Source organism: uncultured Clostridium sp. (assembly GCF_963515715.1).
Lineage (GTDB): Bacteria > Bacillota > Clostridia > Clostridiales > Clostridiaceae > Clostridium_AW.
On the sequence record NZ_CAUPZS010000026.1, the window covers coordinates 1 to 55337 of the forward strand.

The following is a 55337-nucleotide window of genomic DNA, read 5'->3' on the forward strand; positions in this document are numbered from 1 at the left end:
TATATGCATTATCAAGACTATAGAATGGTTCGTCCGGCGGAACCCTGCCAACATTAACATCAATTTTCCTTTCTTCGTATTAACTTGATTGAGAAATTCAAATATATAAATATAATCTTCTTATCAAATTACTAATTTGTCTGCAGATTCACATTATGTTTATTTATCTTTCCATTTTAGGTAAGTTGAAGTTCCATTTGGACAACATCTTCTTTTACAAGGGTATCTTTCCATCTAAACCCGCCAGTTATCATGTTGGTTTCCTTAAACCCTAAAGATTTATAAACATGAATATCCCGACTATTGCTTTTAAGTACATCAAGTTCAACTTTTTGATAACCGTATGTCTTGGATAATTCAATGATTTGTTTTAGAGCCTTGCTTCCAATTCCGTGGCCTCTGTATTCGGAAAGAAGTCCCATACCTAAATAACCAATTGTTTCTGTTTTAGGCGAAGCATCGCACCATCCTACACAAGTATCTTTTTGTAAATCAATTATAAACAAGTGTGGAAAATCCTTACTGATAGCATCCTTTATAAATTCAACCGTACTTTCAAAAGGAAATGCTTCATCCATCGCCAAATACCTTCTCTCTTTTGCTATATTATCAAAAGCTTCCCAGTATGAACGAATGTATCGTTCTTCTGGTTTTATAAATTTTACTATAGCCAATGTTGAAATCGCCTACCTTTTCATAATTTAATAACTTAACAAATTCTAAATTAACCTCTTTTACTAATTTCATCTGTTATTAATGATTTTGAAATATACATCGCTTTTATTATGTTCTTAAAGCGGGTGTGATAAGAGGTACCCTCTTCAAATTTCAACTGTGCTTTTTCACATTTGCTGATAATTGAGGATACGGGGCGCAGTGCTTCTATCAATTCTTCTTTTGTATATTTATCCATAGCATTTTCATCTGTTATTAATGATTTCGAGATATACATCGCTTTTATCCTGTTCTTAAGAAGTGTGTGATGAGAGGTACCCTCCGCAAATTTTGGCTGTATTTTTTCACATTTACTGATAGTTGAGGATACAACTCGCAGTGCTTCTATCAATTCTTCTTTTGTATATTTGTTCATAGCATTTCACCTCAAATTCATAATTTATCTAGCTTGTATTATAATACAATTGTTTTTAACCGAAAATAAGTTCACTGACAAATTTATAGACAGTTGTACATCTAGTAAATCCATTCATTATTTCTTTATCCTAAGCTGTAACTACTATTTGAGAATTCTCCACAATTACTTTTAATCTACCAATCTCTTCAGTTTTATCATTCCATCCTGCTTGATTAAATAAATTTATTAATAGATTATAATCAACTGTTTTATCTGTAAAATACTTAATCATAGTACAGCTTACTCTCCTTGCAATTATTTTTAAAAATAATCTCACATTATACAGAACTGTCCAATTCTCTCCGAGGAATATTATACCAAATACTATACTAATGTGAAATAAAGAGTTTGATATTGAATGTATTAATGATAATGTTTTTATTCTATCTGCTAAAATCAAAGCCTTATCTGATAGTGATTCAAGAAAATTAATTAAAAAATTAGAGTTGCTTTGGCAAAGCTTTAAAACTAAGTCTCTTTTTAAATGTATCTCTTTTATGAAAATTATTTATAAGTGTGCATAAATGTTATTTTATAGCTAAAGAATGGGAGAATAAAAAACACCATAGAATTCAAAAATCGAATAATGTGGTGCCGTGTAAATTGTTCGCTTTTTAAGTTGTTATCTTAAATATGAATAGTGTGTATTATCAATTTATAGTATTACTTTATTATAGGCTACCTTGAGAATTTGATAAATTATTCTTAGTAACCACTTCTAACTGTCCATTAGATGTGAATCCTCCGAATATTACATCTGTTATATCTTTCACATTTTTCAAATGTAGTTGTTCCTTTAACCATGCTCTATCCTTTCCTGCTAACCTTAAATTTGATTCTATAATTCTTCCATTAACAATCAAATTTAAAATCAAACCTTTATACGGTGTAGATATATTTAAATCTTTAGGTGTTACTGTATTATAAGGAGCCTTTTTTAGTACACTCAATTCCCCATCAACTTCCAGTAATGCAAATTCCACCTCAGATAAATTGAATACGTCTTTTTTACGAAGTTGCATTAGCAAATCATCGATGTTATACTTTGCTTTTTTTAAATTCGCGTCATTTACAGTTCCATTTTTTATTAAGACTAAGGGCTCACCAACAGTAAGTCTTCGATATGACAAATGTTTTATATTCATATAAGAAATAATCATTGGAATAATAATCCAAACCCCAAGAGCAATAATTCCCTTGTAGATACTTATATTTTCATCAATACTTGCTGTACCTGCTATAGCTCCAATTGTAATTCCTGATATATAATCATAGTATGTTATTTCAGATAAATGTTTTTTACCAGTTATGCGACCAAGTATAAAAAGTCCCATAAATATAATTAAAGGTTTATAAAATGGTCTTATAAATATATCCACAGATATCCACTTCCTCCAATCCTTCACTAAAAAATAAATACTCTGCATTATTATAACCCTCGACGAGATGACTATTCATTGTTATTAAATATTTTGTCATTTTGGCTTAACCATTATAAAAAGTGCTAACAATCTATGAATACACGCAGAGGCATCAATCTCTTGTATTTTCAGCCATGCTTGTTCTGTACCAATATCTTTTAATTCATCATAAGTAAATATACCTATTTTATTCAACTGACTTTCAACTTCTTTTCCTATATTAGGTAGCTTTGATAATTCTCCCATAATAATCTTCCCTTCAGATTACTATTTAACTCTTTTGAACATTGGGTGCTCTTGATTAAACTCAACTAAATCTCATAGGTTTCCGTATAAATCTTTAAATACTGCAACTGTTCCATAGTCCTGTTCTTTAGGTTTCCTAATAAATTCTATTCCTATTTTTCTCATTTCATTATAATCACGCCAAAAATCATCAGTTCCTAATGAAAGAAAAGCTCTTCCTCCTGCTTGTTTTCCTATAAAAGGCTCTTGTTCTAGCTTAGATGCTTTTACAAGTAATATTGTTGTTTCATCTGAGCCTGGTGGAGACACCGTCCCCCATCTTTTTTATTACTCAGGTTGATATGTATTTTCTACTAATGTAAAATGAAGCTTTTTTGTGTAAAACTCGATTGCTTTATCATAATCTTTTACCACTAAAACAATATGTACATTTGTTAGTTGATAACATACTTCTGACATTTAGATAAAATTAGAATACTAATTATTATATTGGAATAATAATTAGATAGTAACAATAATTGTGAGATAGGAATAATAATAATGTAAGAATTAAATTTCTAAAATAGGAAGATTATTTCAAAACAAATAGTCTATGTTAGATTATAAAATTTTGGAGGTGTATAGAGAAATGACAAAGATTAAGACAATACAAGAAGCGGTAGAAAATATTAAAGATGGAATGAAAATTATGATATCAGGTTTTCTAGGAGTAGGTGCTCCAATAAAGATGATAGATGCATTAGCAGAGACGAATGTTAAAGACCTTATACTTATTCAACCTGTATCAGCTCACCCAGGAGAAACTCACGATATTGGCAAGCTTGTAGCAAATAAACAAATAAAAAAGTTTGTGGGTTCACATATTGGAACTTGTCCTGAAATACAAGAACAATACAATGCAGGTACATTAGAAGTTGAATTTATACCTATGGGAACTGTAGTAGAATGTATAAGAGCTGGGGGGGCTGGACTTGGTGCAGTTATAACTCCAACTGGTATTGGAACTGAAATTGAAAAGGGAAGAGATAAACTTACTATAGATGGAAAGGAATATTTAGTATTTCCATCAATAAAGGCAGATGTTGCGCTAATCAAGGGGTATAAAGCTGATAAACTTGGGAATATCGTATATAGAGGAACAACTAAAGGAACAAATACAAGTATGGCACTTGCAGCTGATTTAGTTATAGCTGAAGTAGATGAAATTGTAGAAGTGGGCGAAATTTCACCTGATAGTGTTGGAACACCAGGAATATTGATAGATATAATAGTTCAAGGAGACTCTTTTGGAGAGAGAAAAAAATATTTTGAAGATTTATGGACAAGAACTAACAAAATGAAATAGGGGGAGAAATGATGAATAGTAAAGAGATAATTGCAAGAAGAATCGCCAAAGAGTTTAAAGAGGGAATGGTTGCTAATTTAGGATTCGGTATACCTAATATGGCTGCAAACTATTTGCCAGAAGGAATGGAAATAATACTGCAATGTGAAAATGGTGCATTGAAGTTTGGTGCAACTCCAGACATAGGTGAAGCTGATCCTGACTTAGCTAATTCTGGTGGAGCTCCAATTACTTTATTGCCAGGAGCATCAACATTTGAAATGGATCTATCTTTTGCAATAATAAGAGGTGGACATGTTGATATAACTGTACTAGGCGCTCTAGAAGTCGATCAAGAAGGAAATATTGCAAACTGGAATGTACCGGGAATTTTTGCGCCAGGTATGGGGGGTGCGATGGACCTTTTAGCAGGAGCAAAATATGTAGTAGCTGCTTTAAATCATAGTGATAAAAAAGGTAATCCAAAGGTGCTAAAGAAATGCACATTACCTTTATCAGCTAAAAAGTGTGTTGATCTTATAATTACTGATAAAGCAGTTATGAAGGTTACAGATAAAGGATTGGTATTAATGGAAGTGGCACCAGGCGTGACTGTTGATGAAGTAGTAAAGACCACTGAAGCTGATTTACTAATAGCTGATGATGTTAAGGAAATGGAAATATAATATGCTTATATACAAAATGAAGAATTTTTAAATCAATCTACTTTCGAACGTAAATTTAATATCTAGCTTTAAACCATGAAATCCACGAATAAAGGAGTGTTAAGTACACTCCTTTATTTTGTAATATAAGAATATAACTCAAAAGCAATGTAAGATTGAAATTACATCGCTTAGTCTTCATAGAATTATACCTGTATATTGACCTATCTTTGTGCTGTGAATCAAACTTCTAAAAGCAAAGAATCCATTATAGCAACTATAACACTTTCAGTATCTTTCAATTTATTCATTTACAAAACAAACCCCTTCCTTGAACCTAAGCCACATTTTTTTATAAGACAGCATATAAGAACCATGCGTCTTAAATTATGTTCATTTTGTTTGGTCACTGTTGTTCTTTGAAAAATATCCGTCCAACACAAATAAAATTCCTATTATTGCAATAAAGTCAGTTAATAATGCTCCTTCTATAAATAAATGTATTAGAATTGTAGCTAAAATGATAGTAATACCTAAAAGCATGTCCTTTATTTGATTCATATCGTTCATTCCTCCGTCAAATGCAAATAATATTTACTACACATTTTTTCACTTGTGACGCTAAATAAGAATATAACGAAATTACTTTATCAATAATTTATCTCTAAAATAGTCACCTATTAAAATGGTTAATAAAATTAGCAAATTAAATATCGGAAAGTATTCAGACCCTTTAACTAATATTACAATTCCCGTAAGTATTAATAATACACCTGTTAATGCACCTATAATCTTACTTCTTTTAATGTATTCTTTTGTATCTTTAACTCTACGAGAACGAATAAACATTTTTTTATACATATTTTCTGGAAATAGTTCTAAAATAATAGATATACCTCCTAATACTAAATAAATATATCCCCAAAATGATGAATTCATAATGTACCCCCTGATTTATAATAATGTACTGTTCTATTTAATACTAATATACTTCTTTTCCATTTTAGAAAAAATAATATCTATAAAAATATAGAAAGATGGTAGCGCAACAGCAGATGGTCTATTAGAAATTATACATAAAACTCCTGATAACAAAACCAGTATACATGACAACGTATTTTGAATAATCATGATCTTATTGAACGTTGTTCTATCAGTAATTTCGTAGTTTTCTTTATCTAATCCACGTACCAAAGAAGGCATATTATGTCTATTATTAAATGTGTAAATCCCAACATAAATTGCACCAATAATGTAAACTGCACCAATTATAACTCTTATCATAAAATTTTCCCCCTCTAATTTAATTCACAATAATAAATATAATTTAGGGTTTAGTCGTCATATTTTACTATTATGAATTAATTATAACATATATTGTAAATACCATATTATTCAATTTTCAAATTACTGCGCAAAAATATGCTAATACACATTGTAATTCCTTTTGTTAATACAAAAATCAAAGGATATAGATACAGAGAAATAGTGTTTATATAACTTTACAAAATATTGAAATTCGCTATAAAAATAGTTATTATTATATATAATTAATATATAAATTAAGGAACACTTGTAAAGTATTGTGTGGTAAAAATTACTTGAAATTTTAGGAGGGTTAATATGTTTCAATTTAATGCTAAAGAAGCAAAATGGTTTTTTAAACCTCAAAATTATGTGATTGAAGAAGATAGAGTTGAAATTATAACAGAGCCTAACACTGATTTTTGGCAAAGAACTTATTATGGATTTATACATGATAATGCTCATATTCTTTACATTACAACAGGGGAAAAATATTTTTCCTTTACAGTAAAAGCAGAGTTTAATAGTACAGCATTGTTTGACCAATGTGGAGTTGTAATTTATCAAAATAGTGAGAACTGGGTAAAATTAGGAGTAGAATATCATGACAATAATACTGCATGGCTTGGAAGTGTAGTAACAAATCATGGATACTCTGATTGGGCAACTACGGATATTGGAACTTTTGTAAAATGTATGTGGTATAGATTAAGCAGACGAGAGAGTGATTATTGTCTTGAAAATTCTTTTGATGGTGTAAACTTCAAACAGATGCGAATTTTTCACTTGTTTGAAGGTGGAAAGGAAATTAATATTGGTTTACTTGCATGTTCACCAAGTAAAAATTCCTTTAAGGCTGTATTTACTGAAATGAAGGTAACAGATTGTTTATGGGAAGAGCACAATTAGTATATTTTATTCCACTAATAATACATTCTCCTTCTTATTGCCCTCCTACTTCCTAATTTACATCATGGTATAATTTGTAATAAACTTAATTTTTATGCTATAATGTAATATATGGAAAATTAAGAAATACAACGAGCTAATATATAATACAATAAAAAATAACAGGAGGGTAACCATGGTAATTTATAATTATACCAGAGTTAAACAAATATGTTCATTTGCACTTCTAATTGGCAGAGAGGTAAATATAAAATGAAATTTTTATTAACCGATAAGTACACTTTACTCTATATCTTTTTGCAAATAATGCTTTTAGTCTCCATAGTTAGAAGTTCTAAAGATAGCAAGTATACAAAGAGTACTATTATTCTTTGTATTATGTTAATCGTATTTAATTATGTTTATTTGAGCTTAAATTATGTATTAAAAAAGTAAAGAAGATATGGGTTATCATATCTCCTTTATTGTAATACTTTATAGAATGCGTATTAACTTCAACCAAAAATTATACTCATTCTAATATAATATTGTATATTAAAATGCGTTCCATAAGAATATAAAGATAAATATACATCCCCAAGCATTACCTGTAAATTCTTTTGTCATCAGCATACCATATATGATAATAAATACTGTAATGGCTTCAATTATATTTTCTGCCGTAACTCCTATCATTCCATGAATCAACAGACACATTATGGCACAGATAATTGCTCCCCAATTCAGCCATTTTTTCCGACTTGGATACCTAAAATTAATCTTTTCGCTGATTACTACATAGTTAAACCCTTCGAAAAAACCCCATGCAGTTGCAATCAGCATCATTCCGACTACGTTAATAGGAAATTTACTTGATAATACTTCTTTTGTTATCCATACGCCTTGAAATGGTAAATACCCAGTTGCTTGTCCCGTTACAAAGGAAAATACTATATGTGGAACAAAGCACAATACAGAAAGCAGGATGGATAAGCCAGCCCCTTTGCATTTCAGTCCATAAGTTAAAAAGCTCTCTTTCCTGAAAACAGATACTATTGTTACTCCAAGACCTGCAAGTCCGAATTGCATAAAAGCTATAACCATTATGCGTAATAGTATATGGATATTTTCATTTTTCATAAAAGTAACAAATTGCTTCTGAAATCCCATAAATAAACCTAATACAATCAGAGTAACAATGATAATAATGTTTAAATCAACATCTACTTTCTTTTGTTTCACTGTTAAGTTTGAATTTAACATATTTTATTTTTAGTGAGAGAGTGTATTGTAAGTACCAAACTCTCCACTAAATTCACCTCCATTCATTTTTTTATATGGTATCTTGCATAAAATGGTGACATACATACTACTATAGAAATCCATATAAAATAAATAAGCGCAGCATATAAGCCGAATAAATTAAAAAGAGATTCTTTAAATAATATAGGGAGCACAGCTAAAGCAGAGCTTATTAAATGATAAACAAAATATAAATAGTGCTTAGTTTCACAATTATCACATTCAATAGGTTCATATCCATTAGAAATTGATTTCATAATAGTTTTCCATTTGAATTCATTAGAGCAATTCTTACATCTCTGAATAAGCAAAGTAAGGATCCTCCTCTTTAATTATTTAATATCATAATATATTACGATTATACACCAATATATCCATTAATTATATAATTTCTTGAGTTACAAAACTACCTTTCAATTCCTATTAAACTTCCCTTCCTCTTATTGATAGATTGGCCAGCTTATATTAGAATTATGGTAAAAGAGCTGATTTAATTTAAAAACATAAAGACTAATAATCTTTATGTATAGGATAATGAATAATAGGAGGTTTTGTAATGAAAAAAATGATTATTTATTACTTTAGTGGTACAGGTAATACCTGGTGGATAGCAAATGCACTCCAACAACAATTGACAGAACAAAACCATCAAGTGGAATCTTATTCTATTGAAACACTCACCCCCAAAAATGTAGTAGAACAAGTTAAAGATGCGAATCATATTATATTGGGCTTCCCGGTATACGGCTCAACAGCACCAAAGCTCATGCTTAATTTTATTCATCAGTTTCCAAGTGCAACTAATGACCAATCTGTTAGCATCTTTGCCACTCAAGCATTAGCCTCTGGCGATACTGCTTATCATATAGGCAAAATGCTTATTCAAAAAGATTATAATCTTAAACAAACAATGCATTTTAGAATGATGAATAACTTTCATATACCAGAATTCAGATTTTATCGACCTAAGAATGACTATCGTGTTGATAAGTTGAAACAAAAATCTCTGCCAAAGGTGAAAAAATTAGCACTTGCAATCACTAATAACCAAGAACACATCATTGGTAAAAATATTCTAGACTATCTTCTTGGCAATTTTCAGAGAAGTCATATTGATAAGGCGATTGATAGAATAAGTAAAGAATTTAAGATTGAACCAACACACTGTATCAACTGTGGCAAATGTGAGCGTATATGTCCAACTCAAAACATCAAAGAGTGTGGAGATACTTATGAATTTAGAGATAATTGTATTTTGTGTTTGCGTTGTTATAGCCAGTGCCCTAAGTCTGCAATTCTTATTGGCGAAGGTACAAAAAACGAAGTGAAGTATCCACGCTATAAAGGCCCTGGAAAACATTTTGACATTAGTGTATTGATAAAGGATAATCGTTAGTAGCACACAATGGCCTATTTATTTATTTGAGTTACGTACTCTACTTATATTGCAATTATTTATTCATCAATTATGATTACAACTGCTAAAACATAGATTTACAACATTAAGAAATATAGCACTATTAACTTAATAGTGCTATTCCTAATCAAACCACATTTCTAAGCCTATAGGCCATCCGTCCTCTTTAAATTTTATTGTATAGTTTGTATATATAGTTTTTATAATGTGATCCAATAACGTTGTGTTAATTCACCATTTTCTAATACCTCATTTTCAAGTATTCCACCATTTTTTATAATTGTCCTCGATGACCCTATATTGCTTTTCTTACAGGTAATTAATACTTTATCTAGTCCTTTTTCTCTACATATATCAAGAGACATTCTTAACATTTCTGCTGCATAACCTTTTCTTCTTTCTGTAGGTCGAATTCCATAACCAATATTTCCTCCATAATTATATAAATAATCATTCAAAGCGTATCTAATATCTATAGCACCTAAAATTCTATTGTCTCCGTTATGTACAAGAAAAAATATATCAGCAGGAACTCTGTCATTGGGCAGATTAATGCCTTCTGAATACATTTTAACATTTTTCAGATATTCGTCGTAATTATCCGTTTCACCTTTAAGTGCAGATGGTACCATTTTTTCATTTGCGTCCTCTATTTCTCTAATAATGGAATACCATTCTTCTCTATATTCATCCGTTGGAAATACTAATTTCAAATTTGTCATTTTTTATCCTCCACAAATATCATCCCCCTATATACGAATAAAATAGAACCTAATAGATACAAGTTAAACAAGATACCAGTAAATCATATTTTATTGCTATTATATGTTTTATTATAATTATATACCAATATATCTATTAATTATATATAATTTCTTAATAAAATGATTGCACCATGTAGTATTTGCAGGAATTACACTATATGATTTTATTGTTACATAAGACAACCATACACCAAGAACAACTCACACCAAAGTCATCATTACAATTCCATCATAGGGATTACACTAGTAATCCAAATCATAGCTAAATCCAAAATATATAAGTTGAGCATGACACAGCCCCCAAAGTACACCATTTAGCAAAATTGCTCTTTGCTTGTCCATAAATTTTAATAGAATTCATAGCAAATAACCACGCCACCCTATTTCTTCACCAAGAGCAAATACATGCACAGGTACAATTAAAGATTCCTATAATTCTAAATACAGTTCATATTTTATGTCTATAAAACTAATTCATACAGTTTAAACCAAACTAAATCTGGAATATTTAAGCCTAAATCAACAGTTCCTACATATTTATATCCACACTTTTCATACAATGAAATTGCAGGTGTATTATGAATAAAAACATCTAGACGAATTGTTTTCATTCCTTGTTCCATACTATATCTTTCGGCAAAGTCCATTAATTTTTTTCCAACACCATTCTTCATATATTTTGGATTCACAACAAGCGTATATATTACGATGATATCCTTATATTCTGCTTCAATTCCCCAAATTACTTGAGAGTATGCAGGTTCAGGTTCATGGCTTAATATTATAGAACCCGCTATTTCATTATTCATTTTTAGTACAAATAAATTATTATTTTGAATACCACTGACAGCCGTTTCTCTAGTTGGATATACTCCCTTTGCCCAACGTGGATAATTAGTACCCGATTCTAAATAGTCATTTAAATTATCATATAAATTTTCTAATTCATCTATATCATTTATTGTTCCCTTTTCTATAATATAATCATTAGTATCTAAGGTTCCAACTTCTTTATTAAATGTTTTAATTCCATTCATTAGTATTCTCCTTCAAGTTTTATATATAATCTTTACATGAATTTACTATTTCCAATTAACTAACGATAATTATATCATATTTCACTTTAAACACGGTATTTTAAACTATACTGCGTTTTTATTTGCAGCTAACTATTTTAAATCTCCACGATTACCATTATTACCATTTTTATGATAAAATGTAGTTAATATTAAATTGCGATAAAGTCTAACTAATTAGTAATTGCCTAAAATCAGAGTTTTTTACTAGTTTTCTAGCTGCTCCAAAGGAGGAATTTAAATGAGCTTTAAAGATTTGTTAGATAAGTATAACTGTGGGAACCTTTCTGAGGAAGAGATAAAATTAATAAAAGAAGAACTTGATAAGTATAAATCAATTCAGAGTTATTTGTCCGAAGGTCATGATGTAGATTTTGAAAAAGATAATGTACAGGCCAATGTTAATAATGAAACAACCATTCTTGAAAAAACTGCAAATAATAAGCTACGCAAAACAATATTGTCCACTATTTCTATTACATTTTTGATATTATTTACTGTTTATCACGTTGCTTCTTCCGTTGTAAGTAGTTTTTATTATAATCCCTCTCAAAAAAAAGTTAGTCAATATAGTGAAGATTTATATTTTGACTTAAAAGCTTTTACTGAATTAAATTCACCGGGCTATACAGTTACTACTGCACCCTCAAAGAATTTAGGATTTGGTGTGTACGATATATCTTTTCACCGAACAAATTTATTTAATGATGAGAGAAGAGATGTTAATGCTAAGATTAAAAGAAACATTCTAATAGGAGACCATCAAGATTTTCCTGGTGACCATCATTTAGGTTTTATGGAGATCATGTATTCTGATATGTTTAAACGTGACCTTACCGAAAAGCAAAATGAGAAAAGGAATGAAGTGATTAATTATATCAAGGAATTAAATTCTCTTTCTTATATTTCTGCCAATGTAATATTTAAAGAAGATTTAAGTATAGAGGAATTTACTAAATTAAAAGAAAAATATCCAGTTAAGCTTAAATGGGCAGGAGTGCGCACTGTAAGCAATGGTGAAAGGGTTTATTATTTGTCTGGATTTAACCCTAATTACTCTGATGGATCATATACCAACGACATTACAGATAAAGATAAATATCCATATTTACAATTGTTCGATTACATTTCAGAGCATAGGGGTCCCATTGGAGATGGATTCATGGAAGAAGGATATACTAAACATTTTATTTCATTATTGAGATATGCTAACGACAGGCCCAAATCAGTTAAAGTGTTAGAGCCAGACTATGGAGGTGTTAAAAGAGAATATTATAAAAATGCTTTAATTTATGTTGAAGAGAATGGAATAAATATTTATGGAGCTTTAGTTTATGGAGAAGCTAAAGATTTATTAGAATTTATAAATAATGAAGAAATCAAAACCATAGAAATTAATGGTGTTTTACCTTCAAAATATATAAATTAACAATTTGTTTTTGTAAAACCATCTATATAAATTGCCCAAACTGCAGTAGGTCTCAGAACCTACTGCGGTTTTATTTTTATGAATTAAAAGTTTTTTTGTTTTTCATGATAGAAATGTAATAAACATTCGTACTTATTTAGTGAAGAGCTCTTCAGGAGGTATGTAAAGTGAAAGTTACTGAAAATAATTTTATTGATGAACTAAAATGTAAAAATGAACTAGCATTAGACTACATATATTCTAAATATGTAAATTTAGTTTACAAGGTTGTACTTGATGTTTTAGGAAATGTTGCTACCAAAGAAGATATTGAAGAATGTGTAAGCGATATTTTCATAACAGTTTGGAAAAACACATCAAAATACAATGCTCATGTCACTCCATTTAATAAATGGCTTATAGCAGTATCTAAATATAAAGCCATTGACTACTTAATAAAACTTAACAGATGTGAAGAAACCATAGAATTGGTAGAAAACATAAGTATGTCAAAGGATAACATAGAAGATAAAATAATTAGACAAGGTGAAATGACTGTCCTTTATAAAATGATAATGGCCATGAATGAAATAGATCGTGATATATTTATTAAGCGTTACTTTCTAAATGAAGATATAGTAGATATTGCAAGACATCTTCATATGCCTAGAAGCGCCATTGACAATAGGCTGTCTAGAGGTAGAAAAGTAATAAAAAATAAATGGCAAAAAATTATCGGGAGGTAATTAAATGAGTAAAATAAATGAACATGATAATGATGTTATTTATGATATTTTAAATTACGTTAATATAGAAGAGGATTACGATGAAAATTTTCAATTAGACCAAATTACTTCTAAGAGAATTAAAAATAACATTAACAAAAAATTAAAAGGCAATAAAAGGAGGAAAAAATACTTTGTAGCATCCTTATTATTAATGGGCTTAGGAGCTTTTGCTATTATCAATCCGACTTTGGCTTCTAATATACAAAATTCTATAATTCAAACTATGCAAGTACTAAGAGGTGATTATGTAAACTATAAAAAGTACACTACTAACGTTAACTTATCTTCTTCTAATAAAGGCATTGAATTTAAAGTTAATGAAATAGTAAGTGATAATAATATAATAATGATTTCATATTCTATAATTAGTGATGAAAAAATGGATAACCCTCCGAGAATTGATATGATGGAAATTGAAATAAATAGGGAAAGTGCTGGCAACGGTGGAAGCGGTAGACTAGTTAATGATAACAGATATGATGGGGTTTTAGAAGTAAATATGATGAGAAGAAATATTCCCGATACATTCTATTTATCTATAAAGACTAGTTCTATAAATAATATAAAAGGAAAATGGAATTTCAATATTAAGGTTAATAAAAGTGAAATTCAAAAAGAGACTAAAGATTATATAATAAATAAAAATATAAATATTGGGGCAGAAGAAATCTTTATTAAAAGAGTAAGCATATCTCCTATATCTACATCTATGGAATTTAATGGTTCTGTAGGAGAACACCACTACTTCTTATTAGATGATAAAGGAAATGAAATAATAGCTAGAGGATCTTCTGGAAATGGATTTGAAGGCGAAATGCATTACAATAGTTTAGTAAATAAAGATGCAAAATATCTAACATTTATTCCATTTGATTATAAGGGAAGCTATATATCTGAGCCTAAAACATATAATATAGACAAATTGCCACTAGAATTACCTGTGGGGGATTTTGGCAAACTTATAGTTAAAGATATTGAATGGGACAATGATACCCTTAAGGTCTCATATGTATCGGAAGGAAAATTCCCTGTAACTCTATCTGCGGCTTTACGTTTATTTGATGAAGAGGGAAACCGTGTTGACTATGAGAGCAAGACGTTAGGTTTTCAAAAAGATCCTTCCAATCAACATGAATTTGAGCAGTATTTTAAAGGAGTATCAAAAGATAAAAACTATAAATTAGGCGCTATAAGGTTAGATGAGATTTATAAAGTAAACGAAGCATATAAGTTTAATATTGAACTAAAATAAAAAAATAAACTCTAACTTACAATATTTTTATATTGCCATTAACAATTGACTAAACTGCGCAAAAACACCGCAAATTCATTTTGAATAGTGCGGTGTTTTCTCTATATCAACTAAAGATTATACTCATAGTAAGAAATTAAATAACTGATATCCAAATTTCCTAATTATAATCTTTAAAACTTGTATTGTCACCAAGATAAACTTCTAAGTGAGGTACCTTTTCCTTTCTTTTGTACTGACTACTTGGAAACCATTCTGTTAAAATTCTTGTATGAGCTTCAATATCTAACTACTACTCATTTTACTTGGTTCATATCACAACTACCATCTTTATAATCTATAATAATCTTTTCGCATTTACGGCAGCAGTTGGCTATCACTGCTGAACCTTGGAGCATATATAACTTCGATAAAATAATTGACCCTTCATGAAATTTTGCTCTCCCAATGTAAGATTTTTTATTCTTCCACGAGATTTCATGTGGGCTTTGTATGACGCCTTGTTCCATTTCTTCACCACAATACGGACATTTCATAAATCCCATCTCCTCTTTAAAATATAAATAATTTTTACTACGCATATTTTTACAATATCCCTTTACTAATCTCAAATGAATGGTAAACTTGTTCACAATATAAGAATAATGTGCAGTTTGCCTGCTATTTATGTCTATTAACTGCATTTTAAAAATACGTCATGGATTTATAGAGAGTTCAGTTTCAATATTCTTTTGAGAAAATTCATACCATACTGCATCTTTTTTTTCAAGTTGTTCATTCACGAAAGAATCAAAGGATTCTTTTGTAACTGGTTTATCATTAATGAAATATGATATGATTAAGTTACCATCGCCTTGACTTGACTTACTGTACCCCAATATTTCAGTTTTAAAGGTATCTAACTCGAATTTCAATTTTCCGAATCCATTATCTGCCGCACCGCTTGAATAATGAAATGTTCCATCTTCTTTTAGCCCTTCTAAACCCCTGTACCCAATAAGGTATCCATAAACTGTATCATTCATATAATGCAAGACTTCATAAAACTGTGGTTCATTGCCTACTGATAATTCAAGAACAACTTCAGGCACTTTGTCACCATCCATGTCAAGTACCGTAAAGTGCGTTACTTTGAAGATAGTGCCATAAATTTCTTCGTTAGTTAAAAAATCATTCAAATATAATTTTTTCTTGTTATCTGTGCTGAAAAATTCAGCCTTGTTCTGCAATACTGCTTTATATGCTTCCAATACCGAATTATTAGATAGCATCTGGGTCTTTATGTCTTCACTATTGCTGTCTAAAGAGGTAGAAGAAGGACTTGTTGGAGCACTGGTATCAGAAATTTTGTTACTACTTGTACTACTGCTATTGTTTAAGTTTAAACTTTTTTTCCCGGCCGAACACCCAGTAATTGAAATACTTAACAGAAACACAATAAGCACACTTATAATTTTGGTTTTCATCTAAATCACTCCTGTCAAAAACCTTAATAATCTTTAGTTCGTTTTTTTACTAAAGCGATATAATATTGAACTTACACCGCTTAATGTCCATGGGGCTATACCTGTATATTGACCTATCTTCATTTTGCAGATTAAACTTCTTCTACTGTAATTTTATTAATTAACTTTTAAGGAGAGTGTTCATCTTTTTTCCATCTTGAGTAAGTATAGATTAACTGTATAAGAAACACAACAATACAGAATGTTGTTAATATGGTATTCATTACACTATTGCTATTTATAAACCATATAAATACTAATACAGCAGTGCAAAAAGGTATCATCCATAAGGTTCTAATAAATTTTCTTCTATAACTCAAGTTCCAGTATATAAGTTCAAATCCTTCATCTACTTTATTGCCTGTCATAGATCATCCTCTCCTTTATTATAACCTACCTAATATTACTATTAAGTATTTTATTACAATTATATACTAATATATCCATCTTCTAAAGGGTAAATTCTATTTCTTATTTCGTAATACAACTGAAATTTGACATACTATGAATGAAAATAATTAATAATAGAATCAATTTTTTTCACGTAATTTATCAGATAAAATACGTTCTGTCCCATGTCCTATCATAGTTACGATAATACATCCACTCCAAACATATAACATTCCCATTCCTAATGAAAAACATACTGAAGATAATATTTTAGGAATAACTGAACGATTTATCTTTTGTCCACATATTATGTCTTGAACAAAAATAAATTGTATCCATAAGATGGTATTTAATAATATTGATATCAAATCAGCATTATTCACTTCCATATTTCTTAATACAATCATGAAAAATGTTTGCATAAAGAGCCTTTGAGGTATTTCCATTGAAATGCCAAGAAGTGACCATTCAAAAAAATTATGTTTTTCACATTTTTCAAAACTTACAATATATGACGTTAAAAATATAGTAACTAAAAATATAATAATGTTTTTGAAAGTAAAGATACCTACAATATTAAGCACGGGGACTTTAACTGGCGCATTAAAATATAATATAAAAAAGGCTACCAAAAACAATAGTTGAAATATGTATTTCGATAATTTTGTATTGATGTTTATTTTTTTCAATAACATTAATATCAGTATTTGAAGGCCAAATACTATACTAACAATTAAGGATGCAATTATATACCATACTAATATCATCTTATATACTCCTTGTTCTTCTATTTTTGCTTCGTAATATCTTACGATTGCCAAACAACTGATATATAAACTATGCCATTGTTCACCATCAACTTATATGTATTTATAAATATAAGCATCTATATAATTACATATTTCTAATGTATTCAATAAGAAAATGGCTACTTAAAAGTGACACAGGAATAAGAATTATAAAAACAATAATTAGATGTAATCCTAATGCTTTTAAATTATTGCTCATATACATATCCCCTAACTCAATAAATTATTTAAACTATTTAGAATCAATTCTTCTTGTCTATATCCTTTGTTAAAGTCTGATGGTATTCATTGAACTCTTTACAAAATAATTTATATTCTTCTTCCTCATATTTAGAATAAAATTGTTTCGGTAAGGACGATGAGTAAAATTCAATTACTTTGTTTGCAAAATTCAACACTTGGGCTGCATATTCCATATACTGAATTTCAATTTTGCCGCTTAATGGTTTTAACTCCTTCTTATCAACTTTTGAACATTGAATATTGGAGATAATAATTAAATTATCATTTATTTCAGTATCCCATGTTATGTATCTATTACAACTTGGAAACATCCTTAAATATCCACAGCATGGTATCAATTCAAAATCTATTCCACTGTCATATCCGTAAATTGCGGACTTCATTAACTTTTATGTAATAAACTACCATTTCCACATTATTAATGGTAATTATATCATATTTACGTTGTAATATATTTAAAAAGTCATATAAAAACACCATAAAATTCAGTTTTGAATAATACGGCGTTTTCTCTATACCCACTATTTTTTTATTTGTTCTACAATGCTGTGTTCTGTTAACTCAGAAAGTTTTTCAATCTTTTCATTAACCAAACTTCTAAAACAGTTTGGAAGATGATCTCTGTGTGCTCTATGTATGGCAACACATTCTACGCATTTGCCATGATACTTACATGCTTTTTTGCAGGTGCAATGATCTACTTTTCCTATATTCTCTCTTAATTCCGCTACAAATTCATCTTGAAGTTTATAGCCAAGTGAGCGTTCTCCTCTGCGAAATGCCTCCATGGCTTCTTTTTCTTTTGGATTATTATCAATAATCATCTTATCTCCCCCGTATAATATAAATTTTCATTCATAGTCCTTCAATTTATTTCACAATATCCTTTTATCAATCTTAAATAAGTGGTCAGCTTGTCCGTAATATAGGAAAATTGTGTATTACCTTATTTATTATAAATAAACTTTACAATATGAATTTCATTAAATTATCTGTCTGTTCATCTTCACCCAATTTGAAAATATGTGTATCAAATTTTTCAAATCCTTGCTTTTCATAAAATTTTATCGCATTTATGTTGTTTTCCCATACACCTAACCAAATATAATTTAGATTGTTATTTCTTCCAATTTCTATAGCTTTTTGTATTAACCTTTTACCGATATGCTTACTTTTATATTCTTGTAATACATAAATTCTTTGAACTTCTAATGTGTTATCATGCCCTGTCTCTGTTTGTGCTTTGTCAAAATTAAGTTTCATATATGCAACTATTTCTTCATTATTTTCGATTATATAAAAAAATCTTGAACCATTATTTTTGATTTCACTCTCTAACTGTTCATAAGAAAAATTTTCTTTTAAATAATTTTCCATATCTTCTTTTGTATTCTCATTAGAAAATGTTTCATAGAATGTTTTTTCACTTAGGTATTTAATTCTTTCTATATCTTCTAAACTACATTCTTTAATTAAATATTTTTCCATAAATTTCATTCCTCCAACTATATCTACATTTAAAATTGATTATATACTAAAATATAGAGATTTGCTATTGTATGATTTAATCAGCCGTAATAAGTTATCATTTTGACTTAGCTAATGGTGATTATATCGCGTTAATGGTAACATATAGTTACCTTTATAGTAAGTGTTAAATTTCTATACGTGATTTTATTTCAGTAACTACGCTTAGCTATATCTTAATATCTCATGAAATCTTTTTATTACAAAAGAAAATACCGCATATTCACATTGAATAACACGGTATTAAAAATAAATTATTTAATTATATAATGCTCATTTTGCTCGCTTCAATAGTTGAACTCTTGAAGTTGAGGCATACTTATCCTCAACCTTTTTTATATCCACTGTTATTATGTCTCCAACAGATAAATCAATAAAACTTAAATTCCTTACTTCACCGGTATTGTTATCTACATAAATAAAATATGTGTCCGGATTTTCACAATTAATATAACATTTTTCGCCCAACATGCTGTTATTATCCCGACCTTTGACAACCATCCCTTTTACTTCACTACTTATTTCTAAAATTTCAGCATTAACTCCCATGTGAGTAATATCTTCCTTTTTGCCACAGGCAGTTATAGAAATCAACAAGGTAAGTGCAACAATTATAGAAAATACTTTCTTCATATTTATTCACCTTCCTATTATATAAATAGTTCATACTTCACATAATTCTACTATTTCCACTTAACTAATAATAATTATATCATATTTAATGGAAATACATGGCTATTTTTACAACAAGTATAAAGACACCGTAAAATTCATTTATGAATAATACGGTGTAATATAATATAATGAAGTAATTTTAGATTATACTGATGATCTACTAATTATATTATTTTTTCTTTTTTTGGAATAACACAATATGTGATCATACTTATTAACGAAGCCAGAATTAATACATGCAATACTATATGATATAAATCAGGTATGTAAATATTAGAAGATGGTATTAACTTTATAGTATTAGCAAAATAATTAATTTTTCCTTCCCATGGACCAAACATAGTAAAATACCAATGAAAATAAAACTGTGTTGCAAACCAAATAAAAAGCCAGCCTACTAGAACATATTTTCCAATATCATCCCTTATAATAAACCAGATAAATGCCGCTAATAAAATAATGAAAAATATACCATCATCTTTATATGAACTTGTTACCAAAATATTATCGCCAATGTTTAACCCCACCATATCCATAAAAAACCAGATCATAAGAAACACATTTACAACTATAGCATTTTTCTTGCTTTTATTCATATTTACCTCCACGCAAGATTATATAAACAATATTCTCTTTCCATTATAATACAATTATACAGCAATATATCCATCAATTGTATATAACTTCTTAATATCTTAATTCAAATGTAACGTATTTCTAAACATCAGAAATAATAATAAACCCTGGATTATTCCATGGTGCATAAGGAAGCAACTACCGAAAATTAAAAATAGGAAGATAGGCAGTCAACAGGAGGTAATGTATTTTTAACTATATGATAGTATACGCACAAAGTGATATGTTGTATATGGCAGATTATCCGACCTTTATAGGATACAGTTAATCTTTTTATGATATAATTGTGGCAGATATCAGTGAATGGGGGAAGTGTAAATGCTGCACATTGAGCGTGAAAGCCAAAAACCAATCTATCAGCAGATATATGAACAAATAAAACATGATATTCTTATGGGAAATTTGCCTATCGGTACACGGATAACATCCACGAGGGCATTGGCAAGAGAATTGCAAATTGCACGTAATACTGTCGAAAATGCCTATGCGCAACTAGTGCTGGAGGGATACATTACAAGCGTGGCAAGCTCGGGCTATGTGGTCAACAATTTGCAATTTAATCTTAACCAGAAAGCAACGGAGAGATTAACAACAAGTGAAGCGGTGGTTGTTGCTTCCAATGGTGGGATTGAAAATATCCGGTATAATTTTCAATATGGAAATCTCGATGCTGCGAGTTTTCCGTATCAGCTCTGGAGGAAGTATATGACTGATGTATTGGATGGACCGGATGCGCAAGACGTCCACAGCTACGGCGATGTAAAAGGCGACATAAATTTGCGAATTCAACTCATGGAATATTTGTATCACAGCCGTGGAGTCAACTGCAAACCGGAACAGATTATAATTTGTAGTGGCACACAATCCGCTCTTGAACTTATGATAAAAATATTTCCCTACGTGGAAAAAAAGGTTGCTATGGAGGAACCCTGCTATAATGGTGCTAGTGTCATTTTCCGAAAGAATGGATTCAATATTTCGCCGATACCAGTTTGTGAAGATGGGATTGGACTAAATGAACTTGCCGCATCATCTGTAAGAATGGTTCACATTGCGCCATCCCACCAGTTTCCAATGGGCGCTGTTATGCCAATCCATAAGCGAATCGAAATACTGAAGTGGGCGCGAGAACATGACAATATCATTATCGAGGATGACTATGATAGCGAATTTCGCTATAACGGGCGGCCAATTCCATCTCTCCAATCCATTGATCAATATGAGCGCGTAATCTATATTGGTACATTCTCCAAAGCACTTTCTCCTGGCCTTCGGATGGCATATATGATATTGCCGACATGGTTGCTACCGGCATATCAAGAGAGGTTTACTGGATACCAATGTACTGTACCATTGATAGAACAGAAAATTCTGGCTCGCTTTATGGCGGATGAGCATTGGGAAAAGCATGTACGGAAGATTTGTCTATCTCAAAAAAAGAAGCACGATATTTTGATTGATGCAATCAAACAAAATATTGGGAATAAGGTGCGAGTCTATGGTCACCAAGCTGGATTGCATATTCTTCTGGAGTTTTTGGATGGACAGCAGGAAGATGAACTTGTCCGAAAAGCACTTGAATACAAAATCAAGGTATGTCCTGTATCTCCTTTCTGGCTGAACAAACAAAATTATAGGAATAATGCCCTCGTCTTGGGATATGGCATGATGCCAGAGAAGGATATTCCGAGGGCTGTGGAGATTTTATCTCAAGCTTGGTTCGGTTAATTCAACTGTATCCTATAAAATTATCAAAACCGGCTCTTATGAAGGTGCCGGTTTTATAGTATAGTAAAGAAAAAAGAAACAGTATGATAAGGAGGCTATATTATGGAACACCGCATGAAAACACACCCTTTGACTAAACAACAGATAAACCACTTGCTTCAGCGAGCACAAACCGGCAGTTTGGCAACACTGAATCCCGATGGCACACCGTACAGTATTCCAATCCATTTTGTCTATTACGGTAATTCACTCTTTGTCCATGGGTTACCAAAGGGTAAAAAGATCGACAATATTGACCACGATTCCAGAGTTGGATTTTCTGTTTATGAAATGGATAAACTGCTGCTGGACCCGAATGGAAAACCATGCGATACAAATACAAAGTATGAAAGTGTGATTATCTCCGGTACTGCCAAACTTGTGGATGATATGGAGGAAAAAAGAAATGTCTTGAAAAAAATCGTGGAAAAATATACACCTCATTTGGTAAATAACGAAATTCCAAACAATATGATTAAAGGTACAGCGGTGATACGAATTGATGTGACGGAAATGACTGGAAAATACTATTTATAGTAAACGCAGAATGTCCATCAATTGAAATCTTTATACGCAAATAATAGATACTTATTTTCCAAACCGCCCCAATGGGAATAAAAAAAGACGTAGTACAGGATTTCCTCCCGTACTACATTTAAATTATTTCTCTGATACTTTATATCTTTATTATTTTCTATTTAATTTCTTCCTCTGTGAATAAAATAGTACTCTAATACTTTCTTTTGCATAGGTATAACATAATGACTTCCACCCTTTGATCTAACATCTTCAATCATGGTAACTAGTACCATCTTAGGATTATCAGTATTCATAGTCACAAGCCATCCATACTCTTCCCCACTAGTATCCTCAATACTCTTTTTCAATTCCGCCGTACCTGTTTTACCAGCCAATGCTACTCCATTTATTTTAACTTCACGACCTGAACCAGATGGGTCCTCTATAACTGCTGTAAGATCTTCTAATAATATATTTGCATTTTTCTCGGAAACAACGTTTTCCTTCCATACTTTTGCTGGCGTCTTATCATCCTGAAGCTGAAGTGTAGGCGTCATTATATTTCCTTTATTCACCACGGAACTATACATTAAAGCTACATGTAATGGGCTCATTAATATTTCCCCTTGTCCATAAGAGCTATCTGCTAGTTGAATATCGTTCTTTATTGTTCCATCATTAGAAATTTGAGATTTTGCAATTGGATAATCTATAGGCAATTCTTCTCCTATACCGAAGGCTTTTGCTTTTTCTATGAAAGTCTCTTTGCCCATCTTAAGTCCCTGTTGTGCAAAATATATATTATCAGAGTATACGAAGGCATTTTTTAAATCTATTGCTTTTCCTGGATCTGCTACCCTTGTGACCTTATATGATCCCCAGCTGCCATCAGGTTGCCACTGTTTTCCTTGCACATTAATGGCTTCCGATAGATTTATACTGCCTTTTTCTAATCCTGCTATTGCAGTAAATAACTTAAAGGTTGAACCTGGTGCATAGGCTGCTTTAAATCTATTGTCAAATTGTATAAATTTATCCTTCTCCCATTTTTCTTTAACGCTTTCAGGAGCATAGGTAGTAAATAGATTCGGATCAAAGGATGGAGAACTTACCATAGCTAGAACTTCTCCGGTCTTAGGATTTATAGCCGTAGAAGCTCCCTTTTCCCCATTCATGCTCTCATATATTTTCTTTTGGAGTTCTAAATCTATGGAAAGAGTTATGTTCTCTCCATCTTTAGGTTCTGTTTTTGCTATTTGTATTTTTTCTGATTCTGTCCCATCCTTTTGTTTGGATATATAAATAAACTTACCATCTTTAGCTCTTAATTTATCTTCATAAACCTGTTCTAATCCCCTCTTTCCTATTTTGCTTACAGCGCTGTACCCTTGGCCATCCGATTTTTCAAGCTCTTCTGCTGTTATATCTCCCACATAACCTATTAATGAACCTATGGCTTCTCCACCTTCGTAGATTCTACTCTCTGGTTTGCTATGTATTACTCCAATAATTTCCATAGCCTGTGCAATTATATCCTTTTTATCAGCGGATATATTAACAATAGGTACGAAATGTTCCGGATTACTATTAGCTTTTAACTTATCTTCTATTACTGAAGGCTTTATATCCAAAATTTTAGCTAGCTTTGTAATATTAGCTTCTTGATCTGCATTGAAATTTTCAGGTTTAACACCAATAGTTACTACAGTTCCATTTATAGCAAGTCCATGTCCATTTCTATCATAAATTTCTCCCCTTTTAGCTAGAATAGTTTCTACTCTAACCTTGTCCTGAGATTCCATTTGAGGAAATATCATTTTTTCACTCCAATTAATAGTCCAAACTTTTTTATTATCTATATTCTCTTTAATCATATCTGCCTCATAGCCATCAACAGTTACATCTCCAGCTGCAGTTGTCATAGTTAAAGAGAAAGGTGTTTTTTCTGCATTTTTATCAGTACTTTCTGCATTTATAGAAATATTATTTGCTTCTATGCCACTGTAAATATTTGAATATCTATCTACAAAATCCTTTTCAGTTATTTTAGATTTTGCTTCATTAGATAGCATGCCATACATAGCTTTATAATCTTTCTTCTGCCAATAATCTTTATATACATTAAAGGTTTCTACAGAATTTTTTCCTCCGAAAGAACATCCCACTAAACTAAAGGTCGCCAAAACTAGTATCATTATCATTAGTACAGTAAATGGCCTTTTTAAATTTTCTTTTAACATAAATCACTTTAGTGAAAGTCATGTAACAACTATGAAACTCTCACTAAAATCCACCTCTTTTCTTTTTATGTATAATATATTGATAATCCGTAAAATTATAATATTATATTTTAGTTATTAGTATCTATTCTAATAATCTTCCCATTATAACTGTGTTATAATAGTTTCCATCTTTATGAATACGGTCCTTTATTAGCAATCCTTCTTCTACAAATCCATATCTTTTATATAATTCAATCGCTTTTGTATTTGTTTGTAGCACAGTTAATGAAATTTTTTCAATTCCTACAGTATCCGCCCACATCAAAATATTTTCTAGTAGTACTTTACCAATTCCATGCCCCCAGTATTCCTCTGATATACATATTCCAAATTCTGCTTTATGCCTAAATCTACTTAATTTATTTCCTTCACAACGAGTAAATCCAACAATTTTACCTTCTACTTCTGCAACTAAAAATAAAGTTTTTTCCGCTATTGAATCTTCATAAATAAGTCTTTCAAAATCTTCTGGAGTTAATAGACCTTCACCAGATTCCCTATCAAGATTTTCTGTTTCTCCATCAATTTTAACTCTTAATTTAGATAATTCAATTGCATCATATTTTGTTGGACAACGAAGTATCCATGTTAGACTTTTACCTTCTATCCTTATATTTTCAATAGTCATAAATTACCTCCAGTAGCGTTATTTATATTTTCGATTTTAATAGTTGCATTACAATCTATTTGAATTACGAAACATAAACACCGCATATTCACGTTGAATAATACGGTATTTTAAATAATTATTAATTTTTATCCTTATTACATCCAATTGTAATAAGACGAACCTAATTACCATTTTTCAAAATGAATTTTACTCTTGTCAAAACGTTCAATCTCTTCTTTGCTTTCATCAGAAACTCCCAAAGAAATAACAGCAAGAGGGATAGCTTTTATTGGTAGTTTTAGCATACGAGTTATTTGTTTATACCAATCAGAATTAATTTTCACACCACACCAAACCCCACCTAAATCCATACTATGAATACAAAGTAGCATATTTTGAGCTGCAGCAAAACAATCTGCATACAAAAACTCTGTGGTACTTTCAACCGCTTTATCTCCGCATATAACGATACAGCAAGGAGCATCTGCTAACATCCTTGCGTTTGTGTTATTCTTTGATAATTCCACAAGAATTTCTTTGTCTTGAATAACTACAAAATGAAATGGTCGTTTGTTTTTAGCAGATGGCGAACACAAACCTGCATAAAGAATAGTATTTATTTGTTTTTCGGAAAGAGAAGAATCTTTATACTTCCGTATGCTTCTTCTTGACTTTATTATTTCAAGCACTTTATTGTTATCTTCTAAAAGCTTAAGATCTGTTTTTGTAGTAGTATTTACCATCTCATCTTCAAGCATCATTTTAACCATTACAGGCATTGGTCCACCAGTAAATTCTAACTGCTTTTGCAGTACCTTATTAATTTGCATAACTTGTTTATTATTGCCTCTAGAAAGCAGTTTTAGCCGATATGGTACATCATTAATAGAGCCAGCCACATGAATACTACCTTTAGGCATATTAAACACTTTTTTTGCATTGAAAGGAAGCTCAATAAATGTCAGTCTTCCACTATCATCTTTTTGAATTGTAGATTCAAACTCCTGCATAAAACTCCTCTTTTCTAGAAATATTTGATTCGTATTGCAATACTATTGACACTAAAGTGTAGCTTATATTAACACTCTTTAGTTTGATATTTATTGCTAATAAGAAAATTATACCATATTCTCAATTTAAATAGCTACATTACACTTTCTTGTATCGAAAAACAAAAACACCGTATATTCACGTTGAATAATACTGTGTTATAAATAAATTATTTAATTATCACGGCTTATAAGAATATTGAGTAATAATTAAAACTTCTCGTCTTTAATTTTTTTATATAACTTGTCTAACACATAAATAGAAGGGCTAAAAAAACCCATTATCCACATTGCAAAAACAAAATTACCATTAGCTATGCTACCATCAATGCTTATTAAGAAAGCCAGTATAACCCCAACTATTCCTAAAAGTATATATAATCCAATTAATCTCATAATTCTCCCCCTCTTTATTCGTCCTATCCTACTATTTGGACCTAAATAATAATTGCATCACATTCATATGGAAATAGATGATTTGGATTTCCCAGGTAATATGGCAAACTTATTTTCATCAACCATATATGCCCTTTCAAATTCTACTATGTGGTTGACAACAATATACCTGTTGTTATAATAATGTTCATCTTCAATAACTTTACCCATAAATATATAGCCTCTCTATTAATTTATTTGTAGCTATTTAATCCAACCAAATTTATAGCTATTACATCTTATAAACAGCTTGTATTCATTTTTGTTGGTCGATTTTATCTTCTATATCAATAAGAATCTTTTTGCAATTTTCGCAACAAAATGATTCTACACCATCTGTATCATATAAATTGGATAGTTTTATTCCCTTTACAAGAGATAGAAATATGGCATTCTTTTTTTCTTCAGGAACCCATTTAAGAGAATACTTCTCTCCACGTATGAAGCCTCGTTTCATCTCCCCCTCACAATATGGACATTTCATGTAATTATCCCCCTTTCAAACTCTGCTATTTAGTCAACAACTACAGTATTTAATGCTAAATATATCAGTATCTTATCCGAAATTTGAAAAGAAATCACTAAATAAATTATCCTGTTCTGGTTTGTGGGTAACATAGCCAATAGCTATTTTGTTATTAGTTAATTCTATCATTTTTTCAGCACTTTCTTCTCCAAATGCTCCGCATAACTCTATTGCGCCGACACCTTCACTTTCCAAAAAAGAAAGCTTATCATATGCTTCCTCCAAACTTCTAACTGTGAAAATATAGGTAATCTGTTTTTCAGTTTCGAAACAAGCTTTATGTTCCTCTGGATTATAATGACTTCCCATAAGTAAAAATGCAAATTTTTTCTTAATATAATTGCCTCCCTCTTATAAATAACATTTATTTTTTAACATAATGAAATTATATTCCAATAACTATAATATAAACATAAGTAACACTAATAGGTAAGTAGCATAAATATTTTTCTTTAAGGCAAGATATGTGACACCATATAGAATGCCAGCTAAGCATGCTGTTAAGCCTATCATCAAATCTCCTTTTGTAAGCATGTGGACTAATCCCCATGTTAGTCCAACAAGTATACCTCCCCAAGGAACTTTGTGGTTTTTGAACTGCATTTCTCCAGCCTTTTGACCAAATACTATAATTAACATAACAAGTATAACTTCAAATAAATAATAAATATATTGAAAGATAAATTTTAGCCAACCATTGCGTTCAAGCTCTTTTAAGATTTTAAATCCATTCCAACTCCAGTTACTAATGATAATACAAACCCCTAAAATCACTAAAGCAATAAACCAATTTATTTTTTCTATCTTATCTCTTTCCTCAAAGATATTAAATTTATATTTTTCTCTTGAGTACCTTATTAATATAGCTGCAGCACTTCCCCACATAATGCACGTAATTATCCAATGAAGAATGCTCTCAAAGGTAGTAAAATCATTTATACTTTTCCCATATACTAATGGTTCGATCATAAAAGCTAATAATACTTCTAAACCTAATCCTCCAAAAGCATATAATGCTAAAGATAAAAAATCAGAGCTATTGATGTCTTTCTTTTTTAAATTCATACTTTCTCCTTTCATACTATATAATCTTCACTTAGAAATTTCTTGCTACTTCCTATTACTTTTTACTACTCAAAATCATAGACAAACACATGGATGTTTCTTTCAATAAGATTTTGCTTAATCAATGGTTCAATAAATCTCCATTCTCCCCCAGCTAGTCCACAACCTATTCTTGGCATATGGACGCTGGCTTGCATTTCACCGGCTTTATCTCCAACTTTCTCAAGGCATTTATTAATAGCTTCATATCTAATTGGAGGAACAGACTTATTTGACCTTATACCCCTTTGTCCAATCATATTTGCAACGACGATATCTGACGTTACTTCTACAAACTGTACTTCGCCAAGACTAAAATTTTCTCCATCTTTATACCAATTGCGATATTCCTGCTCAGGATTTATCCATCTTTTTGACAAGGCCAAAACAAAACCTTTTCCCCATGCACCTATGTCGTTACAAACATGAACAATAATTTTCTTACCTTCTCCACTAGGATTTGTTACATCACCTTTTATATAATTTATTTCTCTTTTTTCCATTATATCCTCCTGCTTTATGACGTATTTAAGACGTATCTATTACAATTATACACCAATATTTCCATTTATCGTAACGTAGTTTTTTATATAATAAAATATAAATTAATATGCAAGTGCATGATTCAGCTTATATATACTTAAATTGCATAACAAAAATACCGCATATGTAATAAATAATGCGGTATTCATAAATCATCTAATTTTTTATTTTGAAAACTTATTAGTTAACCATTGTGCAAATTTTTCCTTCTCTTCAAATTGAGGATAATGAGCAGAGTTTGAATATATTATAAATTCTTTTTCAGTAGCCTTAATAGAGTCAAAGTATTCCTTTGCTGATTCAACTGTTGTCATATAATCATATTGTCCCATAATAAAATAACATGGAATTTCTATACTTTCCACAAGACTTGGTAAAGGATTATTTGTAGATTCAGCTAATAATACATCTTGAGAAACAGACACTCCACGAAAATAACGTATTACATCAAGCAAATTATATTCTGGGTGAGTCAGAAAACCTTCAAGATAGTCGCCATTATCATCAATAAGCCTTGATGCTCCACCATACTTTCTGATGTAATTTCTAGGGGTTATAATATTACCTTTCTCAATATGGCCTGTTAGGCTTTCAAGTCGTGTAAAATCATTAGCATTCCCAGCTTCATGCGCTTGCTCAAGACAATATTTTAAACTATTTAATTCATTTTTAATTGGGTCAGACATTTGGCCAATACCAATATAGGCAGTAAATCTTTCTGGCGCTTGTGCAGCAGCTTGCAAAGCAATATAAGTTCCAAAGGAGTGTCCTACCAACAATATTTTTCTCTTATCAAAACGTTTAGAAATATAGTCTGTTATGGCTAATAAATCGCTTATCAATAACTGTGATGTAATGTTGGAATAATCCTCAAAAAAATGATATGATTTACCGCTTCCCCTTTGATCATAATGGACAATGGTAAAATCTTTTTCTAATATATCTTGATATTTAGTCACATAAGGAATTTCTGAACAACCGGGTCCTCCATGTACAAAAATGATAATAGGATTGTTCTTATTCTTTCCTCTGATCATAAATTGATGCTCTGCTCCGTTTATTGATATTTGTGATAGTTCACTAATACTATTTTCTCCTCCTATAGATGGAGTCCAAGTTGGAACGAACAAGCCGACGATAATTATAATAATCATCGCTGTTAAAAACCATTTTATGAATGACTTTATCTTAATCATTTTCCTACCTTCTTCACCATTTTTAAATATTTTTCTTTTTCCTCTTGGCTAATTTCAGCCATTCCATAAAACCCCTCCATAATTTCTATAGTTAATTACAAAGCTGCAAAGTCATAACATTTAATAGTGGTTCAGTAAGCATTAATTCAAGCATCCATTGCCCGGCAGTTGGAAAATCTCTTACAATATCAACTATACCTACTAATTCATTGTTAAATTTATATATCCCCAAAACAAATCTTTTCTAGCTACGTTTAAAAGAAATGTGTTCAGCAGAAATAATGAATTCTACTAAATCCCCGTTTTTATTTTGAAGCAATACATGTAATTCATATTTGTCCTTTGTTTCATATATTTCCTCATAAAGCCATCATGAGTTTTCCAGTGAAGAGTCTTGCTTTATTATCTCATAATTTTCAAACTTCATTTCATTTATATTGGTAAACCCACCTGAATTATCAAATAGTATTGATAAGGACTGTTCTATTTCTTTTATATCTATAATAATACAGTCATGAAAATTTATATTTCTAATTATAGTTCCGTCAAATGATTCTAGCGCTTTTTTATAATACTTTCTATATTCTTCAGTAGTTTTCTTTACTAATTTTTCATTGTGATTGCAAAATGCAGTTACACATTTTACTACTTCACAAGATGCCTTGCCCAATACATAGACCCGAATGTCTGCTATTTTTTCTAATATCTCCTTTGGTAATGTTTCCTTTATGTGTTCTTGACTATATATAAATGATTCATAAAATTGTTCTGATGCTTTTTTTCTGTCAAATGGCTTAGGCTGAATATAACTTTCTTTTGCTTCCCCACAACCCTCTCGATATGAGCAAAATTCTTCTTCTGAAGCCAACCATTCCATTAATTTTTCATTGTATAATCTTTGAAAATATTCCTCACAAAAAGATTCCGCTTCTTTCGCTTCTTCCAAAAAGAAATGAGCACTGGTTTTTTGACACAACTCATACCATTCTTTAGTAAAATAATTCATTTTTAATTCCCCCCAAATAAAAATTATCTTTATTTCATGACGACATCACTCATCACCTTCAGCTATTCCATTATAATCTATTTGAATTACGTAACAAAAACATTACATATTCACGTTGAATAATACGGTGTTTTTTATAAATTATATAATTATTTAATTATTACACATTATAAGAAAGTTGTGAAATTAGTTATTGATTGATCTTTTTCTTATAATTAGACTTACTATAGTTGCAATTATTAGAGCAACTATTACTTTAAATCCCCAGGCGTGAATAAAATTGTGATAAAAATAATATATCATTCCATTAAACTCTGACATTTCTACTGGCGGAGCAAGTTTTATCCTAAACCATGGTGTCATCCCAATCAAAATATATACTGTAAGCATTGTAATCAAGAAAACACACTTATTAATTTTCAATCTCCCCATACCCCTTTCTATGAAACATGCATAATATTTTACTATCGTACACTGAAGTATAGCTTATATTAACGATCTTTAGTATTGATATCATTGGCCAACAAGAAAATTATAACATATTTTTAATTTAGATAGCTACATTACACTTTCTTGTATCGAGAAGCAAAAACACCGCATATTCACGTTGAATAATACGGTGTTTTAGATACAGTTACATAGATTATTATACTTATCAATTATATGTTATCTCTATAATATTCTTAATTGCAATATATCCAAATGGTACATACATAAATAGTAATGTAAGTCTTTGCCAAAGTCCTTCATTTGCTATAATTGTATTATTAAATTCAGGTTTATCTGCCATTATAAATAGTATAAAAAATATTAACGCAAAGACAAAAGAAATTAAACATATAACTCCAGTTACGTTATCTTTACTTTTGAAAGATAATATTCCTAAAAGCATTGGAACAAATAACAATGCCATAAATCCAATTGCTGCTCCAAAACCATGTATTTGTGATGCCACTGTTTGAACATCTTTGCTTTCATTAACGCTAAATATTCCTGATAAAATTCCCGCTCCAATTGCGAATACAATTATTAAAGTGACTACACTGGCACTTAATACTTTTGAAGTCTTACTGTAGCTTCTATACAATGTCAATGTAGATATGCTTAATAATGCTCCCAAACAAATAAGCCAAATATTATAATAACCTCTTACAGGACTACTTGGATTTCCTAATGAACTCATTACCATTGTTTTATGGCTATAGCCTTTATAAAAGATTGCAAGTATATATGGGACAATAAAATCACCAACAATTGCAATTAATAATAGCACCCAGCCAAATGAACCTTTTATAGAATCTATCATCAAATTCCCCCCAACATGAAAAATAAATGACCTCTATTAAATAATACCATAAATTCCATATTATTTAATTCTAAAAGAACAAACTTCAGATGATACATTCCTTCATCTGAAGCTAAGAGTTACTTGATTTTTTAATTTTTCTTATTATACCTAAATATCTAGATCTTCTCCTCTTTGTTCCATTTGCCATCCCATGTACAAGTAGTTTACACCTTCATACCATAACTTTGTATCCTCTTGCTCTAGAATTTCATATATCTTAGAGTTGTAAAAATTCATTAAAGCTTGTTTTCTATCTATTCCTTTATTTTTACTTTCTCTCTCAACTACCTTAGCTACTTTTAAAGGAATAAAAATATGAACATTTTCTTGAGTTATCTTTGGAGTTGTATGCTCTAAGAGACAACTTAATCATGTTTTTTCTCATGGTTATTGAAGTCAATTATAACATACAGGAGGTCAAAGGCATGAGAAACACAAAGATTACCCCAATTTGACATTGAGCGAACAGCCGCAAATACCACTCGGCAAGTATGGACGAATGAGGAAAGCATATTTACAAGAACACCGCCCTGCGCTGTATAACAGCTTGCTTTTATCCGAAAAACTGTATCCCCACTTGCTTGAAATCGACCAATCCGCCGATGATAAAGGCGGCAGGGATTCCGGAGCAGCTCAAGTCCGCCGACCAAATGAAATGGGTAGCCCTGATGTATACAGCCAAATCACAGGTGGAGGAAATCATATTTGCGGAGCTAGTTTATAACTAAGTATTAAGGGAGTGCGGTAGGTTTAATGCTATCGCACTCTTTTTTCTTGTTGCTTTAATCTTAGATACAAGATGTATCTATTTGTTGACAAAGCATTTCCCCTCTGCTATACTTTAAACATACACAGTGTATGAAAAGAGGTGCATTTATGCCACGAAACAAATATCCCGAAGAAACAGAGCAGATAATACTTGACGCTGCATTAAAACTGTTTATTGAAAAGGGCTATGAGCAAACAACAATTCTTGATATAGTCGATAAAATGGGCGGCCTGACACGAGGAGCCTTTTATCACCATTTCAAAACTAAGGAAAAAGTTTTTTTTGCGCTGACTGATAAATTATTTAATGATATAGACCCTTTTGCAAAAATCAAAGTCCGCACCGACATAAATGGTTTAGAAAAAATAAAACTGACCTTGCAAATATTAAACGAGAGCGAAGAATATGCCGTACTTCACCTTCAAATACTTCCATTGATTGAAAGCAGCCCGACAGCTTTTAAGATATATATGGAAAAACAGCGAACCTTTTTAGCGTCAAAATATGCTGAACTTATTGAAGAAGGTATAAACGATGGCTCAATCAAAGCAAAGTATCCGAAACTAACAGCGGAATTGTTTTTGTTGATTTGTAATGTTTGGATGATGCCGACAATATACCCACAAGCAAACGAAGAAGAAGCGTGGCAAAGATTTAATATGGCAAAGGATATTGTTGATTTTTTGGGGTTGCCGGTTCTCGATAAAGCCCTAACTTCTCATGTTGTAATAAATGACCAAGGTATCGTTGTTGAAATCAAAAAATGAGACAAGCAGAAGAGAATTACAAAAAAGTAATTCTTTTAACTAAATACATACATACAATATGTATAAAATAAATATTTATTTTAGGAGGATTTTTGCAATGAAAAGAAACGGCATTGGACTGGATGATCTTTTAGCAGAGTTCAACGAGAATATTATCGGCAAACCAAGTTCTGCTACTCTTGGTATCGTTACTATTACTCGTAGGGATTTAGAAGAATTAAAGACATCCAACAAAAAGGCAAACATCAAAATGACTGGCATACTGACATTTTCAGAAGATGTTACACCTGATTTGGTGAAAGAAACCATAGAAAGTGTCAAAGTACGGGGAACAATAAAAGCCTCTCCTAATGTGCAAGAAGTTTTGAATACACTTATTAACGAAACATAGTGGCAGTCTAACACTTCTGACCAAGTTGGCTCGAAATGTGTCAGAAAGACTTGTGGGGTGATGTGTTATTGAAAACAGAATGGTTACTCTGCCCTGTTTGCAAAAACAAAACACGAATACAAATGCGCGAAGATACCATACTGGAAAACTTCCTGCTCTTTTGCCCCAAATGCAAGCAGGAAACTCTAATCAATGTAAAACAACTAAATATGACAGTTATCAAAGAGCCAAACGCTAGACGTAGAGCCGATAACCAACGAGATTGAAACTCGTGGTTGTCGGCTCTTTTTCATAGGGAGGATTGCCATGTTGCAGATATTTTCAAAAGCCACAAAATTGAAAAAGGAATATAGCACCACAATCCTCCTGTGATACCTTAGCTTTTTATTGTCCAAACCCACAACAGAATAGCTATGCCCATGCCCGATTGAAGTTAATTCAGTCTGGCATTTTTGCGTTTATAGCCCCTCGTTGCCGTTCTCCACCGCCCTCATTCAGGCCAAAAAATCTGAATGTGGGAACGGTTATGGAGATAACTATAAAACTAAACGGACAAGCCGTGTCCGTGGAGGTCAGCATTGAGGTCTATACCTATCTCGACCAAGCCACCCACAAGGATGAAAACCTCGCCCATGAGCAGCTACGGCACTGGGATATGCGAGAGCTTGACGAGCAAATCATCGTCAATGAGTGCAGCCGCAGCTACATACTCACTCCAGAACAAATTGCTTGCCGCAAAGAAACCCTTGCCGAGATTATGGCAGTGCTAAACGCTTGTACCGATGCACAGCGCCAACGGTTTTTACTCTATGCCCTTGAGGGCATGAGCTATGCGGAAATCGGGCGGCATTGCAAATGCTCCAAGTATGCTGTGAGGGATAGCATTACGGCGGTCAGAAAAAAATATCAAGAATTTTTGCAAAGCAGACCCCACGAAACGCATTTTTCAGGCTAAACAGTGAGGGGCATTTTGCTCCATCACATTACCGAAAGGGACAGACGAGAAATTGCCTGTCCCTTTCGCATTTAGGAGGTTTAGCCTATGCAAATCATCAACCTAAGAAAGTATTACTACCCAACCTACAAAAAGGACACTTTCATTGAGGTGTCGGACGAGGTAGCCGAGGCACTTTTGCTCATGCTCCGTGCGGAAAACAACTATGAGCGAAAGCGGTTTTACTACAAGGCGTTTTTCTCCCTTGACTGTGAGGACGGTATCGAAAATGATGCCATCGGTTGGCCGCAGCCATCGCCAGAGGACTACATGATTGAGTGGGAGGAACAGATAGCGCATGAGCGTTTGTTGCTGCATTTACAGGAGTCCTTTGCCATTCTCACACCGACACAGGCTCGCCGCTTACACGCTCGATATTTGTTGGGTATGAAAGTCAGAGAGATTGCAGCCGCCGAGGGTGTTAGCTCCCCACAGGTCAGCGACAGTGTTCGTGGTGCTTTGAAAAGGCTGCACAAGCATTTCAAGAAACAAAAGTGGATTTAATCAAGGAGGATATTATGACAGAACTTAAAGCATTGCAGATGAAAAAATCAGAGATTGAAACGGAAATCAGACAGCTTGAAAAACAGGCAGAAAATTCTACTTAACCGCAAGCATAAAGAGGAACGCCGAGAGCGTACCCATAGGCTCATTGAGCAAGGGGCGATTTTAGAAAGCGTATTCCCCGAAGTTGCTGCCATGACAGGCGAACAGGTCAAGGCATTTCTGCAAGAAAAACGCTGATTGCTGAGGAATGCACCCCCTTCCTTGGTTAAGGGCGCACTTATACACCCTTACGGGTGCTGTGCGCTCTGCCGAGGGCAATGATTTTTTCATTGGTAGCTTGTTAACACTCTCGATTATAATTAGTTTATTCTTTTGTTTATATTATAGACTAATGTTAATTAATTTTAAACACTTATAACTTTGAAAATATCCTATGCTAATGTTATAAAATATTTTTAAGCAACTTCCCCGTATAGCTCTCCTTTACTTTTGCTACTTTTTCAGGTGTGCCTTGTTCAATGACATATCCTCCTCCACTTCCTCCTTCTGGGCCTAAATCTATTATCCAGTCAGAATTTCTAATTACATCTAAGTTGTGTTCAATTATTATAATGCTGTTTCCTGCAGCTCTTATTTTTTCAAGGAGTATTAAAAGGTTTCGAGTATCAGAAAATTGTAGTCCCGTTGTAGGTTCATCAAGTATATAAAGAGTTTTTCCACTTGAATTTTTGCTGAGTTCTTTGGCTAGTTTTATCCTCTGTGCTTCGCCACCAGATAAGGTAAGTGCACTTTGCCCCAACTTTATATACCCTAATCCCACTTCACATAAGGTGTTTAAAATCTGTGTTAGTTTTGTCATATCTATGAAAAAATCTAAGGCTTCTGTTACATTCATTTGGAGAACATCATAGATATTTTTACCTTTGTATTTTACTTGAAGGGTATCCTTTTTATATTTCTTCCCTTTGCAAACAGTACATTGTGTCCAGATATCCGCCATAAATGATACAGGAGTACATACCCTTCCTTCTCCATGGCATACTTCACATCCACCTTCTTTGCTGTTAAAGCTAAATTTGTTTGCTTTATATCCTCTTTTCTCCGATTCTTCTGTAGAAGCAAAAAGGTTTCTGATTTCATCCATAACTCCAGTATAGGTGGCGGGATTTGAACGTGATGTACGTCCAATAGGACTTTGATTCACATGAATAATTTTATCAAAATACTCATCACCTGATAGTGAATCACAATATTTGTGGAGGTCTGTTTTTATATTGTGTAGTTCTTCTTTACTTTGCTGTAAATCTTCTTTTATATTGTGCAGATCTTCTTTTCTTCGGTGAAGATCTTCTTTCATATTGTGTAGATCTTTTCTCTCATTAATTCTATTTTCAATAGCAGGATACAAGGATTTAGAAACAAGGCTGCTTTTCCCCGAACCACTGACCCCTGTTACGCAAGTAATCCCTCCAATAGGAAAGGAGACATCTATATTTTTAAGATTGTTACACCTTGCACCATTAAGTTTGATCCAATTACATTCATTAGAAAGCATTGATTTTTCTATAATTACCTGTTTTTCTCCTGAAAGATATTTTCCAGTTTCTGAATTAGGGTTTTTCATGATTTGTAATGGAGTACCTTCTGCTACTATTCTTCCTCCATCAATGCCAGCTTTCGGTCCCACATCTATAATATAATCTGCCATAAGCATAGTTTCTGCATCATGCTCCACAACAATTACCGTATTTCCATAATCCCTAAGCTCTTTTATAAGCTTTATAAGTTTTTCATGGTCTTTAGGATGAAGGCCAGCAGAAGGTTCATCTAGCACATAAAGCATATTGGTGATGCCGCTACCTAACTGTTTTATAAGCCTTAATCTTTGCAATTCACCACCAGACAATGTTGGCACCGCTCGATCAAGGGTTAGATAAGAAACGCCTACTTTAGTATAACCACATAGTCTTTTATGAAGCTCTTTTAGTATGGAATCTGCTATGCCCAATTGGGTATCTGATAACATGCTCGGCAGTTCTTCAACCCATTTATTCAACTCACTTATTGACATTGATGCCGCCTGTGGAAATCGTGTACCTGCAACCTCTACCATTCTTCCTTCTTTTGAAAGTCGTTCCCCATGGCAACAATCACAATTAGATTGCTTCATAAACTCATTTGCAATTCTTTTTCCTGCCTCTCCATTGTTTTCAGAAAAAATACGATTCAGGGAATTGTAAGCACCTTCTACTGGTCTTGTAATATTGCCACTTCGTCCGTTACTATTTTTATATGTGAAGGTAACTTCTTTTCCATCAGAGCCCCAAATAGCTTGCCTACGAAAATCCCCTGAGAGCTCATCCCATGGTTTTTCTAAATCAACCCCCATATCATCTGCCAGTGCTAATATTTCACCTTTCATCCAATTTGCATTGGGCTTATCTCTAAACTTTCTTAAATCTTTCCACAGATTCGAAGCTCCATCTAGAATTGATAAATGTGGACGTGACACAATCAAATTAGGGTCAACCTCCATTTTAACTCCAAGGCCACTGCAAACAGGACACATGCTTTCAGGATTATTAAAACTGAATGTAGATGGAGTTAATTCAAATAAAATATGATTGCAATGATAACACATCTGCGTTGTTTGAAATAAAATTCTCTCCTCATCCTCAATCCTTACATAAATTGCTCCACTACCTATTTCTAATGATTTCTTTACATAGTGTGACAAAGCATCATCTTCAACAATTTTTTCAGCCAATACATATTTATATGATGGACTTTCAACCTTAAAGGGTGTTATTTCAATTGCCGTACCAAAAGGAAGTTCTGATAAAATTTCAGTAATCTCATCTACACTTAAAGAAATAATTGCATTTCCACAATCAGGGCAGTGTCGTATCCCAATGGTTGCAAAGAGTGTACGGAGATAATCGTATATATCTGTAATTGTCCCTACTGTAGAGCGTGGATTGCGGCCAATGTTCTTTTGAGATATTGAAATTGATGGAGGAAGTCCACATATCATATCAAAATCAGGCTTTTCCATTTGTTCATAAAGTGAGGAATCAGATATAGAAAGACTGTCCATAAATCTTCTTTGGCTCTCAGCAAATATAGTGTCAAATGCAAGACTAGACTTGCCGCTACCACTTACACCAGTAATTACAGTAATCTTATTATAAGGAATTGTAATATCTATGTTTTTTAGATTGTTTTGTCTTGCCCCTTTTACAATAATACCTTTTGTGTGCTCCACTTTTTCATTTTCATTGCTCTTAAAAAAATCCTCAGCCTTCATAGTTTTATTATTATAAGATTTTGAGTATTTCTTAATAATATCCAAACTAGATGACTTTAAAGAAACCTGATCCCCTGAAGTATTTGTTACCCTATCATCTAACCACTCTGGCCAATGGAATAACCACTTTGGAACTTTAAAATCTAAAACTCTGTCATTTGATGGGATATAAGGTGAAATTTCAATAAGGGGTGTATTATCAAAACAATCTAAATTACTTACTTTAATCCTTCCTAATTTTTTATCAAAGTCAATAATTCGTGCAGTGGTCAGAGCTATAGGATTAGGACGTACTGGGGAACGTGAAGCAAACACTCCAGTCCTGGGTGCATTTTCATATGGTGGCTCACATTCTGTTATTCTTCTATACTTACTTTTATCAAAGCCATTAAACCACCAAAAAATCTTTATGTGAGAGTAGCCTATAAGCCTTTCAAAATACTCTTCAGCATTATTAGATAGCTCAAGGAAAAACTCCCCTCTTATCTTTCTAATGTTTCCTATAGAACTTATTTTTCCACTGGGCGCTAAAGACCCTTTACCTTCTTTTCTAACTGCTGCATCGTTCATATTCTCAGCTTTCCACTGTTGAAGTGAATGTAGCCCTTCTGGTACAGAGCAATCTTTTACTCTATCTTCACAAGGGAAGTATGGTTTAATATCATAAACAAAATCCCCTTCTGAGAAATATGGATTTCCCTGAAAATAAACTATACCGGACTTTTCATCAGCACTAATTACTTTAACAACCTTATGTGAAAAAGGCACATTAGATTTTGTGTTTTTAGAATAGACAATTATTGCATGACTAAACAATGATAAAAATTTAAGTCCCTTTGCATATTCTTTATTAATCACTATCTTACTTATATTATCTTCTATATCCACTTGTCCAATGGGGAAAAAATCATAGTAATTTTTATTATCCATTAAATACGCCTCCTACTTAATAGGTTTTAACCTGATAATAAACCCTGACACCATGTGAGAGTCAACAAAAATGGACTGAAAAATCTATCAGTCCATTTATATATTTTCCTTTAATTCAACAGGAATTTGGATTTCAGTAAGGTATTTATTTGGATCTTCCTCATTCCATGGGCCTTTATGACAAACCTGACGGCTAATGCCGCTCATTTTATATTGACTATTTTCCTCTAGCCAGTGTACAAAGGACATATAGGCAGAGGATATATTTTCATAAGGTCCATATACCATTGAACAAGCTACCTTTTCAAGTGGCTCTGTTTTACGAAATATAAAACCATCTTTGTTAACACATTTTTCTTCCTTAGCACCTTTTTCTTCTACTATAATGCATACTTCCACATCAACAGCTTTGTCCTTATATTCTACATCATGATAAATAGCAAAGGTATCATCGCTTTCTGAAATGTTTAGTTTTTCAGTTTTAATATAATCATATATTTCCTTCCATAGCTGCCCTTCATAAAAATAATCCGGAATAATCTTTCGCAAAGAGAGAACTTGATAGCTAGGAATGGTTTTCAAGGTTACATTGCAATGAATTCCTATTTGTTTCTTATTTATATCATTCATAGCAGTTCTTATCTTTGCTAGTCGCTGCTGCTCTGCATTTATAGTATCTTGGATTTGCTGTTCCTTTATTTTAAGCTGTGTTTTAATAAAATCATTGTCCCAATTGCTAAGAGCATCATAAATTTCTGCAACATTAAACCCAGTATCACGCAAGAATAATATTTTATTTAAAGTTTCAATTTGTTCCACAGAATACATACGGTATCCCGTATATTTATTAACTTCAGCAGGTTTCAAAAGGCCTGTCTCATCATAATATCGTAACATTCTTACAGAAACCTGTGTGAGTTTTGAAAACTCTCCTATTTTAAACATTATTCTTCCCCCTCATCTCAAGAACCATCTATTATAATCCAGTATATATGTCGTCTTATTATCTTAATTAAAATTTTAATAATAGATAAAAGTTATAGAAACATAGGTCAATGAATGTTTTTTCACTTATGTATTTAATTTTTTCTGTATCTTCTAAACTACATTCTTTAGTTAAAAAATCTTCCATAAATTTTATTCCTCCAACTATATCTACATTTTAAATTGATTATATAGTAAAATATAGAAATTTGCTATTATATAATTTAATGAGTCGTAATAAATTACATTTTATCTTAGTAATTTAAATAATTTTCAATTTTTTATATCATCACTATAAAAATACTATACACTAATAATATAGTAAAAATAAGAAACTACATCACCCAAAAGAATATAAACATATAAATAAGAGCCGTCAATCAAGACGACTCAATAAGCTTATTTAATCTATAGGATCTTCAATTAGAGTAGCGAAAACAAATTGATGTACATGCCCTCTATCAATGGTAGTTGTACCGCAAACAAAGTGGACATGTTTGCCGCTACCTACTGGTATAGCTGGTCCAGTTCTAGCTCCAACTTCATGTAGATGGCCTACAGCAAAGTCTGAATTTCCTAATAGCTGATGAACATGGCTATTGCCACTTGGTATGGCCTCGCTAGTAACTCCAGCAAAACGATGATTATGAGGTATTTCTTCAAAAATTTTAGTGCTGCCTAAATATTCGTGTACGTGAGTTTGACAGCTTTGATCCTCTTCCCTTTCACAATCAAAAACTTCATCAGGCACAGCAATCCCTCCCTTTGAAATGGACAAATCAAATGATTGCCCTATTTTATAATATGAACAAGTATTTAAGGGGTTACTGTACACATAGAATTTTTTTAAAATGAGCAATGAAATTTTCATTAATAAAATTAAAATAAAAAACTCCATAATCTTTTTTCTATGAGTTAAGCTTTATATTTCACAATTTCTATTCTTTTTCTATCTTCATAATATAACTCTATAAAGGCATCTTTAAGTTTCCCTTTAAAATAGATGCAAAGTTTAAAAAGCGTGCTAATACAAATTAAAAAGTATTGGTATGCTTTTTTTAATTATCTTCTTAGTTAGTATTATTTATAAAATAAAAAAAGCCATGAGCTAGGCGCTACCCTAACCCATGGCTTTAACTGATGCCCACGCTGCAAATAATTCTAATCTAATACTACCACTTTTAAACTTTCTTTCAAGAGTATGGTAACAAATTTATTATATATGAATATTATAATATTGTGTATTGTAATTTTTCTGGAGGAATGTAAATGTATTTTAGAAACAATGACGAAGTTTTAAATCAAGATTCTAGCGAGGTTAGCAACGACCGCTATGAAGACCCTGAATATGATGAATGTGAAAAATGTCCTATGCTAGGCCGCTGCCCATATATTTATGGAAGCCGTATGATGCCTTATCCCATGATGCCTAGCAGTATGAATTATGACGATGATCCTATGTACAGATCATTTTTTGGACCTGGTTTCGATTTTGATGATTTCGATGATTTCGATGATTTCGATTTCGATCCTTTTGGCGGATCTCGCCGTAGACGTCGTCGCAGACGCCCTCCTGTATTTCCATGGTGGTGGTTTTTCTTTCTATAAATACCATCCACATTAGGTAAATAAATGTAACTGCAGCTTGTTCTGCAGTTACATTTGTTTGTATACCTATGAATATTTTTCATACTTTTAATTTTAATAGTTATGTCGCAAAATCTTTACATAGCTTGTAACTGAGGTATATATATTGTTAATATCTTTAGTAGCAGAATTGATTTATAGCATTTTAATTGTTTTTCAATAATATTTTACCTTTTCTATTCATAGTTTGTACCCCATCAAGAAGTGCAGGTGCACCAGCTACAAAAACATGATGGATACCTAAAGGTTTTACAGGAGAATGTACAAATGTAGACGTGTCTTTTACTTCATTAAAATCGAATACAGTTATATCTGCTACATTTCCGACCTTTAGTACTCCTCTATCAGTTAGTCTAATAATTTTAGCAGGAAGCCCTGTAATTTTATATACAGCATCTTCTAATGGCATTAAGTTATTTTCACGAATAATTTGTAAAAACCTTGGGAATGTACCAAAACTTCTAGGGTGTGGATTATAGTCTAGATCATAACTGAAGTTGTATCCATCACTTCCTATGGATATGTCCATTTCCTTCATAATATTAAGGACATCATCCAAACTTAGTGAATAATATATTGCCGATGTCTCACCACTACACCCAATTAGAACTTCAATCACAGTTTCTTCTGGCGATAGATTATAAATCTTTGAAATTTCTTCAATGTTTTTTCCATCAAGTTCAGGAATATGACCATGTGTGGAAGATATACCTACACAGCTTGGTCCACCACGTCGTTCCATTTCAGCTGCAATATCTTTAAGCAACCTAGAATCTTTTGTTATCAATCTCTGTAACATCTTTGAATTACCGCCATCTTGCGCCCAACCAGGTACCAGGGCAGAAAGTCCAGTGGATGTTGCTTCATAGGGATATTGATCACAGGTAATAATACATCCCATTTGACGAGCAGCTTCAATATTATCAAGGAGCCTCTCTGAATTGCCCCATTGTGGTTTTCCAATAAGCTTCAGGTGTGAAATATGTAGATGAACACCTGATAGCTCTGCCACTTTAATCATTTCATCAACAGCTTCAAAGACTAAATTACTTTCATTTCTTAAATGTACAGTCAATATCCCATTATTTTCTTTAATTACTTTTGAGAGCTCTACAAACTCATGTAATTTCCCATAACTACTTGGGGGATAGATTAGTCCTAGAGACATGCCAAATGCTCCATTTTGTAATTCTTGGTGAAGAATACTCTTCATTTTTTCAAGCTCCTCGTATGTAGGTTCCCTATCATCAAAACCTACCACAGAAGCTCTAAGGGTTCCATGACCAATCAAAATACCAGCATTAATTGGCAATGGATGTTCATTGGCAATTCCTAAATAATCCTTCATGTTATCCATTTCTAAAAATTCATCTTCAAGACTTATCTCAATTGTTCTTGAAAAAAATTCTCTAATTTCTGCTCTATTAGATTCATTTGATGGAATTAAAGAAATGCCGCAGTTTCCTCCAATCTCCAATGTAACTCCTTGATGTAGCATACTTTCTGATTTTCCCGAATTGAGAGGACATGCATCTGAGTGGGTATGAAGATCGATAAACCCTGGTGAAATAACCTTCCCTTCACAATTGATTATCTTATTACCTGTAACACTTGAATCATCGGTGATTTCTACAATTCTATCATCTTTAATACAAACTGAAGCTTTATATGGAAGTTTCCTTGCGCCGTCTACTATTAGTCCATCTTTCAAAACAAAATCATACATAATCAACACCTCCGAAAATCATCTTATAAAATTGCTTTTCTATATTTCCTAAAATATATGTCCTTCATCTTAAAACTATGAGTTTTTACATAAAAAAGTACACCTCCAAATGTTATAGGTCTCTAACATTTGGGGTGCACTTCATTTATTGGCTCTCTTACATTAATCATTTTAAATGTTTTTTCGCTTCTATTACTATCCACAATTTATTATCGTTATCTGCTACTTCTTTATACTTCTTCTGTGCAGAATCAACATCTCCAGTGTCTTCATCAATTATCATAGTTTTTCTCCGTTCAATGTAAGAATCATATATCTTATGACGATAGGCATAGTACTGTTTGAGATGAATGAATAGCCACTGTTCAAAATGTTCCCTCCTATTCTATCATTCCTGCTTTTACTTCATCGGGTATAATTGATTGATATATTTGTCCATTAAGAGCTTTTTCAAGATCCCTCTTGGCTTCCTCTGCGATTTCAGGTTTATTTAATATATCCACAGCACAACGTGCCATAACTGTCGCCGCTGCTTTCATACCGCGATGAGCTATTGCAGATTTTCCTTGTGCAACTGCAAGCCATGAATGTGCAGGTGTACCCAGCGCAAAGCAAGCGCCGCTAAACCATGTAGTTGGTACTTTCCAGCTTACATCACCAACATCGGTAGATCCCATTTTTTGTGGGTTAGGAGGAAATACTGCATCTGCCATGGCTCCTTTGAAAAACTCTTCTCCTTTTTCACCATAAAGCATCTTAGCCATTGACTGATATGTGAGCAAATCTCCCTTATCTCCAAGAGCATGAAAGGCTTTTGCATATTCAAGTTCTTCATCTGTATATTTTATAGGGTAAACTTCCTTTATATGTTTAAACGCTAGTCCATCGAGAGTTTTATTCTGTATCACATCTGCATAAGCACTAACAACTTGAACATCCACCGTCGTGCCAGTCATCATTGCAGCTCCATGAGCTACGGCATTTACACGGGTGAGCAATTCATGTACTTGTTCATTTTTTGGTGCTCTTATTGAATATAATACCTGTGCTCTAGCCTGTACAACATTTGGTGCATTACCTCCAGAGTTTGTTATAGCGTAGTGAATACGTGCCTCAGGAATAATATGCTCTCTTAAGTAGTTTACTCCCACATTCATAAGCTCTACGGCATCAAGTGCACTACGCCCCAAATGAGGAGATACCGCAGCGTGTGAGCTTACACCCTTAAAGTTATAATACACTCGTGCGTTTGCAAGACTAGAAATCGAGCCTACTGTTGCAGAATATGGATGCCAGGATAAACATATATCACAATCATCAAAACACCCTTCTCGAATCATGAATGCTTTTCCTGCTCCTCCTTCTTCAGCTGGGCATCCATAATATATGACAGTTCCTGAAATATGATTTTGTAAAATGTAGTCCTTTACAGCAACACATGCCTGAATACATGCTGTACCTAAAAGATGATGACCACAACCGTGACCGTATTCCCCCTCTGATAAAGGATCTTGATATATTACGTCAGCTTTTTGTGACAATGCAGGCAGTGCATCAAATTCTCCCAAAAAAGCAATAACAGGTTTTCCACTACCAAAGCTGGCACGGAATGCAGTTGCTATGCCACCTATACCCTTTTCAATAGTAAAACCTTCATCACTCATTATTTGCTGCTGTAATGCCGATGACTTTACCTCCTTGAATCCAGGCTCGGCATATTCCCAGATTTTATCACTAACTCCCTCAAACTTTTGCTGTTTTTCTTCAATTAATTCTTTTAATAAAGTATAATCCAAAGTAGTTGCCCCCTTTCTTATAAATAATTTTAAGTGAGGTAACTATCTATGTCTAATATATTATATTTATACCCTTATAAAAATAATTAATAGCATTGCAAACTATATAGAAAATTCATACAATTATATGTAAGGGAGGGTGATAACATTGAAATTTAAACAAATAGAATACGCTCTAGCAGTTTCGCGCACACTTTCCTTTTCCAAGGCGGCAAAGGAGCTTTATGTTTCACAACCTAATATTAGTTCTGCTATAAATTCGCTGGAGGATGAATTGGGAATTAAAATTTTTAAGCGTACAAACCAGGGAATAACTATAACACCAGAAGGAGTAAAATTTTTAAAACATGCTAACAACATACTAATAGAGTTTCAAAAGATTGGAGAAATAACAGAAACGGAGCCCTATCGCAAACTTTCTGTGGAATGCATGTTTAACCACACATCAGTATCCCAGGCCTTTGCAAAGCTTTGCAATGAATTTCAGAATAGCTCCAATTTGGATTTTTCTATATCCACTGCCTCCTCAAGGGAAATAATTGACAATGTCTATATGAATAAAAGTCAACTTGGTATCGCACTTATAAATCGCACTACACTGGATAGCTACCTAAATACTATGCCAAACAAAAGTTTAGAAATTGACGTTATACGCAGTATGAATGTAAATGTGAATGTGCGCAAGGGCCATCCCTTACTAGAAATACAACCTTTCCCTTTCCATGAGCTGCATCACTATCCCTTTGTAAACTATAGCTTTAATACATTGTCAGACTTTCCAGATATATTCGCCATGGGATTTGTGGATACTGATAGAATAATAAATGTCACTGAAAGAGAAACTCGGGGACAGATAGTAATATCAACAGATGCATTCAGCATTGGATGTACCTTTCACCCTGAGATGAAGGGAATTGATAAAATAGTCTCCATACCAATACCTAATGTAGAAATGTTCCTAGTTTTGATATATAAAAAAAATCAACCCCATAGCGAGGAATTACAACGCTTTGTTGAGCTGGTTATAGAGGAACTTTCAAAAAGCAAATAGCTAAAACTCTAAGATGTCTATAAAAGAATCATAAAAGGTATAGTTCTTCTAAAAAACTATACCTTTTTATTAAACTTTAAATGTAACCTGTTGGGTAATTCATTCTCCAATTTCAAAAATAATTAAGGAAAATTAGATCTTAGTTTATTTGAATTACGACGTAAAAACACCGTAAAATTCAAATTAGAATAATACGGTGTTTTAGTAAATCATTTGTTTTTTAGTTATGACGTTAAATAAGAATACTATAAATTAATATAAATATAGTTTATATATTATCTATCTCTGTATACGAAGCTAATCTTTTCTCTAATGTTTCCGTATGAAGCTCAAATAAATTATTATCATAGTCATAAAAGTATATAGAATAGCCTTCTCCAGATACTCTTTTCCTTGGAGGCTTTAATTCTAAATTTAGAGTTTTAATTTTATCCAAATAACTATCTACATCAGAATCTGATATTTTAAATGCTATATGATGATAAGTTCTGTTAAGTATATTTGTATCTTCCATAACAGCTATCCACTGACTACCAATAATAAAAAAACGCTCTTTAAATAAAGAATGCTTTTTTTCACCACTATAATAAATTTCTTTAGCATTAAATAGTTCTTTAAATAATTGAGTAGTTTTGTCTAAATTTTTCACAACAAAAGTAATATGGCTTACGCATTCAATCATAGATATATTCCTCCATCTTATCTAACAATTGTTTATTAGCATATAGAAATTATAGCACATCTTCCGAATCAATTACTTTATAGCCAGCATAAATAAGAGCTTTGGCGAATAGTCCTTGACCTTCAATCAATTTTCCTGTAAAGCTCCCATCATAGATTCTATTAACTCCACAAGTCGGACTGCGTGACTGAAGAATTACTAAATCAATATCTTCATCTTTTATTTTTTCTAATGCTAATTCAACTCCTTTTCGATATTCCTTGTCAACATTTTTACCATTAGATTCAGTAACACATCCATCTACTATTTCAGCAGAAGCTCTTGGAATACTCATACTAGCTAACATTTCTGGACAAATTTCAATTACTTCTTTATCTCTTAAAAAATCTACTACTCTTGAATTTAAGTTATTACCACCATTATATTTGCAGTTACATCCCATAACACAAGAACTAACCAATACTTTCATAATTATCCCCTCTAAAATTGTCATTTATTTTTTTATATATTATAACATATTTTCAAATATCACACTATTTAGTTTTCAAAGAACACTTTTATTGTTTAATTCATCATATAATCATAAAACGACCTAAACGCAGTAAGCCCTAAAACCTACTGCGTTTTAATATTCTATCTTTGCCCCTATTTCAAATCATCCCCTAGCCTCTCCAAAGGAAAATTCCTCCCTGGACAATTAGTAGTATTTCTCTGTATCAAAGTTCCCCTCTAAACAAATTCCCAATCAGACTTTCCAGATATATTCGCTATGGGATTTGTGGATATTGATAGAATAGTCTCCATACTAATACCTAATGTAGAAATGTTCCTAGTTTTAATATCTTAAAAAAATCAACCCCGCAGTGAGGAATTACAACGCTTTATTGAGCTCTATTTGTAATCTATTGGGTACTTAGTTATTGAATTTTATAAATTTATATAAATAGTTATTGATTAGTATATATTAATTATATTATATAATTTTTTTATTTCATTATTTATAACATCTGGATTAGAATGATGTATTGCATGTCCTGCTCCATTAACAACTATTTGTTGGCTATCTGTTGACCACTCTTTTAAATCCCTTTGACTGCTATCCCACTCCAAATCACTGGGGGCAGTTACTATTCTAATGGGTAAACTACCTAAATGACCATTTTCTAAAGCAACTTTTGCATTGTTTTTTGCCATATTACCCTCATCTATAATATTTTTGTTATACATAGTTTTTAGAATCATTGATAAATACAATTGTTTTAAATCATCAGGTAGTAAGTTAAGTTTTTTTGAATAACTATCTGTATAATAAAGCATTAACCTTGCTATACCCGTAAACTTTAGTAATTTATAAGTAGATGCTGTATTATTAGGAATTTCTAAACCATTTTCAGCATAATACTCAGGATTACCACCGTCTATCAACACTAAACCAGCTACTTCATTTTTGTAAGTTTGTGCAAATCTTATTACCTGCAATGAAGCATATGAATGTCCAACTAATATATATGGGGCCTTTTGACCTGATTCTATAAGCGCGGTGTGCATTTCCTCTACAATAGAATCTATATTTCTTGGCTCATCTGTTACCTCACTCCATCCATGCCCTGGTCTATCATAAGTAGCTATTTTAGTATACTTTGAAATTTCATTGTACAAAGGATAAAAATCTGCATATGCACTTGGAGTAGTGTGACCTGATAGAAAAACTACAGTAGTATTTCCTTCACCCTTACTGTAAACATTTATTTTATGACCATTTACATCAACCATTTTTCCTACTGGAAGATGATTTTTAGCATCATTATATTCACCAATTTTTTCGTATAAAAAACCAATTAATAAAATAATAACTATGCAAATTAAAGTGATAAATACATATTTTCTAAATAATTTTCCACCTATTGGTTTGGCCCTTCTTTTATCTTTTTCTGCTTCTAGATCCATTTATAAACTCCCCCTAAAATACAGCTATTCTCAATTTGGGGATGTATGGATGTCCAGCTGTATACTATGTTATTTTATCTTTTCAAGTTTATTAATAAATTGAAATTTGTAACTTACCTATATAATCGCTGAATCGCTTATTTAAACTTTGTTTTTCATACAAATCATTTTCATTTTACCAACGCCAATATTATTTGCGATTACATCACATTTGGTCATTAACAGGAAATAGATATTTTTATTTTCTTCACTCAAACATTCATAGTTCGCTTGCCCTTTTGAGATTACTATATCAGCCTTTTCATAGGCTTCTCTAAACTCAGTGCTTGTTCGATTAAGCACAGTCCCAAGAGAACCATCCCCATTATCTATGACCTCTGCATATTCGTCAATTCCTACAGCATATGCGTCTTCAGCTATAGAATCATTTACAACAGGTTTACCTCGTACTCCGAATAATATTTTAATATTAGGATTCAGTTCTTTTATTTTCTTTAAAAGAATCTTGTCCATGCAGATTTCTCCACAATTATCACCTAAGTATAATAATATTTTTGAATTTAAAATATCTTCCATTAGCTCCTTAGAATTATCTATTGCTAATTCTAACTGTTCCATTTTTTCAAAACAATCAAATATATCCTCTAATAATGTATTGTGAATAGGATTAAAATCTATAATATTTCCAACAATGGCGTATCGCACTGCTAATTGAAACGAATTTCCAGCTTGCTCAATCTTCCTTTCAAATTCAGGTAACAGTTTCAGAAACAATGTATTGTAGTAATTTCTGGTTTCTTTATATGGGTCTGGATTATTCGTATGTTTTTTTATCATGTTAAAAATTTCTCCAATAATTTCTGGTGTGGTTATCTCAAAATCCATTTTACTGAGATAAGTAAAAACTTCCCTCAATAACTCTTCCTTCTCATCAACACCTGTAATATTTGCCACTTTGATAACTTGGTTTACCACACATGGTAAGCATTTATCATGTATTCTCATAATTACACCTCTTTTGCATTAAATAATTTGCTATTTATTTGTATGTCATGCAAATAACTCTACTTCACCTTTTTTACTAATAGATATTTACACTTGAACCTTTTGGTATAAAGTACTTTACAAATTGTATTTCTTCCTTTGATATACCTTCAATCGAAAATTCTTTACCATAGTGACTAGAGGATAAAATAATATCATTATTCCTTGTCAAAAAAAATGAAAACCACTTAATATTGCCATTATGCCCTATTGAGTTATAAACCAACTCGTTAATAACTTTCTCAGTTATATTAAATTTAAATATATGCATATTACAATTACTTTCTAAATCTAAATCATTGCAAAGTTCTTTCAAATCAGATATTATCTGCTCTTCATTATTCCAACAATCAATTCTGATGCCATCTGCTTCTTCAATATATTCCATTATCAATGGTTTCCAATAATCTATATTTGCAATTAACCCTGTACTAAAATAGATTCCATAACTCATTGTTATCGCCTCCTATAAACTTGGAATTTGTTGAGCACAGATTATTATCATAACTCTTATACATGCATTAAATAAATCTTATTGTCTTCATCAAATCTAAAATCACAGGATAGCAGTGTGTTGCAAGAAGCTCTATTTTCAGAATCAGGTTGAACAATAATTCGCTTTGCATTTAAATTTAACTTTACTTTGTTAATAAGTTCCTTAATAATTGCTTTCCCAAATCCTTTTTTAAGATAATCCACCTCACCAATCATATAATCAATACTGTATGTTCCATCAATTGGTATATTACCATGCCAAGTTTCTCCACTATTAAAATACTCATAATATTGACAGAACCCTATAGGTTTTCTATCATATTCCACAATATAATGATGTAGCCACTTGAAATCACTTTGTCTCTTTTCCACTTCATCAATCCAATCTAATGGATTATGATACCATTTTGAAACATGAGGTAGGTATAACCACTTTTTAAATAATGATACATCTTCATCCATTAATTGTCTAAGATTTAATTCATTCATATTGTACAATACCTCCGCTAATATTTTAAACTACTAGATAAATTCCTTTTTACATTTATGCCAATTATAAAAATCTTTCAACTCTGCCTTTCGTTCCTCTTGTAAGGCGGTTTTCTTAACACCTTGAATTGCACCTTCCAGTGCTAACAGTCTATGAATACAGGCAAAAGCGTCAACCTCTTGTATTTTTAGCGAAACCTGTTCTGAGCCAATATCTTTTAATTCATCATAAGTAAATATGCCTACTTTATTCAACTGCCTTTCAACTTCTTTTCCAATATTAGGTAGGTTTAATAATTCTCCCATAGCAAAACTTCCTTTCAAATTATTCGTTTTTTATCGTTATGATGTTAAAAAAGAAGATTGTAAATTAGCAAGCAGTATTAGTAAACTATTATTTCACCTTCATAATTTTCTGCTCTCTCAATCAATTGGCCCTTTTGTCCCATACAGAATGCAATGTCACTACTTCGAATTGAAAGAAGTTTATTTCCGATACTGATATCTAATATTTTTAACATATTTTCATTTAGATATAATTTACCTGTTTTTGAAATATTACACCAGCAATACAATCGCCCTTTATATTTAACAAATTCTCCCTCTCCAATTTTATAATTGCATAAATCTGGGGTTTCTTTTAAAATATTCCCTATTTTTGAATCAAATAATAATCCTTTTCTTGTAACTACAAAGCCTCCAGTTGTTTTGCTTCCAGAAATAAGGAACACTTTACCTTCCGATGTTATGTTGTATTCATCTATAGCCATTTGTGGCAATTGTATACTTAAATCGTCATTTACTTTTGACCAACCAAATATATATTTGCCTCCTTTTGTAACTTGTGGCATACTTTCGTACTCCTTTCAAAATAAGAATGAAATAATTCACGTTTGTCTTATATTACTATTTTATCTCAATTACTTCTAATTATATCATTTAGTTGGCAATTGATTCTACATAACTTATAGATTCCAGAGGATTTTCATACTATTTTTAACACTGAATTACTCAATTTTCAAAGCACATTGTTCGTTATTTTCAATTTATATAGTTAAGTCGCTTTTTAAGCATATCACCACACAAAAAACACCATAAAATTCAATTGAACAATACGGTGCTCCAGCAAATTGTTTTTATAATAAATGTAAAATAATAATCTTATATTTATTTCCTTAATCAAATCATTTAAATGTAAGTTGGAATTTATTAAAAGAATGATAATAGTAATCCATCAATAACAGCAACAATTAAGAAAACAAAAATTCCTTTAATGAAAGAAATAAAATGATTTTTAGGATTTTTGTATATATTATCCATATTTTCTGTTCCTGTAAATCTTATCCTTTTAGAATTTCTCCACCAAAGAATATCTATAATAAGAAAGTCAAACAAATTAAGGATTTGACCTAAAATCAATAAGCTTGTGAAATTGTCTATAAAATTTGCTTGTTTCATGAATAAACCAAATATAAAGAGTATAACTACGAACATTATGATATTTGATATGAAAGATATAAATGGGGTAATGATTTTAATTTTATCATTCAGAAAATGGTTTTCTTTCACTATATGTTGTACTTCATTAGGATAAGAAGAAAAACTCTTTATATTTTTCTTGTCACTACCAGTATTAAAATAACATATCACAAAAAATAGTCCACATAAAATAACTATTTCTGCTATTAGCATGGTTTGTCATCTATCTTTCAAATTAGAATTTATCCAATATCCTAACAATTAATCAGGTGCATTACTTTTCTCAATTTCAACATAACTAATAAAATTATTTATATCTTCAGCATCATGCCAACCACTTTTTCTATCTATTTTAAATAATGTTTCATAACCATGTACGTTAATCAAATATTCCCAACCTTTCTTTGTTATACATGCTTCTAAAATTTGTACATAATCAAATAATTCTTCTACTTTATTTGTATCATTTAATTGTTCTTTTATATACTCTGTCCCTTTTGGCAAAGGATAAATATAAAACGCTAACAATTCTCCCATGCATAATCTCCTATCCTAATTCTCATTTAAATGCATCATATGTTAAGGTTCAATAAATAAAGATTTTAAAATCCCAATTGCTTTATATAGATTTAAATACATCTCTTTTATTATGCCCCTAAGGAATATTATACCAAATACTATAGCCATGTGAAATAAAGAGTTTGGTATTACATATATTAAAGATATAACTCAAAAGCGATGTAATATTACTTAGTTCGCTTTCACTATTAGAAATAATATGCAATATGTACATAAAATAATCTCTTAATACATTTATATTAATACAATCAGATTTATTTCGTTACTTTTAGATTCTTCTTCATAATCTCTGAAAATTAGGAGAAATGGTAACTATTCTAAGAACATATAAACTTAGAGAATTCTTTGACTGAAATAAATCAAAACATCCCTTGTAAATAGCTTAATAAGATTTTATGATGTCATGTTTATGGGATATAATGTAATTGAGTAGTACTATGCAGATAGCAAAGATGCGGAACTTAAAAGAGAAAAATGAAATAACAGCAAGTAAAATCAAGCAGTAATCTCTCTATTTCTTTATAATAAATGTAGAACGGTTGAAACGAGGTGAACAGACGAATGTACGAGTGGCAGAAGCAAATTCAAATAATCG

Annotated in this window: 67 protein-coding genes and 3 pseudogenes; 18 read left to right on the forward strand and 52 right to left on the reverse strand. The window is 31.6% G+C overall.

Going from position 1 to position 55337, the window contains the following annotated elements; genetic code table 11:
- Nucleotides 1-176 precede the first annotated feature (176 nt).
- From RYO54_RS15555 to RYO54_RS15580, 6 genes and pseudogenes are all read right to left on the reverse strand, one after another.
- Nucleotides 177-674 carry a GNAT family N-acetyltransferase gene (locus RYO54_RS15555; protein ID WP_315120756.1) on the reverse strand — a complete coding sequence of 166 codons (498 nt, stop codon included), beginning with the start codon at nucleotides 672-674 and terminating at the stop codon, nucleotides 177-179.
- Between the two features lie 50 nt (nucleotides 675-724).
- Nucleotides 725-1090, reverse strand: coding sequence for a hypothetical protein (locus tag RYO54_RS15560; protein WP_315120758.1), 366 nt, complete (start codon nucleotides 1088-1090; stop codon nucleotides 725-727).
- Between the two features lie 130 nt (nucleotides 1091-1220).
- Nucleotides 1221-1409 (reverse strand): hypothetical protein, encoded by a 189-nt coding sequence (locus tag RYO54_RS15565; RefSeq protein ID WP_315120760.1) that lies wholly within the window; start codon nucleotides 1407-1409, stop codon nucleotides 1221-1223.
- Nucleotides 1410-1803: 394 nt separating this feature from the next.
- Nucleotides 1804-2511: a DUF421 domain-containing protein gene (locus tag RYO54_RS15570; protein ID WP_315120763.1), complete on the reverse strand. Its 708-nt coding sequence runs from the start codon at nucleotides 2509-2511 to the stop codon at nucleotides 1804-1806.
- A 120-nt stretch (nucleotides 2512-2631) separates the two neighbouring features.
- A pseudogene (locus tag RYO54_RS15575) lies at nucleotides 2632-2799 on the reverse strand (TfoX/Sxy family DNA transformation protein); the annotation flags it as partial.
- Between the two features lie 72 nt (nucleotides 2800-2871).
- Nucleotides 2872-3258 (reverse strand): annotated as a pseudogene (locus tag RYO54_RS15580) (VOC family protein).
- A 169-nt stretch (nucleotides 3259-3427) separates the two neighbouring features.
- On the opposite strand from RYO54_RS15580, the gene RYO54_RS15585 reads away from it, so the two are divergent.
- Together RYO54_RS15585 and RYO54_RS15590 are read left to right on the forward strand one after the other, a co-directional pair.
- Nucleotides 3428-4144, forward strand: coding sequence for a CoA transferase subunit A (locus tag RYO54_RS15585; RefSeq protein ID WP_315120766.1), 717 nt, complete (start codon nucleotides 3428-3430; stop codon nucleotides 4142-4144).
- Between the two features lie 11 nt (nucleotides 4145-4155).
- Entirely contained in the window at nucleotides 4156-4809 is a 654-nt protein-coding gene (locus tag RYO54_RS15590) for a 3-oxoacid CoA-transferase subunit B (protein ID WP_315120769.1), read from the forward strand.
- Nucleotides 4810-5181: 372 nt separating this feature from the next.
- Here the strand turns inward: RYO54_RS15590 and RYO54_RS15595 are convergent, their stop codons facing one another.
- The 3 genes from RYO54_RS15595 to RYO54_RS15605 all read right to left on the reverse strand — a co-directional run bounded on the left by RYO54_RS15595 (nucleotide 5182) and on the right by RYO54_RS15605 (nucleotide 6072).
- On the reverse strand, nucleotides 5182-5349 hold the full coding sequence (locus RYO54_RS15595) for a hypothetical protein (protein WP_315120771.1): 168 nt from the start codon (nucleotides 5347-5349) through the stop codon (nucleotides 5182-5184).
- Nucleotides 5350-5430: 81 nt separating this feature from the next.
- Nucleotides 5431-5727, reverse strand: coding sequence for a hypothetical protein (locus tag RYO54_RS15600; RefSeq protein WP_315120774.1), 297 nt, complete (start codon nucleotides 5725-5727; stop codon nucleotides 5431-5433).
- 33 nt (nucleotides 5728-5760) lie between these two features.
- Nucleotides 5761-6072, reverse strand: coding sequence for a hypothetical protein (locus tag RYO54_RS15605; protein WP_315120777.1), 312 nt, complete (start codon nucleotides 6070-6072; stop codon nucleotides 5761-5763).
- Between the two features lie 339 nt (nucleotides 6073-6411).
- Here RYO54_RS15605 and RYO54_RS15610 point away from each other — a divergent pair, with 339 nt between their 5' ends.
- On the forward strand, nucleotides 6412-7002 hold the full coding sequence (locus RYO54_RS15610) for a DUF1349 domain-containing protein (RefSeq protein WP_315120779.1): 591 nt from the start codon (nucleotides 6412-6414) through the stop codon (nucleotides 7000-7002).
- Nucleotides 7003-7536: 534 nt separating this feature from the next.
- Here RYO54_RS15610 and RYO54_RS15615 read toward each other — a convergent pair.
- Complete coding sequence (locus RYO54_RS15615) at nucleotides 7537-8244, reverse strand: hypothetical protein (RefSeq protein WP_315120781.1); 708 nt, start codon at nucleotides 8242-8244, stop codon at nucleotides 7537-7539.
- Nucleotides 8245-8306: 62 nt separating this feature from the next.
- The gene (locus RYO54_RS15620) at nucleotides 8307-8594 is read right to left on the reverse strand and encodes a TIGR04104 family putative zinc finger protein (protein ID WP_315120784.1); all 288 of its coding nucleotides are present in this window, start codon (nucleotides 8592-8594) and stop codon (nucleotides 8307-8309) included.
- 245 nt (nucleotides 8595-8839) lie between these two features.
- Between RYO54_RS15620 and RYO54_RS15625 the strand changes: the two genes are divergently transcribed.
- Nucleotides 8840-9679: an EFR1 family ferrodoxin gene (locus RYO54_RS15625; RefSeq protein WP_315120787.1), complete on the forward strand. Its 840-nt coding sequence runs from the start codon at nucleotides 8840-8842 to the stop codon at nucleotides 9677-9679.
- A gap of 221 nt (nucleotides 9680-9900) precedes the next feature.
- Here the strand turns inward: RYO54_RS15625 and RYO54_RS15630 are convergent, their stop codons facing one another.
- Together RYO54_RS15630 and RYO54_RS15635 are read right to left on the reverse strand one after the other, a co-directional pair.
- Nucleotides 9901-10422: a GNAT family N-acetyltransferase gene (locus RYO54_RS15630; protein WP_315120790.1), complete on the reverse strand. Its 522-nt coding sequence runs from the start codon at nucleotides 10420-10422 to the stop codon at nucleotides 9901-9903.
- A 503-nt stretch (nucleotides 10423-10925) separates the two neighbouring features.
- On the reverse strand, nucleotides 10926-11501 hold the full coding sequence (locus RYO54_RS15635) for a GNAT family N-acetyltransferase (protein ID WP_315120792.1): 576 nt from the start codon (nucleotides 11499-11501) through the stop codon (nucleotides 10926-10928).
- 280 nt (nucleotides 11502-11781) lie between these two features.
- On the opposite strand from RYO54_RS15635, the gene RYO54_RS15640 reads away from it, so the two are divergent.
- From RYO54_RS15640 to RYO54_RS15650, 3 genes are all read left to right on the forward strand, one after another.
- On the forward strand, nucleotides 11782-12969 hold the full coding sequence (locus RYO54_RS15640) for an anti sigma factor C-terminal domain-containing protein (protein WP_315120795.1): 1188 nt from the start codon (nucleotides 11782-11784) through the stop codon (nucleotides 12967-12969).
- Between the two features lie 167 nt (nucleotides 12970-13136).
- Entirely contained in the window at nucleotides 13137-13694 is a 558-nt protein-coding gene (locus RYO54_RS15645; protein ID WP_315120798.1) for a sigma-70 family RNA polymerase sigma factor, read from the forward strand.
- A 4-nt stretch (nucleotides 13695-13698) separates the two neighbouring features.
- Nucleotides 13699-14988, forward strand: a complete 1290-nt coding sequence (locus tag RYO54_RS15650) for a DUF4179 domain-containing protein (protein WP_315120801.1) — start codon at nucleotides 13699-13701, stop codon at nucleotides 14986-14988.
- A gap of 296 nt (nucleotides 14989-15284) precedes the next feature.
- Here the strand turns inward: RYO54_RS15650 and RYO54_RS15655 are convergent, their stop codons facing one another.
- The 9 genes from RYO54_RS15655 to RYO54_RS15695 all read right to left on the reverse strand — a co-directional run bounded on the left by RYO54_RS15655 (nucleotide 15285) and on the right by RYO54_RS15695 (nucleotide 20733).
- The gene (locus RYO54_RS15655) at nucleotides 15285-15524 is read right to left on the reverse strand and encodes a PF20097 family protein (protein ID WP_315120807.1); all 240 of its coding nucleotides are present in this window, start codon (nucleotides 15522-15524) and stop codon (nucleotides 15285-15287) included.
- A 159-nt stretch (nucleotides 15525-15683) separates the two neighbouring features.
- Nucleotides 15684-16454, reverse strand: a complete 771-nt coding sequence (locus RYO54_RS15660; protein WP_315120810.1) for a hypothetical protein — start codon at nucleotides 16452-16454, stop codon at nucleotides 15684-15686.
- Nucleotides 16455-16621: 167 nt separating this feature from the next.
- The gene (locus tag RYO54_RS15665; protein ID WP_315120813.1) at nucleotides 16622-16861 is read right to left on the reverse strand and encodes a hypothetical protein; all 240 of its coding nucleotides are present in this window, start codon (nucleotides 16859-16861) and stop codon (nucleotides 16622-16624) included.
- Nucleotides 16862-17023: 162 nt separating this feature from the next.
- The gene (locus RYO54_RS15670; protein WP_315120816.1) at nucleotides 17024-17704 is read right to left on the reverse strand and encodes a hypothetical protein; all 681 of its coding nucleotides are present in this window, start codon (nucleotides 17702-17704) and stop codon (nucleotides 17024-17026) included.
- Nucleotides 17705-17934: 230 nt separating this feature from the next.
- Nucleotides 17935-18318, reverse strand: coding sequence for a hypothetical protein (locus tag RYO54_RS15675; protein ID WP_315120819.1), 384 nt, complete (start codon nucleotides 18316-18318; stop codon nucleotides 17935-17937).
- Between the two features lie 138 nt (nucleotides 18319-18456).
- A complete protein-coding gene (locus tag RYO54_RS15680; protein WP_315120821.1) occupies nucleotides 18457-18759 on the reverse strand; it encodes an LPS biosynthesis protein in 303 nt (100 codons plus the stop codon).
- Between the two features lie 142 nt (nucleotides 18760-18901).
- On the reverse strand, nucleotides 18902-19423 hold the full coding sequence (locus RYO54_RS15685; protein WP_315120824.1) for a GNAT family N-acetyltransferase: 522 nt from the start codon (nucleotides 19421-19423) through the stop codon (nucleotides 18902-18904).
- A 312-nt stretch (nucleotides 19424-19735) separates the two neighbouring features.
- Nucleotides 19736-20095, reverse strand: coding sequence for a hypothetical protein (locus tag RYO54_RS15690; RefSeq protein WP_315120826.1), 360 nt, complete (start codon nucleotides 20093-20095; stop codon nucleotides 19736-19738).
- A 206-nt stretch (nucleotides 20096-20301) separates the two neighbouring features.
- A complete protein-coding gene (locus tag RYO54_RS15695; RefSeq protein ID WP_315120829.1) occupies nucleotides 20302-20733 on the reverse strand; it encodes a hypothetical protein in 432 nt (143 codons plus the stop codon).
- Between the two features lie 358 nt (nucleotides 20734-21091).
- Between RYO54_RS15695 and RYO54_RS15700 the strand changes: the two genes are divergently transcribed.
- Complete coding sequence (locus tag RYO54_RS15700) at nucleotides 21092-22501, forward strand: PLP-dependent aminotransferase family protein (RefSeq protein WP_315120832.1); 1410 nt, start codon at nucleotides 21092-21094, stop codon at nucleotides 22499-22501.
- 102 nt (nucleotides 22502-22603) lie between these two features.
- Nucleotides 22604-23077 carry a pyridoxamine 5'-phosphate oxidase family protein gene (locus RYO54_RS15705; RefSeq protein ID WP_315120835.1) on the forward strand — a complete coding sequence of 158 codons (474 nt, stop codon included), beginning with the start codon at nucleotides 22604-22606 and terminating at the stop codon, nucleotides 23075-23077.
- Nucleotides 23078-23238: 161 nt separating this feature from the next.
- Here the strand turns inward: RYO54_RS15705 and RYO54_RS15710 are convergent, their stop codons facing one another.
- The 15 genes from RYO54_RS15710 to RYO54_RS15780 all read right to left on the reverse strand — a co-directional run bounded on the left by RYO54_RS15710 (nucleotide 23239) and on the right by RYO54_RS15780 (nucleotide 33395).
- A complete protein-coding gene (locus RYO54_RS15710; RefSeq protein ID WP_315120838.1) occupies nucleotides 23239-25299 on the reverse strand; it encodes a penicillin-binding transpeptidase domain-containing protein in 2061 nt (686 codons plus the stop codon).
- 124 nt (nucleotides 25300-25423) lie between these two features.
- Nucleotides 25424-25969: a GNAT family N-acetyltransferase gene (locus RYO54_RS15715; protein ID WP_315120840.1), complete on the reverse strand. Its 546-nt coding sequence runs from the start codon at nucleotides 25967-25969 to the stop codon at nucleotides 25424-25426.
- A 167-nt stretch (nucleotides 25970-26136) separates the two neighbouring features.
- On the reverse strand, nucleotides 26137-26961 hold the full coding sequence (locus tag RYO54_RS15720; RefSeq protein WP_315120842.1) for a nitroreductase family protein: 825 nt from the start codon (nucleotides 26959-26961) through the stop codon (nucleotides 26137-26139).
- A gap of 249 nt (nucleotides 26962-27210) precedes the next feature.
- The gene (locus RYO54_RS15725) at nucleotides 27211-27396 is read right to left on the reverse strand and encodes a hypothetical protein (protein WP_315120845.1); all 186 of its coding nucleotides are present in this window, start codon (nucleotides 27394-27396) and stop codon (nucleotides 27211-27213) included.
- A 63-nt stretch (nucleotides 27397-27459) separates the two neighbouring features.
- Nucleotides 27460-27606, reverse strand: coding sequence for a hypothetical protein (locus tag RYO54_RS15730; RefSeq protein WP_315120847.1), 147 nt, complete (start codon nucleotides 27604-27606; stop codon nucleotides 27460-27462).
- Nucleotides 27607-27691: 85 nt separating this feature from the next.
- A complete protein-coding gene (locus RYO54_RS15735) occupies nucleotides 27692-27919 on the reverse strand; it encodes a PF20097 family protein (protein WP_216438836.1) in 228 nt (75 codons plus the stop codon).
- Nucleotides 27920-27991: 72 nt separating this feature from the next.
- Entirely contained in the window at nucleotides 27992-28297 is a 306-nt protein-coding gene (locus RYO54_RS15740; RefSeq protein ID WP_315120933.1) for a DUF6506 family protein, read from the reverse strand.
- Between the two features lie 63 nt (nucleotides 28298-28360).
- The gene (locus RYO54_RS15745) at nucleotides 28361-29041 is read right to left on the reverse strand and encodes a hypothetical protein (RefSeq protein WP_315120852.1); all 681 of its coding nucleotides are present in this window, start codon (nucleotides 29039-29041) and stop codon (nucleotides 28361-28363) included.
- Between the two features lie 50 nt (nucleotides 29042-29091).
- The gene (locus RYO54_RS15750) at nucleotides 29092-29568 is read right to left on the reverse strand and encodes a macro domain-containing protein (protein WP_315120855.1); all 477 of its coding nucleotides are present in this window, start codon (nucleotides 29566-29568) and stop codon (nucleotides 29092-29094) included.
- Nucleotides 29569-29772: 204 nt separating this feature from the next.
- Nucleotides 29773-30804 carry an alpha/beta hydrolase gene (locus RYO54_RS15755; protein WP_315120856.1) on the reverse strand — a complete coding sequence of 344 codons (1032 nt, stop codon included), beginning with the start codon at nucleotides 30802-30804 and terminating at the stop codon, nucleotides 29773-29775.
- A gap of 91 nt (nucleotides 30805-30895) precedes the next feature.
- Entirely contained in the window at nucleotides 30896-31036 is a 141-nt protein-coding gene (locus RYO54_RS15760) for a hypothetical protein (protein WP_315120859.1), read from the reverse strand.
- A gap of 138 nt (nucleotides 31037-31174) precedes the next feature.
- A complete protein-coding gene (locus RYO54_RS15765; RefSeq protein WP_315120862.1) occupies nucleotides 31175-31810 on the reverse strand; it encodes a DUF4085 family protein in 636 nt (211 codons plus the stop codon).
- A gap of 186 nt (nucleotides 31811-31996) precedes the next feature.
- A complete protein-coding gene (locus RYO54_RS15770) occupies nucleotides 31997-32233 on the reverse strand; it encodes a hypothetical protein (RefSeq protein ID WP_315120864.1) in 237 nt (78 codons plus the stop codon).
- A gap of 232 nt (nucleotides 32234-32465) precedes the next feature.
- Nucleotides 32466-33116: a DUF998 domain-containing protein gene (locus tag RYO54_RS15775; RefSeq protein WP_315120866.1), complete on the reverse strand. Its 651-nt coding sequence runs from the start codon at nucleotides 33114-33116 to the stop codon at nucleotides 32466-32468.
- A 150-nt stretch (nucleotides 33117-33266) separates the two neighbouring features.
- On the reverse strand, nucleotides 33267-33395 hold the full coding sequence (locus tag RYO54_RS15780) for a hypothetical protein (protein ID WP_315120869.1): 129 nt from the start codon (nucleotides 33393-33395) through the stop codon (nucleotides 33267-33269).
- Between the two features lie 214 nt (nucleotides 33396-33609).
- Here RYO54_RS15780 and RYO54_RS15785 point away from each other — a divergent pair.
- The 7 genes and pseudogenes from RYO54_RS15785 to RYO54_RS15815 all read left to right on the forward strand — a co-directional run bounded on the left by RYO54_RS15785 (nucleotide 33610) and on the right by RYO54_RS15815 (nucleotide 36823).
- Nucleotides 33610-33886 (forward strand): annotated as a pseudogene (locus tag RYO54_RS15785) (TnpV protein).
- Between the two features lie 148 nt (nucleotides 33887-34034).
- Complete coding sequence (locus RYO54_RS15790; protein WP_315120872.1) at nucleotides 34035-34694, forward strand: TetR/AcrR family transcriptional regulator; 660 nt, start codon at nucleotides 34035-34037, stop codon at nucleotides 34692-34694.
- 97 nt (nucleotides 34695-34791) lie between these two features.
- On the forward strand, nucleotides 34792-35085 hold the full coding sequence (locus RYO54_RS15795) for a hypothetical protein (protein WP_315120875.1): 294 nt from the start codon (nucleotides 34792-34794) through the stop codon (nucleotides 35083-35085).
- 35 nt (nucleotides 35086-35120) lie between these two features.
- Nucleotides 35121-35351 carry a cysteine-rich KTR domain-containing protein gene (locus RYO54_RS15800; protein ID WP_315120877.1) on the forward strand — a complete coding sequence of 77 codons (231 nt, stop codon included), beginning with the start codon at nucleotides 35121-35123 and terminating at the stop codon, nucleotides 35349-35351.
- A 260-nt stretch (nucleotides 35352-35611) separates the two neighbouring features.
- Complete coding sequence (locus tag RYO54_RS15805) at nucleotides 35612-36040, forward strand: sigma factor-like helix-turn-helix DNA-binding protein (protein WP_315120879.1); 429 nt, start codon at nucleotides 35612-35614, stop codon at nucleotides 36038-36040.
- A gap of 87 nt (nucleotides 36041-36127) precedes the next feature.
- Entirely contained in the window at nucleotides 36128-36583 is a 456-nt protein-coding gene (locus tag RYO54_RS15810; protein WP_315120882.1) for a sigma-70 family RNA polymerase sigma factor, read from the forward strand.
- Nucleotides 36584-36658: 75 nt separating this feature from the next.
- Entirely contained in the window at nucleotides 36659-36823 is a 165-nt protein-coding gene (locus tag RYO54_RS15815; protein ID WP_315120884.1) for a DUF3847 domain-containing protein, read from the forward strand.
- 205 nt (nucleotides 36824-37028) lie between these two features.
- Here the strand turns inward: RYO54_RS15815 and RYO54_RS15820 are convergent, their stop codons facing one another.
- From RYO54_RS15820 to RYO54_RS15830, 3 genes are all read right to left on the reverse strand, one after another.
- Entirely contained in the window at nucleotides 37029-40823 is a 3795-nt protein-coding gene (locus RYO54_RS15820) for a TrmO family methyltransferase (protein ID WP_315120887.1), read from the reverse strand.
- Between the two features lie 96 nt (nucleotides 40824-40919).
- Nucleotides 40920-41768 carry a MerR family transcriptional regulator gene (locus RYO54_RS15825; RefSeq protein WP_315120890.1) on the reverse strand — a complete coding sequence of 283 codons (849 nt, stop codon included), beginning with the start codon at nucleotides 41766-41768 and terminating at the stop codon, nucleotides 40920-40922.
- A 442-nt stretch (nucleotides 41769-42210) separates the two neighbouring features.
- Complete coding sequence (locus RYO54_RS15830; RefSeq protein ID WP_315120893.1) at nucleotides 42211-42558, reverse strand: YmaF family protein; 348 nt, start codon at nucleotides 42556-42558, stop codon at nucleotides 42211-42213.
- A gap of 518 nt (nucleotides 42559-43076) precedes the next feature.
- Here RYO54_RS15830 and RYO54_RS15835 point away from each other — a divergent pair.
- A complete protein-coding gene (locus tag RYO54_RS15835) occupies nucleotides 43077-43415 on the forward strand; it encodes a hypothetical protein (RefSeq protein ID WP_315120895.1) in 339 nt (112 codons plus the stop codon).
- A gap of 184 nt (nucleotides 43416-43599) precedes the next feature.
- Here RYO54_RS15835 and RYO54_RS15840 read toward each other — a convergent pair whose 3' ends face one another.
- Nucleotides 43600-45180 (reverse strand): D-aminoacylase, encoded by a 1581-nt coding sequence (locus RYO54_RS15840; protein ID WP_315120897.1) that lies wholly within the window; start codon nucleotides 45178-45180, stop codon nucleotides 43600-43602.
- Between the two features lie 380 nt (nucleotides 45181-45560).
- Nucleotides 45561-46976 carry a M20 family metallopeptidase gene (locus RYO54_RS15845; RefSeq protein WP_315120900.1) on the reverse strand — a complete coding sequence of 472 codons (1416 nt, stop codon included), beginning with the start codon at nucleotides 46974-46976 and terminating at the stop codon, nucleotides 45561-45563.
- 148 nt (nucleotides 46977-47124) lie between these two features.
- Between RYO54_RS15845 and RYO54_RS15850 the strand changes: the two genes are divergently transcribed.
- Nucleotides 47125-48027 carry a LysR family transcriptional regulator gene (locus RYO54_RS15850; protein WP_315120903.1) on the forward strand — a complete coding sequence of 301 codons (903 nt, stop codon included), beginning with the start codon at nucleotides 47125-47127 and terminating at the stop codon, nucleotides 48025-48027.
- Between the two features lie 268 nt (nucleotides 48028-48295).
- Here RYO54_RS15850 and fosX read toward each other — a convergent pair whose 3' ends face one another.
- The 10 genes from fosX to RYO54_RS15900 form a co-directional block, all read right to left on the reverse strand.
- On the reverse strand, nucleotides 48296-48709 hold the full coding sequence (fosX, locus tag RYO54_RS15855; RefSeq protein ID WP_315120906.1) for a FosX/FosE/FosI family fosfomycin resistance hydrolase: 414 nt from the start codon (nucleotides 48707-48709) through the stop codon (nucleotides 48296-48298).
- Nucleotides 48710-48758: 49 nt separating this feature from the next.
- Complete coding sequence (locus RYO54_RS15860; RefSeq protein ID WP_315120909.1) at nucleotides 48759-49178, reverse strand: DUF523 domain-containing protein; 420 nt, start codon at nucleotides 49176-49178, stop codon at nucleotides 48759-48761.
- Between the two features lie 485 nt (nucleotides 49179-49663).
- Nucleotides 49664-50656, reverse strand: coding sequence for an alpha/beta hydrolase (locus RYO54_RS15865; protein WP_315120911.1), 993 nt, complete (start codon nucleotides 50654-50656; stop codon nucleotides 49664-49666).
- A 141-nt stretch (nucleotides 50657-50797) separates the two neighbouring features.
- Nucleotides 50798-51661, reverse strand: a complete 864-nt coding sequence (locus tag RYO54_RS15870) for an ARMT1-like domain-containing protein (RefSeq protein ID WP_315120913.1) — start codon at nucleotides 51659-51661, stop codon at nucleotides 50798-50800.
- A 76-nt stretch (nucleotides 51662-51737) separates the two neighbouring features.
- Nucleotides 51738-52154, reverse strand: a complete 417-nt coding sequence (locus RYO54_RS15875) for a hypothetical protein (RefSeq protein WP_315120915.1) — start codon at nucleotides 52152-52154, stop codon at nucleotides 51738-51740.
- A 56-nt stretch (nucleotides 52155-52210) separates the two neighbouring features.
- Complete coding sequence (locus RYO54_RS15880) at nucleotides 52211-52684, reverse strand: GNAT family N-acetyltransferase (protein WP_315120918.1); 474 nt, start codon at nucleotides 52682-52684, stop codon at nucleotides 52211-52213.
- Between the two features lie 33 nt (nucleotides 52685-52717).
- Nucleotides 52718-52990: a TfoX/Sxy family protein gene (locus tag RYO54_RS15885; protein ID WP_315120921.1), complete on the reverse strand. Its 273-nt coding sequence runs from the start codon at nucleotides 52988-52990 to the stop codon at nucleotides 52718-52720.
- A 77-nt stretch (nucleotides 52991-53067) separates the two neighbouring features.
- Nucleotides 53068-53535, reverse strand: a complete 468-nt coding sequence (locus tag RYO54_RS15890) for a hypothetical protein (protein ID WP_315120924.1) — start codon at nucleotides 53533-53535, stop codon at nucleotides 53068-53070.
- Nucleotides 53536-53893: 358 nt separating this feature from the next.
- Entirely contained in the window at nucleotides 53894-54376 is a 483-nt protein-coding gene (locus tag RYO54_RS15895; RefSeq protein WP_315120927.1) for a hypothetical protein, read from the reverse strand.
- Nucleotides 54377-54424: 48 nt separating this feature from the next.
- Nucleotides 54425-54700, reverse strand: coding sequence for a hypothetical protein (locus RYO54_RS15900; RefSeq protein WP_315120930.1), 276 nt, complete (start codon nucleotides 54698-54700; stop codon nucleotides 54425-54427).
- Nucleotides 54701-55337: the final 637 nt, after the last annotated feature.

Excerpts from the sequence above, each read along its gene's own strand:
- RYO54_RS15825 (WP_315120890.1), bottom strand. The coding sequence starts at position 41,768 with ATGTTTAAAATAGGAGAGTTTTCAAAACTCACACAGGTTTCTGTAAGA.
- RYO54_RS15765 (WP_315120862.1), bottom strand. The coding sequence starts at position 31,810 with ATGAATTATTTTACTAAAGAATGGTATGAGTTGTGTCAAAAAACCAGT.
- RYO54_RS15735 (WP_216438836.1), bottom strand. The coding sequence starts at position 27,919 with ATGAAATGTCCATATTGTGAGGGGGAGATGAAACGAGGCTTCATACGT.
- RYO54_RS15665 (WP_315120813.1), bottom strand. The coding sequence starts at position 16,861 with ATGACAGGCAATAAAGTAGATGAAGGATTTGAACTTATATACTGGAAC.
- RYO54_RS15660 (WP_315120810.1), bottom strand. The coding sequence starts at position 16,454 with ATGAAAACCAAAATTATAAGTGTGCTTATTGTGTTTCTGTTAAGTATT.
- RYO54_RS15895 (WP_315120927.1), bottom strand. The coding sequence starts at position 54,376 with ATGCTAATAGCAGAAATAGTTATTTTATGTGGACTATTTTTTGTGATA.
- RYO54_RS15685 (WP_315120824.1), bottom strand. The coding sequence starts at position 19,423 with ATGGAAAAATATTTAATTAAAGAATGTAGTTTAGAAGATATAGAAAGA.
- RYO54_RS15865 (WP_315120911.1), bottom strand. The coding sequence starts at position 50,656 with ATGGATCTAGAAGCAGAAAAAGATAAAAGAAGGGCCAAACCAATAGGT.
- RYO54_RS15715 (WP_315120840.1), bottom strand. The coding sequence starts at position 25,969 with ATGACTATTGAAAATATAAGGATAGAAGGTAAAAGTCTAACATGGATA.
- RYO54_RS15600 (WP_315120774.1), bottom strand. The coding sequence starts at position 5,727 with ATGAATTCATCATTTTGGGGATATATTTATTTAGTATTAGGAGGTATA.
- RYO54_RS15700 (WP_315120832.1), top strand. The coding sequence starts at position 21,092 with ATGCTGCACATTGAGCGTGAAAGCCAAAAACCAATCTATCAGCAGATA.
- RYO54_RS15635 (WP_315120792.1), bottom strand. The coding sequence starts at position 11,501 with ATGAATGGAATTAAAACATTTAATAAAGAAGTTGGAACCTTAGATACT.
- RYO54_RS15655 (WP_315120807.1), bottom strand. The coding sequence starts at position 15,524 with ATGAAATGTCCGTATTGTGGTGAAGAAATGGAACAAGGCGTCATACAA.
- RYO54_RS15615 (WP_315120781.1), bottom strand. The coding sequence starts at position 8,244 with ATGTTAAATTCAAACTTAACAGTGAAACAAAAGAAAGTAGATGTTGAT.
- RYO54_RS15775 (WP_315120866.1), bottom strand. The coding sequence starts at position 33,116 with ATGATAGATTCTATAAAAGGTTCATTTGGCTGGGTGCTATTATTAATT.
- RYO54_RS15885 (WP_315120921.1), bottom strand. The coding sequence starts at position 52,990 with ATGGGAGAATTATTAAACCTACCTAATATTGGAAAAGAAGTTGAAAGG.
- RYO54_RS15780 (WP_315120869.1), bottom strand. The coding sequence starts at position 33,395 with ATGAATTTTTACAACTCTAAGATATATGAAATTCTAGAGCAAGAGGAT.
- RYO54_RS15750 (WP_315120855.1), bottom strand. The coding sequence starts at position 29,568 with ATGGAAAAAAGAGAAATAAATTATATAAAAGGTGATGTAACAAATCCT.
- RYO54_RS15745 (WP_315120852.1), bottom strand. The coding sequence starts at position 29,041 with ATGAAAGGAGAAAGTATGAATTTAAAAAAGAAAGACATCAATAGCTCT.
- RYO54_RS15860 (WP_315120909.1), bottom strand. The coding sequence starts at position 49,178 with ATGAAAGTATTGGTTAGTTCTTGTGTTATGGGATGTAACTGCAAATAT.
- RYO54_RS15810 (WP_315120882.1), top strand. The coding sequence starts at position 36,128 with ATGCAAATCATCAACCTAAGAAAGTATTACTACCCAACCTACAAAAAG.
- RYO54_RS15800 (WP_315120877.1), top strand. The coding sequence starts at position 35,121 with ATGTGTCAGAAAGACTTGTGGGGTGATGTGTTATTGAAAACAGAATGG.
- RYO54_RS15730 (WP_315120847.1), bottom strand. The coding sequence starts at position 27,606 with ATGGGTAAAGTTATTGAAGATGAACATTATTATAACAACAGGTATATT.
- RYO54_RS15630 (WP_315120790.1), bottom strand. The coding sequence starts at position 10,422 with ATGACAAATTTGAAATTAGTATTTCCAACGGATGAATATAGAGAAGAA.
- RYO54_RS15805 (WP_315120879.1), top strand. The coding sequence starts at position 35,612 with ATGGAGATAACTATAAAACTAAACGGACAAGCCGTGTCCGTGGAGGTC.
- RYO54_RS15820 (WP_315120887.1), bottom strand. The coding sequence starts at position 40,823 with ATGGATAATAAAAATTACTATGATTTTTTCCCCATTGGACAAGTGGAT.
- RYO54_RS15625 (WP_315120787.1), top strand. The coding sequence starts at position 8,840 with ATGAAAAAAATGATTATTTATTACTTTAGTGGTACAGGTAATACCTGG.
- RYO54_RS15705 (WP_315120835.1), top strand. The coding sequence starts at position 22,604 with ATGGAACACCGCATGAAAACACACCCTTTGACTAAACAACAGATAAAC.
- RYO54_RS15610 (WP_315120779.1), top strand. The coding sequence starts at position 6,412 with ATGTTTCAATTTAATGCTAAAGAAGCAAAATGGTTTTTTAAACCTCAA.
- RYO54_RS15605 (WP_315120777.1), bottom strand. The coding sequence starts at position 6,072 with ATGATAAGAGTTATAATTGGTGCAGTTTACATTATTGGTGCAATTTAT.
- RYO54_RS15695 (WP_315120829.1), bottom strand. The coding sequence starts at position 20,733 with ATGAATAAAAGCAAGAAAAATGCTATAGTTGTAAATGTGTTTCTTATG.
- RYO54_RS15795 (WP_315120875.1), top strand. The coding sequence starts at position 34,792 with ATGAAAAGAAACGGCATTGGACTGGATGATCTTTTAGCAGAGTTCAAC.
- RYO54_RS15875 (WP_315120915.1), bottom strand. The coding sequence starts at position 52,154 with ATGAGTTATGGAATCTATTTTAGTACAGGGTTAATTGCAAATATAGAT.
- RYO54_RS15880 (WP_315120918.1), bottom strand. The coding sequence starts at position 52,684 with ATGAATGAATTAAATCTTAGACAATTAATGGATGAAGATGTATCATTA.
- RYO54_RS15710 (WP_315120838.1), bottom strand. The coding sequence starts at position 25,299 with ATGTTAAAAGAAAATTTAAAAAGGCCATTTACTGTACTAATGATAATG.
- RYO54_RS15840 (WP_315120897.1), bottom strand. The coding sequence starts at position 45,180 with ATGTATGATTTTGTTTTGAAAGATGGACTAATAGTAGACGGCGCAAGG.
- RYO54_RS15870 (WP_315120913.1), bottom strand. The coding sequence starts at position 51,661 with ATGAGAATACATGATAAATGCTTACCATGTGTGGTAAACCAAGTTATC.
- RYO54_RS15560 (WP_315120758.1), bottom strand. The coding sequence starts at position 1,090 with ATGAACAAATATACAAAAGAAGAATTGATAGAAGCACTGCGAGTTGTA.
- RYO54_RS15585 (WP_315120766.1), top strand. The coding sequence starts at position 3,428 with ATGACAAAGATTAAGACAATACAAGAAGCGGTAGAAAATATTAAAGAT.
- fosX (WP_315120906.1), bottom strand. The coding sequence starts at position 48,709 with ATGATTGAATGCGTAAGCCATATTACTTTTGTTGTGAAAAATTTAGAC.
- RYO54_RS15720 (WP_315120842.1), bottom strand. The coding sequence starts at position 26,961 with ATGCAGGAGTTTGAATCTACAATTCAAAAAGATGATAGTGGAAGACTG.
- RYO54_RS15890 (WP_315120924.1), bottom strand. The coding sequence starts at position 53,535 with ATGCCACAAGTTACAAAAGGAGGCAAATATATATTTGGTTGGTCAAAA.
- RYO54_RS15755 (WP_315120856.1), bottom strand. The coding sequence starts at position 30,804 with ATGATTAAGATAAAGTCATTCATAAAATGGTTTTTAACAGCGATGATT.
- RYO54_RS15640 (WP_315120795.1), top strand. The coding sequence starts at position 11,782 with ATGAGCTTTAAAGATTTGTTAGATAAGTATAACTGTGGGAACCTTTCT.
- RYO54_RS15900 (WP_315120930.1), bottom strand. The coding sequence starts at position 54,700 with ATGGGAGAATTGTTAGCGTTTTATATTTATCCTTTGCCAAAAGGGACA.
- RYO54_RS15725 (WP_315120845.1), bottom strand. The coding sequence starts at position 27,396 with ATGAGATTAATTGGATTATATATACTTTTAGGAATAGTTGGGGTTATA.
- RYO54_RS15595 (WP_315120771.1), bottom strand. The coding sequence starts at position 5,349 with ATGAATCAAATAAAGGACATGCTTTTAGGTATTACTATCATTTTAGCT.
- RYO54_RS15590 (WP_315120769.1), top strand. The coding sequence starts at position 4,156 with ATGAATAGTAAAGAGATAATTGCAAGAAGAATCGCCAAAGAGTTTAAA.
- RYO54_RS15690 (WP_315120826.1), bottom strand. The coding sequence starts at position 20,095 with ATGAAGAAAGTATTTTCTATAATTGTTGCACTTACCTTGTTGATTTCT.
- RYO54_RS15790 (WP_315120872.1), top strand. The coding sequence starts at position 34,035 with ATGCCACGAAACAAATATCCCGAAGAAACAGAGCAGATAATACTTGAC.
- RYO54_RS15675 (WP_315120819.1), bottom strand. The coding sequence starts at position 18,318 with ATGAAGTCCGCAATTTACGGATATGACAGTGGAATAGATTTTGAATTG.
- RYO54_RS15835 (WP_315120895.1), top strand. The coding sequence starts at position 43,077 with ATGTATTTTAGAAACAATGACGAAGTTTTAAATCAAGATTCTAGCGAG.
- RYO54_RS15650 (WP_315120801.1), top strand. The coding sequence starts at position 13,699 with ATGAGTAAAATAAATGAACATGATAATGATGTTATTTATGATATTTTA.
- RYO54_RS15680 (WP_315120821.1), bottom strand. The coding sequence starts at position 18,759 with ATGATTATTGATAATAATCCAAAAGAAAAAGAAGCCATGGAGGCATTT.